A 57,671-nucleotide genomic window follows, 5' to 3' on the forward strand; every position below is an offset into this window, starting at 1 on the left:
ACGCAGGGGCACCCGTCACCCGGACGCTCCGCCCCTCCTCGCTCCGCATCGGAGAGCGTCCGGGCTGACACCCTGAGGGCGCATCCGGAAAACGCGGCCGCACCCGCACAGTATCCCAGCGCGGAAAGGCGGTATCGTCCGAAAGTGACATCAGGGTGCCCGAAGCGAAGCGAGGGCGGGTCCCCTGTAGGAACGAGGACGAATACCGCTTTCCGCGCGGAAGCCAATAAAGGCAGCGAGCCTAGTGGCCCGCCTCCTGCCAGGATTTGCCCCAGCCGACCTGCACATCCAGAGGAACACGCAGGGAGGCGGCACCGCTCATCTCCTCGACCAGCACGCGTTCGGCGGCTTCACGCTCACCGGTGGCGACTTCGAGGATGATTTCGTCGTGCACCTGCAGCAGCATGCGGGTCTTCAGGCCCTCCTCGCGCAGGCGGCGGTGAATGTTGATCATGGCGATCTTGATGATGTCCGCGGCGGTGCCCTGAATCGGGGCGTTGAGGGCTGCGCGTTCGGCGGCTTCTCGGCGTACACGGTTGGGGGAGTCCAGGTCGGGCAGCACGCGGCGGCGGCCGAAAATGGTTTCGGTGTAGCCGTCCTGGTGTGCCTGCTTGAGCACGCCGCGCAGGAATCGTCCCACGCGTCCGAAGCGCTTGAAGTAGTTGGTGCGCAGTTCGCCTGCCTCGTCGGAGCTGATGTTCAGCTGCTTGGCGAGGCCGAATCGGGACAGGCCGTATGCCAGGCCGTAGGACATTGCCTTGACCTTGGAGCGTTGCTCGGGGGTGACTTCTTCGGGTGCGACGCCAAAGACTTCGGAGCCGACGTAACGGTGCAGGTCCTCCCCCGCTTCGTAGGCTGCGATGAGCTTCTCGTCGGCGGCGAGGTGCACCATGATGCGCATTTCAATCTGCGAGTAGTCGGCGGTGAGCAGACCCTCGTACTCCACACCGTCGACGGGTGCGGGCGCGACGATGAAGGCGCCACGGATGCGGCGGCCTTCTTCGGTGCGGATCGGGATGTTCTGCAGGTTCGGCGCGGTCGAGGAGAGTCGACCGGTGGAGGCGGCACCCTGCTGGAAGGTGGTGTGCACGCGTCCGTCGTCGGCGGCTGCTTTCTGCAGGCCTTCGACGGTCTGTACGAGTTTGATGTTGTCGCGGTAGGCGGCGAGCGCACCGAGGAATGCGGCACCGTCGGACTCGGGGGAGATTTTGGTGAGCAGTTCGGTGACGGATTCGGCGTCGGTGGAGTAGCCGGATTTGATTTTGCGGGTGTGCGGCAGGGCGAGCTTGTCGAAGAGCACGGTCTGCAGCTGTTTGACGGAGGCGAGGTTGAGGGGTTCTTCGCCGTCGTCGGTTTGGACGGTGTCGCCGATGATGGTGCGTGCGGCGTCCTGCGCCTGATTGGCACGTGCGGAGAAGGTGTCGTGCAGTTCGGCAAGGAGCGCGTCGGAGACGGCGATGCCTGCCTGCTCCATGTCTGCGAGGACGTAGAGCAGCGGCAATTCGATTTCTTCGTAGACCTTCAGCTGGCCGTGTTCTTCCATTTCGTAGTGCAGCAGGCGCGCGAGCTCGTGGATGATGCGGCTAATCTGCGTGAAGTAGCGCAGGTTGTCGACGGGTTCGGCTTCGCCGGGCAGGCTGAAGAGAGAGGGCTCTGCCTCGTCTTCTTCGGGCTGGAAGACGAGCTGCGCGTAGGGGTCCTTGGGGATCCAGAGGTAGCGTTCGGCGAGGTCTTCCATGCGTTCGGAGAAGAGCTTGCGGGTTGCGGTGGGGATGAAGCCGCACATGTAGGAGGACAGGGCGGGGTCTTCGACGGCGCCGGAGAGTTCGTAGCCGTAGGCGCGCAGAAGCTTGCGCTGAACCTTCAGGTCCATGACGATTTTGCGGGCGGCTTCGTCGGAGAGCCAAGCGGCGAGGGCGGAGTCAAGTTCCGGGTCGATGGTGCGGGTGTCAATCCAGAGGCTGGTGCTCTTGCTGGTGAGGAGCACGCCGAGCAGTTCGGGGTTTTCTTCGGCGGCGCGGATTTTGGTTTTGGTGACCTTGACTGCGGGTGCGTCGCCGATGGCGGGGCGTGCTACGGGCAGGTTGGTGACCGGGTAGAGGGTCACGGCGCCTTCGAGGCGTTCGGGTACGGCGATGGGCGCGCCCTGTTCGTCGGTGCCGTAGTTTTCTTCGGCTGCGGCGGCGCAGAAGGCGCGGAATGCTGCTGCGTCTGCGTTTTTGGTGGGTGCGCTGGTAGCGATGGGTGCGTAGACGGGGCCGGTGGGTGCCTTCTTGGGGGCGCCCTCCTCCCCTGCTTCTGCGGCGGAGCTAGTAGCGCCTGCGGATCCGGCGGCGCGAACGATGGGGCCGAGGGTGTCGGCGGCGCGCTTGCGGATAGTGCGGAACTCTACCTCGTCGAAGAAGGTGTTGAGTGCATCCAGGTCGGGGGTGAATGCGGTGTCTTCGAGGGTGACGTCCAGGTCGAGGTCGTTGACGAGCTGGTTGAGGCGGCGGTTACGCACCACGTTATCCACGTTCTCGCGCAACGCCTCACCCTTCTTGCCACCGATCTTGTCGCGGTTGTCGAGCACGCCCTGCAGGGAACCGTATTCGCCGAGCCATTTAGCGGCGAAGCCGGGGCCTACGCCGGGTACGCCGGGCAGGTTGTCCGCCTGTTCTCCGGTGAGGGCGGCGAGGTCGGGGTACATGTGCGGGGGTACTTTGGTTTTCTTTTCGACGGCGGCGGGGTCCATGCGCTGAATACCCTTGGAGGGGCCGGTGGTGACCGGGTAGAGCAGGGTGACGTCGTCGGTGACAAGCTGGAAGATGTCGCGGTCGCCGGAGAGGATGAGGACCTTGTAACCGGCTTCGGTGCCGCGGCGGGTGAGGGTTGCGACGATGTCGTCGGCTTCGTAGTTTTCGTAGGTGAGCGCGGGGATGTTGAGCGCGCCGAGCATCTTTTTAATGAGGTCGATTTGGCCGTTGAATGCTTCGGGGATGGCGTTGCGGCCGCCCTTATATTCGCCGTATTCGGCGGTGCGGAAGGTGCCGCCGGGCAGGTCAAAGGCAACGGCGATGTGGCTGGGCTGGTTGTCTTTGATGATGCTCAGCAGCGTGGAGAGGAAGGCGTGCACGGCTTCGGTGTGCTGGCCGTCGCTGCGCACAAAGATGTGCTGCCCGGTCTTCTCCGCCATGGTGTAGATGCCGAAGAAGGAGCGCAGGGCGAGGGAGTGTCCGTCAATGAGCAGGAGGGTTTTGTTCTCTGTAGTCACCCCTCTAGTGTATCGAGTCTGGGTTTTCTTGGTGGTTGGCTTCGTGACGGCTGGGTTCGTGACGACTGGTTTCGGTGGGCGCTGGTCGGCCTGCAGGGATGCGCCCGCACAGTATTGGGCGCAGGCGCCGTGTAAGTCCTCGCGCCGTGCCATATAGCGGAATAACGGGGTGTGTGGAAAGAGTTTTACCTCATATATAGGTGCCGGTGGGGTGCGTTTGGTGAGTTTTCACCCAAAAAATTGTGCCCCAAGCCACTATGTGAGGTGGATAATAATACAGTTTCCGGATAATATATAACCTTATTATCGCCTCCAGCGTAGGAAACCCCCACACCCCGTGCATTCATAGGCAGAGCTCTACCCAGAATTCACCGGCAGGATTCACCGGACTGTGAGGGCACCTCCCGCGCTCAACACACAACGAACCCTCATTTAGGAACCCATGAAGGTACTCAAAAAACTCCCCCTCCTCGCGTGGATTATCATCGCGATTGCATCGGGTGTGCTTATCGGCATGCTGACCCCCGGAATGATTAGCGGCATCAATGACGCCACCGGCGCGGCCATCCCCACCGACCTCATTGTGCAGCTCTTTGTCTCCTTCTCTACCGTGTTCAGCGCCTTCCTGAGCTTCGCGATTCCGCTGATTATTATCGGCTTCATCGTGCCCGGTATCGGTTCCCTCGCGCAGGGTGCGGGTAAGATGCTCGGCATCACCGTGGGCCTGGCGTACATCTCCAGCATCCTTGCTGGTTTCCTGGCGCTGACCTGCGCTCTGCTGCTCTACCCCATCATCCTGCAGGGCCAGCAGCTCGCTTCCTTCGACAACCCCGAGAATGCTCTCTCCAAGGGTTACATCTCCTTCGAGCTGACCCCGATTATGGGCGTGCTGAGTGCACTGATTCTCTCCTTCATCCTGGGCCTGGGCATTACCGCCCTGAAAACCCGTGCGATGCTGAACCTCTTCGAGGACTTCCAGGTCATCGTTGAGAAGATGCTCGGCTACGTGATTATTCCCCTGCTGCCCGTGCACATCGTGGGTGTGTTTGCGAATATGACCCTCGCCGGTCAGGTGGCAAAGATTCTCTCGGTCTTCGGTCTGGTGTTCGTCATGGTGATCATTCTGCACTGGGTCACCCTGGCTCTGCAGTACTCGGTGGCTGGTGCGGTATCTCGCCGCAACCCCGTCCAGATGCTCAAGACCATGCTCCCGGCATACTTCACCGCAATCGGTACCCAGTCTTCGGCCGCTACCATTCCGGTGACCGTGCGTTCGGCAAAGAAGGCTGGCATCTCCCCCCGCGTGGTGGACTTCGCAATTCCGCTGTGCGCGACGATCCACCTCTCCGGCTCCATGATTACCATTACCTCCTGCTCGGTGGCAGTGCTGTTCATGACCGGTCAGCACCCCGACTTCGGTAGCCTGATTCCCATGATTCTGGTGCTCGGCGTGATGATGGTTGCCGCTCCCGGCGTTCCCGGCGGTGGCGTGATGACCGCAATCGGTCTGCTGCAGTCCATGCTCGGCTTCGACGCCTCCATGATTGCCCTGATGATTGCTCTGTACCTGGCTCAGGACTCCTTCGGCACCGCAACCAACGTGACCGGTGACGCGACCATCGCAGCCCTGACCGAGCGTATTTCTAAGGCAATCGGAGCGAACCCCGATAAGGAAATCCGCGACGAGGACATCGAAAAGGCAGAAGCTATTTCCGCCTAATCCTCTCCGCCTCCACAGCGTTTTTCAGCCCCGTCTCCCCCCTGCGGGAGGCGGGGCTGACCCGTACCCGGAGCCTCCCCCGCAGGTCAAAGCACCAAAAACCGAGGAGTACACTGGAAGTCATGACTGAAAACAACACACAGCACGCACCCGTCCGCGCGGCAGCACCCACCACCCTCACCGCAGAAGAAATCAAGGCACAGCTGACCGAGAGCGGAATCCCCGAGCACCTGCACTCTTACTTCCCCCGCGGCCTGGGTGAGCTCATCCCCGCCATGGGCATTAAGTTCCAGGAACTCACCGCAGAACGCACCGTCGCGACCATGCCCGTCGCCGGTAACACCCAGCCCATCGGCCTGCTGCACGGCGGCGCGAACGTTGTGCTCGCCGAGACCCTCGGTTCGCTCGCATCCGGCGTGCACGGAGGCGAAGACCTCGTGGCCGTGGGTGTGGACATCAACGCAACCCACGTGCGCCCGGCGGTATCCGGTGTGGTTACCGCGACCTGCACCGCCGTCAAGCTCGGACGCACCCTGTGCATCCACTCCATCGACATTGTGGATGAGCGCGGCCGCACCACCTGCACCGCACGCATCACCAACATGCTGATCCCCCGCCCCACTGCATAAACTCCCACCGCCTAACGTCCTACAACTTCAGCAAGTAGCCTAAAATCGTAGAAGCACGGGGTACACGGCACCCCGCCAACACCCCACCAGAAGGTACGACCAGAAGGAGCACCATGGCCCGCGAGCGCACCCCCTATTTCAAGCGTTACCCGAAGATTGTGCGCGCCAAGCGCATTGTCCTGCCCATCGCAATCGGCGTGATGCTGGTGTGCCTGGTGACCGCCATCAACAACCCCGGCAGCTTCTGGTGGCTGGGCGTGATGCTCGGTACCGGCGGCATGCTCTGGGCTGGCTCCCCCACGGACCGCCCCATCAGCGGCCCGAATAATGACGAAGACGATTTGAACCGCTACCTGCGCTAAGTTCCGTGTAGCGCCGGGATCCCACCCGCGCTAAGCGCCGGGTTACAACGCACACCCGCAAACCGTTAAACACGCGAACCGTTAAACACGAACGCCCCGTCCCTCAGCTTCATCGTGAGGGGTGGGGCGTTTGTGTGTCATGAATAAAGGCGCTGGTTCATCACTGCACCAGCCGCACTTATGTGCCGGTAAATCCTAGTCTTCACCGTGGTACTTGTTATGGGGTGTGAGTGCCTATCCTGTGCGAGGTGAACCCTCACGCAGGCTTCGTACCTTATACCGTGCGTTTATGCGGAGAGCTGCTTGATGATAGTGTCAGAAACTTCACGCATGGACAGGCGGCGGTCCATGGAGGTCTTCTGAATCCAGCGGAATGCTTCCGGCTCGGTCAGGTTCATCTTGGTGATGAGTAGCGACTTTGCGCGGTCAACGAGCTTGCGGGTCTCGAACTGGTCGCGGATGGTGCCGACTTCCTTCTCGAGAGCGCGAATCTGCTCGTAGCGGCTGATTGCCACCTCAATGGCGGGGACCAGGTCGTTCGGGGAGAACGGCTTGACGACGTACGCCATAGCGCCTGCCTCAACGGCACGGTCAACGAGTTCCTTCTGGCTGAATGCGGTCAGCAGAACGACGGGAGCGATCTGCTCCTTAGCGATTTCTTCAGCTGCGGTGATGCCGTCCATAATCGGCATCTTCACGTCCATGAGGACGAGGTCGGGGCGGTGCTTCTGTGCTAGCTCGACGGCGGTCTTGCCATTGTCAGTCTCAGCGACTACATCGAAACCCTGGTCCTTCAGAATTTCGACGATGTCGAGGCGAATCAGTGCCTCGTCTTCTGCCACGACGACGGTGCGGGCCGGGCCCTGCTCCTCCGCCTGATCCTGAGTGGTCAGCTCTGACATTACTCTTCTCCTTTATCAAATTTCAATCACTTTAAAGTCTACAGGAGGAAATAAATGTTCATCTACTTTCTCGCCTTGTCCCCCGCGTGTTATATGCGCCCTATGTGCAGGTGGGAGGAGTTTTCTTTCGTCATTTTTGAGCCACCACGCAGATTTTGCACCTTAATGCATGTTTTTGTTCTATACTGCTCATAACCACAAAGAAAAACCCTTACACCATAGACATACGCGGCGAAATTCACACCTAAAACATAGACCCGAAAATGACTCTGACTTGCACTAACGCGTTATCGGGTTAGACGCAAACGTAATAAACAAAATATTTATACCGAAACTCCATCACCTGCCAAAGAAGGCCGATACACTGGAATGGATTATTCTCCTCGACTTCTCCGGCACTCGCATTTGACCGACCATACTCGACACCCGGAGGGGATTCATGTCAATCACCCGTCAAGCACGCACCCTGTACTCAGACTTCGTCGAGTACAAGGAACTCGATCGCGCCCCGCTGACTTCCATTCACCCCGGAATTCTCGTCGCCTTCGACTCCACCGCGCTTGCAAGTCTCTACAACTACCCAACCCACATTAGCGACGAAATCCTCCGCGTCTACTCGCAGCTGCGCGGACACGCCTTCCTCCCCCACCAGGCACTCAAAGAATTCTGGGCAGCACTCGACGGCGCCTCCCCCGTACCCGCCGCCGCAGAACGCGTCCGCTCAGCACTCGCATCCTTCAAAGAAACCCTGCCCGAAGAACGCAACTCTCCCTGGAGCGCACTGCGTTCAGTCACGCACCAGCTGGACCACTCCATCGCGCAGATCATGAAGATCCTTGAACCCACCACCGACACCGGATCCATCAACATGGCACGCCGCGAAGATGACACAATCCTGCCGCGACTAAACCGCATCTTCACCGGACACGTGGGTGCCGCACCCAGCCCCGAACGCCACGAACAGCAGTGCCGTGAAGCCCTCGCACAGGGCCACCCGCTGCTCGCTAACGCCAGCTTTGACGCCGACTTCGCGCTCTGGAACCAGTGCGTTACCGAAGCAACCACCCGCGTGAAAGGCACCGACTGCGTCTTCGTCACCGGCGGTGTGCGTGACACCTGGCTGCGCAACGGTCAGCAGGTACGCGCCGCATCGGGCGGCGAACCCGTGCGTCAGCTCGCGAACCGTCAGCTGCTACGTGAATACGCTAAGGCAACCGGAGGCGGCGTGTTCCGCATCTACACCGTTGAGGAGATTCTGCGCCTCGCCTCCAACCAGTACGGCGTGACCGTCAGCGACGCTACCTACAGCGCGATTCGCGCGGAACAGCCCGTAGCTGTGTAAAGCTGCCGTGCACAGTCACCGTTGAGAATAATCCCACCACACCACACCCACCACCATTAACCGCGAGAAGCCACATGTGTTTCGAGAAGCCACTAAAAACGTGGCTTTTCGAAACACATGTGGCTTTTCAGCGTCTAGCTAGTTCTCGCGGCTGGCACGGTACAGCTCCGCGGCGCGCTCCTCCGAAGACTCATCATCACCGAGGAGCAGGTAGCACAGGTACAGGGTGAAAGCGGCGCGGCGGTCGGCGGCGAGCGCGCTGGCTCCTTCGCCGGGCTGGGTGCTGAAAGCAATAACGTCGTGCGCCTGAGGCAGGGCGGCGATCAAGTGCGCGGCGGTTTCGTAGCCGTCCTGGTCGCCAGGCAGGGTGAACTGGTGCGGCTCCTGGTTCTCGACAGCAGCGCCGGATTCCGCTCGGGCAGCCTGGAAGTTAGCCTTGAGGACGTCCTCAACACTGGTCATCAGCTCATCGTCGGGCAGAGTGCGGTCATCTGCGGCGAACGCAACGTGGATGCCGTTCAGGGTCTCGTAGGGGTGCTCACCCGCGTAGTATCCGGCGGCGAGAGCGTAGCCGGTCAGCAGCTGCGCCTCGGCGGCAGTGAAGGTGCTGCGCGCCTCACGCAGGGCGGGTAGCAAAAGCTCGGTCAGGAGCGGGTGCAGGGACTCGGGGGCGTTCGCGATAGCCTCCTGCAGGTCCCCTTCCACCTCCGCGGTAGGCTCAGAGTTGAGCAGGGACAGGAAAGCATCTTCGGGGGCATCCCAGTAGCGGGCGATCAGCACAAGGGTTGCAATGAGCGCGAGAAGTTCACAGTAGTTGCCCGAACGGTCAGCGCCGAAAGATTCAGCAACAACGCGGGCGAGCATGCGGGCAGCAATGTTCTCGAGAATGAACTCGTCGTAGGGGTTGTCGCCGGGCCAGTTCGCGGGATCGGGCAGGTAGCTTTCGTCCAGGTACCGCAGCACGGGCTCGAGGGGCGCGGGTGCATCCGCGGCGAGGTCGGGGCAGCACTGCTCAACCCAGCTGTTCACGGTCGCTTCGTCGGCAATGCCGGTAGCCTCAGCGAGCTGGGCACGCGAAAGGCTGTAGGGTGCAACGAGTGCGCCGAGGTCATCGCACGCGCCATTGGAGCGATAGGTAGGCCGGTAGTTGGGGTCGGGAAGAGTTCCGGAGAGGTTGGTGGCTGCCATGGTAGCTCCTTCGCTGAGGTTCGGGGTGAACTGGGTTGTATGGTGTGCGTTGCGCGGTGCCGCCTGAAGGGCCGACGCGCCTTCTTTCTACGCATCTTCTAAATTCAGAATATCCCAGAGCCCCGCATCGTGTGCTGTCCGTCGTCATTACCCCTGCATTAACCGCGAGAAGCCACATGTGCTTCGAAAAGCCACATCTTTGGTGGCTTCTCGAAACACATGTGGCTTCTCAGCACCGCCCAAGTCAACTAGCAAATCTAAGGAGAATAAATTGTCCTTTGAAGAAGTTTTGTCCATTATTGGAGCTGCTGCCCCGCCGATTACCGCTATCGCGGGAATCGTGACCGCTGGGGTGAAGCTCGGTGCAGCACGTAAGGACGCCAAGAAGGCAGCCACCACCCCCGGAGCCGGAAACACCACTCGGAAGCTCAGCGTCGGCACCATCAACGGCAATGGCAACCGCGTACACAACACCCACCAGCAGGTAGGCAACGGCTCCGCAGCCATTAGCGGCGACGGTAACCGCACCACCATCGACAACAGCAAGCACACGCACAACCATGCACCTTCCAAGAAGGGGCAGGCAAGCAATGAAGACACCTTCGGCTTCGGCATTGTCGCGGTATTCATCGCGGTGATTGCTACGGCTGTGTTTTGTGCTAGCTGGCCCAGTATCAACCAGATCGGCATCATCTGCTGGGTGTTTTGCCTCGCCTTGACTGGTGTGCTCATCAAGAAGTATGCGCAGTCGGGTACCGAAACCAGCACTAACGCCCTGATGTATATGCTCTACCCCGGTATTCTGTTGGCCATCGCTGCATGGACTTGGGTAACCCTAAATGGTTCCGGCATGTACAACCTGTCTACCATTCGCACCACTATCGACAGTTACATGAGCTCCCATCAGCAGGGCGGTTACATTGCACGGTTTATTGAAGCTGTCACCGCAACGTATGGACTCGGCGGCTTCACCTTGCTGATGCTGAATTTGCTCGCCGCTGTGTTTACGGTTCTGGTTCTTGTTCGCTGCTACTGGCGTATTCTGAACGCCGCCTGTGCACGCTACCGCGGCTTTGAGCTTCGCTTTCCTCTGCAGGAAGCGGGTGTAAGCATCATCCTGGCGGTCATGGGATGCGTAGCATGCCAGCCCGCACTTGCTGAACATCTGATTTCGCAGATTAACAAGTAGCATCCTGCAGATGAGATGCCGAGCCGTATTCACTCAACTTATCCACAGCCCTCTCGTCGAGAAGCCACATGTGTTTCGAAAAGCCACGTTTTTGGTGGCTTTTCGAAACACATGTGGCTTTTCGGCGTGATAACTAAACGTAACACTTGAACATAAATACTCTCATTTGATGCAATTAAAGCATGATTACTAGAGAAGAACTATCAACGATGATACGCACCCGCACCGAACTCATCACCTCAGCCACCCACACGCGAATCACCCTGAGCCACGCCCTCAACCGCGGCGAACTCACCCGCGTCTCAAAAGGGCACCTTCTCCCCACCCAAACCTGGAACAACCTACACCCCACCGACCAGCACTACGTGTGCATCCTCGCCCACCTCAACGAATACCCCGCCAACATCCTCGCCTCTCAAAGCGCAGCCATCGCCTGGGGCATCTCCTCCCTCAGCCCACCACGTCACGTTCAAGTACGAGGGACCGGAGGCGGCCGCCGAGAAAACATCCAGCGCATCCAAGACACCCTCACCGCGGACAGCCCCATCGTGTACACGCCCGAAGGGATCCCCACCGTCACACCACTAACAGCTATCACCACCTGCGTAAAAACGCTCCCCTTTCGCGACGGGCTCGTTCTGGCCGAAAGCGCCCTTCAACGCTTCGCGCGGGAACCGGATATGCTCACCTACGAGGAGCTCAAGAAAGAGCTCTCATCTGCATCTGGCCGCGGATGCCGAACCGCCCGCCTCGTCGGACATGAACTCAGCCCACACTCAGAATCCGTTGCTGAAACCTGCATGCGGTTACTTCTCGATGACAAGGGAATCCGATACAAGCAGCAAGAAACCATCATCTGCGAAGGTCATGCCTATCGAGTGGACTTTCTGCTACACGCCACTAGCCTCCACGGCAGGTCCGTCATTCTGGAGGTAGACGGCAACGTCAAATACAACGCCAAAGAGGACCTGGTTCGGGAGAAAACCCGACAGGATCGGCTACTCCACGCGGGGTATGCTGTCGTCCGTGTTTCTGCTAAGGATGCTATTTACCGTCCGAGGCGGGCCTTGCAGGTGCTGCGTGCTGCTGGGGTACCCCAAACTTAACCGCGAAAAGCCACATGTGTTTCGAAAAGCCACGTCTTTGGTGGCTTCTCGAAACACATGTGGCTTCTCGGCGGAGAGGGAAAAGGATGCTAGTCCAGCAGCGCGTCCACGAATGCTTCCGGGTCGAACGGCGCCAGGTCGTCCGGGCCTTCACCCAGGCCGATGAGCTTGACGGGAACGCCGAGCTCCTCCTGGATAGCGACCACGATGCCGCCCTTTGCGGTGCCGTCGAGCTTGGTCAGCACGATACCGGTGACGTCCACGATATCGCCGAAGACCTTCGCCTGAACCATACCGTTCTGGCCGGTCGTCGCGTCAATAACGAGCAGAACCTCAGTGACCGGCGCTTCCTTCTCGATCACGCGCTTAATCTTGCCGAGCTGATCCATCAGACCGGACTTGTTCTGCAGGCGGCCCGCGGTGTCCACGAGCACGGTGTCGACGCCCTGCTCCTTGCCAGCCTTCACGGCATCAAACGCGACGGATGCGGGGTCGGCGCCTTCCTTCTCGGAACGCACGGTCTTCACGCCCACGCGGTCACCCCAGGTGGTCAGCTGCTCGGACGCGGCCGCACGGAACGTATCCGCGGCGCCCAGGAGCAGGGTCTGACCGTCAGCGACCATCACGCGGGCAATCTTGCCGACCGTGGTGGTCTTACCTACGCCGTTCACGCCAACGACCAGCACCACGCCGGGGTTGCCGTCGCTGCCGGCGGTCTTCAGTTCGCGGTCCATGTCGGGGCGGACAATCTTCACGAGCTCTTCGCGGAGCATCTTCTTCACGGCGGCGGGGTTGCTCGTACCCTCAACGCGCACGCGCTGCTGCAGCGCCTCCACCAGGCGGGTGGTCGGCTCGGAACCGAGGTCGGCGAGCAGCAGGGTCTCTTCCACTTCGTCCCAGACGTCCTGGTCGATGCGGTCGCGGGAGAGCAGAGCCAGCAGGCCCTTGCCGAGCATGTTGTTGGAGCGTGCCAGGCGGGCGCGCAGGCGCACCAGGCGACCCGCGGACGGGTCGGGCATATCAAGTTCAATAGCGCGAGGTGCCGAGCTTTCGGGTTCTTCCGCCGATCCGCCGGAGGCCTTAGCCGCCTCCTGACGCAAAGACTGCAGGTTCGCGGTCTTCTTGGGCCGGCGCAGAACGGCGAAAAGTACACCGGCGATAACCAGTACACCCAGCACGATTGCGCAAATTATCATCATCGTTTCGTTCACACTACTAGCTTACCGGTTTGGGCGGTTTGGCTGGTCGAGGTTACGCGCATGCCCGGCTGTCGGCAGAGTAGACTGGAAACTATTAAAGTTTTCTAGCCGAACATATTGCCGGCGGTTGCGGGTGGGGCTCGCGGCTGCCGCACGGCACCGCACGATTTCGAGGATGAGCATGAGGAACCCTGCCAAAACACCGCCTGTTTTTGACCCGCGCACGATTGATCCGAACCGTGTGCCGACCGGTTTGAAGGTTCTGATTGCTGCGTCGTTCATGATTGCGGTGGGTTTTGGTTTGGTGGCACCGGTGCTGCCGAACTATGCGCAAAACTTTAATGCCACGGTCACTATGGCGACGATGGTGGTTTCTGCGTTGGCGATTACGCGCCTGATTTTTGCGCCGTCGGCGGGTCAGCTGATTACCCGTTGGGGTGAGCGTCCGGTGTACACGATTGGCATGCTGATTGTGTCGGTGACGTCGTTTATGATTGCGTTCGCCTGGGATTATTGGGTGCTGCTGGGTTCGCGTGCGGTGGCGGGTATCGGCTCGGTCATGTTCACGGTCTCTGCGATGGGCCTGCTGGTGCGCTTGTCCCCGGCGCATATGCGTGGCCGCATTTCGGGCTATTATGCGACGGCGTTCCTGCTGGGTAACCTGCTGGGCCCGGTGATTGCGAGCGCCCTGGCGCCCTTTGGTATGCGTGCACCGTTCATTGTGTATGGTTTTTCGCTGCTGGCGGCGGGCCTGATTGTGTGGTTCTTGATGCCGTCGCAGGCTGCACTGGAGGCGGAGCGTGACGCGATTATGGAGGCGGCGGCACTGGCTGAGGGTAAGGGCACCGGGGTGTTGCCGTCGGCGGCGCCTTCCCCTGCAGGCGCCCAGGCTGGCGCATCCGGTAAGGGCGCTAAGCCTGCTGCATCCGGCGGCGCTACGGGTAAGAGCGATCTGCCTGCGATGACGGTTCGTGACGCGTTGAAGTTCTCGAATTACCGTTCTGCGTTGGTTTCGAATTGGGCGATTGGCTGGTCGGTGTTTGGTGTGCAGTCGTCGATTATTCCGTTGGCGGCGGCGTATTTGGCGACCGGTGGCGACATGTCGAATTCGGTGGCGGGTACCCTGTTGGCTTCGTTGGCGATGGCGACGAACTCGTTTGGTAATGCGTTGACGCAGACGTTCTCGGGTCGTTTTTCGGATCGTTTTGGTCGCCGTGTGATGGCGTTTTCGGGTCTGCTGTTGGCGGGTTCTGCGGTGACGTTTATGGGGTTCGCGCCGGTGGCGTGGGTGTTTGTGTCGTTGACGGCGTGTCTGGGTATTGGTGCGGCGTTTATGGGTCCGTCGATTCAGGCTGCGGTGTCTGATGTGATTGGTACTCGCCGCAGTGGCGGCCAGGTGTTGGCGGTGTATCAGATGTGTAGCGATTTCGGTATGATTCTGGGCCCGCTGGTGGCTGGCATGATTGCGGATGCGTGGGGCTTTGTTCCGGCGTTCATTATGAGTGGTTTGTTGTTGGTGGCGGCGGCGTTCACGTGGGCGCCGTTCCGTAAGGCGCGCTGGCCGAAGGACATTGCGGACGCGGACTATACGGGCCGCTAAGCACTCTATAACATGTGAAAAGCCGGTGCCTGCTGCGAAGCAGGCACCGGCTTTATGTGTACGAGAGGTGAGCTGGCAGAGCAAGCCAACAACATGGAACCCCAGATGCAGGCAAGCTGACCCGAGAAGGAAACCCCAGGCCAACCCCTTCTATCACCAACCCGAGGGGTAGGCGACCTAGAGGGCGTACCGGGCACGCGAGGCGGGGGCTCCGTCCTCGAAGCGCCCCCAGGCGCTGAAGAGGGGGCACTCCCCCGCGAGCGTTGTCCGATACGCCATCTCAAACAACTAACCCACGGAAGCCACACTCCCCCGCTTCGTGTGTTTTGGTCGCCCTCTCCAAACAACTAACCCTTCTAGGGCAGCAGCCAGACGGGACCAATCACGTCCGGGCCGCCCCAGAGCAGGCGCATCCACAGGGCGGAGCCGAGCAAACCGATGAGCACTAGCAGGAGGCGGTACACGCGGCTCTTCGGCAGGTAGGCGGCGACCAGCAGCGACAGGGGGAACAGCGGCAGCAGAATACGGAACGTAGACGACGTCGGGAGCCAGAAGATGAACAGGTATCCGGCGTAGCAGGCGGTCCACAGCCACAGGGCGGGGTGCAGCAGGGTGCGGGTGAACTTCTGCGACATCCACCAGTAGAAGCTCAGGATGAGGAGCACCAGGGCAGCCCACATGATGATGGCGGGTACGGAGCCAACGTAGTAGAGGTTGAACTGGTGGACCCACTGGGCGAAGTACTGGTGGCCGTCTTCGACCTTGCGGAAGCTCCAGCCGAGTTCCGTAGCAAGATAGGCATCGGGACGTCCAGTGCGCAGAGCCGCGTGCAGGGGGTGTACGAATGCGAAGCTGCAGACCAGTAGGGCACCGAGGAGCTGGCCGATGCGTCCGCGGAACGCAGCCCACGCATCCGACAGGACGGACTGCGAGGAGTCATCGGTGCGGCGTGCAAGGTAGTCAGAGACGGTGCACCACAGCCACCACAGGCCGACAAATGCACCGAGCGGCACACCCAGCGGGCGGGACAGCGCCGCCAGAAGAGCTACGGGTAGGAGCAGGATGTAGCGTTCACGCGCCACACACCAGACGCTCAGGGCAAGGAGCAGAGTGGAAAGAGCCTCGGCGTAACCGGTGACGAAGATGGGGCTTGCCGGGCTGAACGCGTATACGGCGAGCGCCCACAGGGCAATGCGGTTGCGGGATTCATCGCCGACGAGTGCGCGGGTGTCGAAGACGCCGCGGGCACGCCAGTTCAGGGAGCCTACAAAGATGCGGTAGAGTACGACTGCCAGGGCGAGGCCGGCGGCGAGGCTGACTCCAACTGCGGCGAGGCGGTACTCGATACCGAAAATGTCAGCGACTTTACCGCTGATCATTGAGTGGAGGGGCATGAATGCCCAGGAGTTGAAGGATACGGACCCGTCGGCGCGCAGGGGCAGCTCGGTGGGGTACCACTCTTTGTAGATGCCCTGGTACCAGCCGGCGTCCCAGATGTTGAGGTAGGAGAGGAGGCCGTTGTGGTTTTTGTTTTCGTGGCTGAGGGGGTTTCGCTGGTCTTCTGCGAGCGAGTAGGCGAAGGTGCCGAGGTGGGTTGCGCAGGCTAGCGCCCAGATGATGAGGGCGGGGACCCAGGTGCGCCAAGCGGCCAGTTTCTGGGGGTTGGTTGACTCGGTGTTACGCATCCGGGTTTCAGCTGAGGGACGTGACGCTTCGAGGGCAGGCACGGGACCGGTGGAGGAGCCGGATGAGAGGTCGCGTTCGATGAAGGACGTAGATTTTCCTGGGGATTGAGCCATAAGTATTCTCGCGAGTGTAGTGTGGACGCATGGTGGATATTCCGGCACCGTATCGATTGAATCATGTCTATTAGATACGGCGAGTGCTGCCCAATCCAAAGCGGGTGGTGCAGTTTGGTGAAATATCCATGTGTAGACTATCAACGAACTGACTGCGTCTCAATATGAACGTGCTATTCCTGCTGATTATGACGAAAGAGATGGGTGAAGCCGGTGCCCGGTTCCTGTGAGGTGACAGGAACCGGGCACCGGCTTTATGCGTACGAAAGGTGAGCTGGCAGCATCGCCCGGCCCCAGGCCAACCTCTATACCCCAGCCCGAGGCGAGCTGATCAGAGAAGGTACCCACGTACCAAGCATCTATTTCAACCAACCCAAGGCGAGCTAACTAGAGAAGGGAACCACATACCAGCCTCATATACCCAAGGCTGCGGCGAGCTACCCCGAGAAGGTACCCACCTACCGACCCCTTCTATCACCAACCCGAGGGGTAGGCGACCTAGAGGGCGTACCGGACACGCGACGGGGCTCCCTCCTCGAGGCGGCTGGGTTCTTTGAAGGTTAGGGCGCCGAAGAGGGGGCACTCCCCCGCAAGCGGCGTCCGGTAGAACCTCTCCAAACAACTAACCCACGGAAGCCTCACTCCCCCGCGAGCGTTGTCCGGTACGCCATCTCTTAGCGACCCCTATCGGGTCACAGGCACCTTGGAAAATTCGCGTACGGTACCTTCGGGGTCGCCGGAGCGTACCAGTGCTTCACCGATGAGTACGGCATCGGCGCCGGCGCCGGCGTAGGCGCGTACATCCTCGATGCCGGCAACGCCGGACTCAGCAACCTTGATGACGGAGTTGGGCAGGTGCGCCGCGAGGGATGCGTAGTGTTCGTTGTTGACCTCGAGGGTCTTGAGGTTACGCACGTTGATGCCCACGATCTTGGCGCCGATGCGCTGGGCGACCTCGATTTCTTCGGGAGTGTGGGTTTCGACGAGGGCGTTCATGCCGAGCGATTCGGTGAGTTCGAGGAACTCGCGCAGGGTCTGCTCGTCGAGGGCTGCAACAATCAGCAGGACCAGGTCGGCGCCGTGTGCGCGTGCTTCCCAGATTTGGTATTCGTCGACGGTGAAGTCCTTGCGGAGTACGGGGATGTTCACGGCGGCGCGGACTGCGTCGAGGTCGGCGAGGGAGCCGTTGAAGCGGCGCTGTTCGGTGAGTACCGAGATTGCTGCGGCGCCACCTGCTTCGTAGCGTGCGGCGAGCGCGGCGGGGTCGGGGATTTCGCCGAGCGCACCCTTGGAGGGTGAGGAGCGCTTCACCTCAGAGATAATGCGTGCAGTCGTGCCGTTGCCGCCGCCGGGCACTTCACCGCGTAGGGAGGCGAGCGCATCGCGGGCGGGCGCGGCTGCGAGGGCGCGCTTCTTCATTTCTTCGAGGGGAACCTGCTGTACGCGGGCGGCGAGGTCTTCGCGGACGCCGACGATGATCTCGTCGAGAACGGTGCTCATGGTGTCTCCTTGGGTTACTTGGTGGCGTTTACGGCTGCGTCTGCGTCCAGGGGTGCCAGGCCGGAGGCGGTCAGCACGGCGCGCAGCGGGGCGGCGGACTTGTTGACGGTTTCGAGGGTTTCGGAGTCCGGGTTGGAGTCCATGACGAGGCCTGCACCTGCCTGTACGTAGGCGGTGCCTTCCTTGAGGACGGCGGTGCGGATGGCGATTGCCATGTCCATGTTGCCGGCGAAGTCGAAGTAGCCGCATACGCCGCCGTAGACGCCGCGGCGGGTCGGTTCGTATTCGTCGATGAGCTGCATGGCGCGCGGCTTGGGCGCGCCGGAGAGGGTGCCCGCCGGGAAGGCGACGCGCAGCACGTCGTAGGCGCTGAACTGCGGGTCGAGTTCGGCGCTGACTGCGGAGGAAATGTGCATGATGTGGCTGAATCGCTCAATGATCATGAACTGGTCAACGGACACGGTGCCAGGCTTGGCGATGCGTGAGAGGTCGTTGCGTGCCAGGTCGACGAGCATGAGGTGTTCGGAGCGTTCCTTTTCGTCGGCGAGCAGTTCCTCGGCGAGTGCGAGGTCCTCTTCGCGGGTTGCGCCGCGCGGGCGGGAACCGGCGATGGGGTGGGTGCTGGCGATGCCGCCCTTGAGGGTGACGAGCGCCTCCGGGGAGGAGCCGACGATGTGGAAGGGGGTGCCGTTGCTGTCTTCGAAGTTGAAGAGGTACATGTACGGCGAGGGGTTGGATTGGCGCAGTACACGGTACACGTCGAGTGCCTTGGCATTGGTTTCGGCTTCGAATCGGCGTGAGAGCACGATCTGGAAGACGTCGCCGTCGATGATGTTCTTCTTGGAGCGGTCGATGGCGTCCTTGAAGCCCTGTTCGCTCCAGGTGAGGGTGACATCTTCGCGGACCTTACGGTCAATGTCTGCCACGCCGGAGAGAGTGGAGGTGGTTGCGGCGGCGCCGCGCTGCAGGCGGCGGAGCATGCTGTGCAGGCGTGCAACGGCGTCCTCGTAGGCGCCGTCGACGTTTTCGCTGGTGCCGTTGAAGTTGATGGCGTTGGCGACGAGCAGGACGGTGCCGTCCTTGTTGTCGTGGATTGCCATGTCGGAGACCATGTTGAGCGCGAATTCGGGTAGGTTCACGTCGTCGTCGGGCGGGAAGGGCAGGTGTTCCCAGTGGCGTACGACGTCCCAGCCGAGGTAGCCGACCAGGCCGGAGGTGAGCGGCGGCAGGGTCGGGTCGGGTTCGGTGTAGAGCATCTGCAGGGTCTTGGCGATGGCTTCTACGGGGTCGCCGTCGACGGGTGCGCCGGCGGGGGTGCGGCCCTGCCAGTGGACTGCGCCGTCAACGGTGGTGAGGGTGGAGCGAGAGGATGCGCCGATGAAGGAGTAGCGGTCCCAGGCTGCGGATTCGCCTTCTGCGGAGATTTTGGCGGATTCGAGCAGGAAGGTGCCGTGGGCTGCTTCGACGGGTTCACCCTGGTCGTTTTGGAGTACGAGGGAACGGTAGATGCCGATGGGGGTGAGTGAGTCGGCGAGGATTTTGATGTGTACGGGAATGACGCGGGTGCCGGCTGCGCGGGCGCGGAATTCTTCGAGGCTGGGGGTGATGGTGCCCAAATCCTGCATTGCTGTACTCCTTGGTGTTGGGTTGGGAGCGCGTCGGTGCGCTGTGTCCCTTAGCTGCCGCGCGGGGGTTTACCGGTACATGGGGTTTTACCGGTGCATATGTGCCGGCGTGTATCTCTCTGGCGCATACCTGCCAGATCCATAGACGCCCGATAATGCCTGATAAATCCCGGTAAGCCCGGTGCGCGGGTTGTTTCAGTTTAACCGGTGCTGCGGCCCAGTTCCACGGTAAAGATTCAATAGTTCTCTTCGTGAAACTGAGCCGCGTACCGTTCAGCCGTGTTAGTTGCTGAACTGCTTGAGGGTTGCTGCGGTCTGCAGTGCCGCTGCGGTCGCCTCGTAGCCCTTATCTTCGTTAGAGCCTTCCAGTCCTGCACGGTCGAGTGCCTGCTGCTCGTTGTCGCAGGTGAGCACGCCGAAGCCGATGGGGCGGCCGGTCAGCACGGACACGTCGGTCAGGCCGTTGGTTGCGCCCTGGCAGACGTAGTCGAAGTGGGGGGTGCCGCCGCGGATGACCACGCCGAGCGCGACGATTGCGTCGAACTTCTCAGCGAGGCGGGTCGCTGCGACGGGCAGCTCGAAGGTGCCGGGAACGCGCACGAGGGTCGGCTCGATGCCTGCTGCGTAGGCGGCGCGCTTAGCACCGTTAATGAGGCCGTCCATGACCTCGGTGTGCCAGCTTGCCGCTACGATTGCGAGCTTGAAGCCCTTGTAGTCTTCGGGGTTGAGGGTGGTGTCTGCTGCGCCTACGCCGCTCATTGTGTTCTCCTTGTGGATTTTGGGTTTTTGAAAAATTAGGGGTTTGCAGGGGTGCCGCTACGCGCTTTTGAGCACGTGGCGCATACGCTCACGCTTGGTCTGCAGGTAGTGTGCGTTCTCAACTCGGGCGGGAATTTCGTCCGGGATGAGCTCGGTGACCTGCAGGCCGAGGCTTTCGAGCGCCTCCTGCTTGGCGGGGTTGTTGGTCACGAGCCTCAGCTCGTTCACACCGAGTTCCTGCAGGATCAGTGCCGCCTGCGAGTAGTCGCGCATGTCGCCGTCCAGGCCGAGCGCCAGGTTCGCGTCGAGGGTGTCGAGCCCGGCATCCTGCAGCGCGTAGGCGCGGAGCTTGTTGACCAGGCCGATACCGCGTCCTTCGTGGTTGCGCACGTAGATGAGGTACCCACCGGTGCGGCCAATGATGCGCAGGCCGTTCTCCAGCTGAGGACCGCAATCACATCGGAAGGAACCGAAAATATCGCCGGTGGCGCATTCGGAGTGGATGCGCACCGCGGGCACTCCCCCGTCCTCGGCGGGTACGGGGGTGCCGTCACGGTCGAGGGCGCGGGCGCTGATATGCTCGGCACCGTCCGCAAATCGCCAGGCGCGCAGACCAAACAGGCCCTGCGGGGTGGGTACGGCGACCTCTTCGGTGCTTTCGACCAGCAACGGGCTGGGGTTGGGCACCATGTCGAGGGGGCTGACTCGGTAGCCTTCAGCGAGCTGGGAGGCGATGCGCAGGGATTCGGCGCTGAGCTCTTCAGCCTGCGCCTCAACCGGCTCGGCCAGGATGCCCGGCTCCGCGGGAGTGCCTGGCGTTGCCTGGGTATTAGGGGTTTCGCTCATGCGTTCTCCTACGCCTTAGGTACGTACTTGATGAGGTCTTCGATAGAGATCATGGGCAGGTTGTGCTCGGTTGCGAAGGCGCGCAGTGCGTCGAAACGCATCATGGAGCCGTCGTCGTGCACGACCTCGGCGATAACGCCCACGCCGGACAGGCCCGCCGCGCGGGAAAGTTCCACTGCGGCTTCGGTGTGACCGGGGCGCTCCGCCACGCCGCCGTCAACGGCGCGCAGCGGGAAGATGTGGCCGGGGCGGGTGATGTCCGCCGGGGTCGAGGATGCATCCGCGAGGATCTGCACGGTGCGTGCGCGATCTGCCGCGGAAATGCCGGTGCTCACGCCGGATGCCGCATCGCAGGAGACGGTGTAGGCGGTGCCCTTGGGGTCTTCGTTGTTGGTGACCATGGGCGGCAGGTTCATCTCGTCGGCACGCTTGTTGCTCAGGGGTGCGCAGACCACGCCGGAGGTGTAGCGGATCATGAAGCCCATCAGCTCGGGGGTTGCGTGCTCGGCGGCGAAGATGATGTCGCCTTCGTTTTCGCGGTCTTCGTCGTCAACGACGACCACGGCGCGACCTGCGGCGATAGCGTCCACTGCGGTCTGCACGCTGTCGAGGACGCTTGCAGCGTCGGCGCGACGCGGCGCAACCTGCTCACCGGAGTGCGCAGAGTCAGCCTGGGGCACGCCTGCGAACGCGGTCAGACGCTGCACGTACTTAGCGAGCGCATCGGTCTCGAGGTTCACGCTGTCGCCGACCTTGAGGGCGCCGAGGTTGGTTGCCTTCAGGGTTTCGGGGATCAGGCCGACCTCGAACCATGCGGGGGTTTCGCCGGGCTCAGAAACGGCGGTAACGGTCAGGGACACGCCAGAAACAGCGATGGAGCCCTTCTCGGCGAGCAGGGGTGCCAGTTCGGTGGGCAGGTTGAAACGCAGGGTGCTCCACGTCTCGTGCGCGGTGACGGATGCGAGGGTACCCACCGCATCCACGTGACCCTGCACGACGTGACCGTCGAGGCGGCCACCGGCGGGCAGGCAGCGCTCCAGGTTGACGGTGTCGCCGGGGTTCAGGTTGCCGAGATTGGTGCGGCGCAGAGTCTCACCCATCGCGTAGGCGCGGAACTGGCCGGGCTGCAGCTGGTCGAGGTCGATAGCGGTGAGGCATACACCGTTGACGGCGAGGGAGCCACCGTGTTCGAGGTCGGCGACGATGTCACCGGCGTTGAGGGTCAGGTAGGCTGCGTCGCTACCTTCGATGGGGGTGATGGATTCTACGGTGCCGAGGGCGCCAATGATTCCGGTAAACATGTGTGCTTTTCCTTTTCTCGCCGTGTCCGCCGGGGCGTCGTCATTGAGGGCGACGGGCGGCGATGGTTTGTTCGTCGGTATAACTATACGTATTTTTCGAATATTCCCCGTGACGGGGAGCTTTTGTGCCAGCATGCGAACCAGCCGACACAAACTAGCCGGGCGCCGGCGGGGTTCCTTGAGGTGCTACTCCCCCGCCCGCGCTCAGCCGAAGGGAGACTAGCCCAAGCAGATGCTAGTCCAGCCGCGACTAGTCCAGCCGCGGCTAATCTAATCTCGGTTCGGGCGCCTGGCAGGCGTCCAGCTTCGGCAGGGTACGCCGTGCACCCGGTTCCTGCGCCGTTCCGCGAGGTGCCGGCACCAGGTGCGTTGCGGTGTCATTGCCGAGCACGCGCACCGCCGGGAACATACCCAGGTCGTCCAGTTGCAGGCGCGGCGCCTGCGCGAGGGTGTCCACGAGCAGACGGTACACGGCGCTCTTGCCCTGCCCCATGATCATGGGGGCGCGGTACCAGACCATCTCGTCGATGAGGTCTTCACCGGCGAAGAGGCCAACCATGCCGGGGCCGCCCTCAATCATGAGGTGCCGCACCCCGCGGGCGTACAGCTCATCGAGCAGTTCACGCGGGTCGTGGGTGAAGACCTGCAGGAAGTTCTGCGGATCCGCCTCCACACCTTCGGGCGGGTTGAGGCCGCGCACACGGTAGTTCTCGGTAATCTCGGTTTTACCCATGACCACGCGCAGCGGCTGCTTCTCGAAGCGTTCCCCGTTGGCGTCGCGCGCGTCCAGGGTCGGGTCGTCCATGAGGGTGGTTCGGGTGCCGATCATGACGGCGTCGGCGCGGTGACGAATCAGGTGCCCGTCAATGCGCGCGGCGGGGCCGGTAATCCACTTGCTCGTGCCGTCAGCAGCCGCGATGAACCCGTCCAGGGTGGAGGCGCTCTTTGCGGTAATGAAGGGGCGGCGTTCGGCGGCGGCAATGAACCAGCGCTCGTTCAGCAGGTAGGATGCGTTCGCGAACTCCTCCATGGCGTGCACGGTGACGCCCTGCGAGCGCAGGTAGGCGGCACCTCCGGCAGCGTTTTCGGTGTCGTCGCTGTAGGCGTAGTAGAGTTCGCTAATGCCCGCCTCGGCGACGGCGTGGGAGCAGGGGCCGGTGCGTCCGGTGTGGTTGCAGGGCTCAAGGCTCACGTACATGCGGGCGCCGGTAAGGTCGGTTCCCGCGGCTCGGGCGGCGGCGAGGGCGTCGGCTTCGGCGTGCGGGGTGCCTGCGCCTCGGTGGTAGCCCACGTGCAGCAGGTGCCCGTGCGCGTCAGTGATGACGGCGCCGACGAGGGGGTTTGCGCCGCGGATGCCCTGGCGTGCCGCCTGCAGTGCCAGGGTCATGGCCTCTGCGTGGCTGAGTTCCTGCTCGGGGTCGGGCAGCTGGAGGGTGCGTGCGGCGGGCAGCCCGGCGAGGTGACCGTACTCCGCGGCGGAGTAGTCCGCATCGTTGCGCGGCGAAGATACGCTCGAGGCGATGGTTACGGGCAGGTGCGCGCTCGCCAGCACCTGCAGCGAGGGGTTCTGCGACATTTATGCACGACCCTTCTGCACGTCGGTTACCTCAACGGTCACGTCGGGGAACTGGGTCTGCACCTGGGTCTTCTGCGCCTCCAGGTTACGGGTGCGCCACCAGACGAAGAAGCCGACCAGGGTGAAGCATCCGTAGAACACGTACATGAGGGAGGTCGCGTAGTAGCCTGCGCTCCACAGCAGCGGCACGCCGACCAGGTCGACGGCAACCCAGATGAGCCAGAATTCAACCCAGCCGCGCGCCATGCCGTAGGTGGCGAGCAGCGAGCCGGTGAAGATCCAAGCGTCGGACCAGACCGGTTCGTAGGATCCGAGGGCGCGGAAGATGGGGGTGAGTAGCAGGGTGCCCGCGACCATGGCGACAACCAGGCCTGCGCGTTCGGTGTTGGTAGCCCACTTGGGGATCACCGCGACACCTTCGGAGGCGTCACCGCCGGCGGCGCGGGTGGCGCGCCAACGATGCCAGCCCCAGATAGAAACAGCAATGAACATGATTTGGCGGCCTGCCTGGCCGAGCATGGTGACGGGGTGCGGGCTGCCGACGAGGGCGCCCAGGAAGACGGTGAGGAGTAGCAGGTTACCGAGAATGCCGACGGGCCACGCCCATACTTTGCGTCGCATGCCGCCGAGCGCCGATGCCAGGCCGAATGCGTTTCCGAGAACTTCGCGCACGAGAAGGGACTGGTCCCCCACATGAATTTGTGCGTCGAAGAGCCACCGCAAGATGTCCATTTGTTTCTTTCCTCTCTGAGTTGGACCGTGTGTCGGATGCGCTGTGTGCGCATCTGCGGCGGCTCCGGGGAGAGGAACAGAAAAGGGCGGCTACCGCGGGCATCTTATGGGGTGCCCGGTATCCGTGGTGAGGCGGGAGCGGCGAATCAGCCAACCGTGGCTGGGACCAGCCGGCTGCGGTCGAGGGGAATAACGTACCGGCACCTAGGAAAGGTGCCTCTCCCCTGTCTCGCAGAAAGCTGTCTCTCAGAAAACCGCTGTGCTCTCGAGCAACAGTTTTTCTAGCAACAGTTTTCTCAAGCAACCGCGTCAGTGCACCCTGCATGCTATCCCGGTTTTCGGGAGGTGCGGCGGAGTGCGCTCCTGCCTTTTTCTGCTCGTGCTACCTTCCATCCAGACTGTACTGTCGGCACCGGATTTTCACCGGTTCGGCCTCTCTTGCGGGCGGGCTTCTCTAGCGGAGTCTTGGCGTCCTGTGCGGATGCGAAGATTCGTACGATTTCTGCCTGCCTGCGAGAGCGGTTCGCGGGCTGTGACCGCCGGTTCGGAATTTCACCGACCCCGGAGCACGATGTTGATACTGATTATGCCACAGCGCACGCCGGGGGTTTAATTTGTTTTCTCTGGGATAACTTCCGTGACAAGATGACGTTTTATGACTGTACTCTCGGCGCGTCTTCAAGACCCTCTCAACAAGCCCTCGCGGTAGTCACTTGCGGGACCGTTTTGAACCTGATTCTTCAATTTTCGGGAATGATTTATCACGGTTTCATAACGGTGGAGAGCGCCAAACAGACCAAAGAGTTATGAGAGCCTCCAGGGGGCTACTCAGAGCACATTGAACACCCGTCAATACCTTTATGACAAGGAATTATAACAATAAGGTTAAATTATTGGTTTAAGGTTTACTCCAGGGGTGATTTAAGGTTATTCTTATCTACAGGAGCTCCCATCACCGATAAACCGGTTCCGTTGAGAGCAACATGATTCGGACCATCCGAGCACTCACATCAAACCCTTAAGCTTCTGCCATTTGAAGCTGGAAAACTGGCCCGCGGACTGCATTCCTGAGGATGGTTTTCACGCAACATCTGCGCGTACTGGATTGCGCAGTATTGCGGCACACGATGTTGATGTGCTTCACCATCGGGAGGCAACCACACCGAATTGTTTTCTCAACGGAACCGGCGTGGGAGCTCTTCCGAATAAACTTCCGGAAGATCGCATGACGTGCGCCTTTGTAAACCTGTACGAGAGGGGCGTTGTGCGTGTCAAACGGTCATAAGCTCCCGTTCTTCTGTCGTCGCCTACCGTGGTGCGCGATGGGGGTTACGGGAACCTTGCGGGATGGTTGATCCCGCGCGCTCTGCATTGTCTTGTGGAGTGTGGTGTGTTTGGGTGGCGTATTCGCAGTGCCGGAGCGAATACGCCACCCGTTTTTAACCTGTGAAACCCTGCCCACCCCAAACTCAGGCGAGCTGCGCACGAAACTCAGCCCCAGACCAGCCTCATATACCCCAGACTGAGGCAAGCTAGCCTGAGAAGGAAACCCCGTACCAAGCCACCTATATTTCCCTACCTCAAGGGATAGGCGACCTAGAGGGCGTACCGGACACGCAAAGCGGGGGCTCCGTCCTCAAGGCGCCCCAGCGCCGCAGAGGGGGCACTCCCCCGCAAGCGTGAACCGGTCCCCCCCCCCAAAAAAACGCATCCAAAACATAACGCTCCCCCAGCTACACACGGTAGTTGAGGGAGCGTTATATCTATATAAGGCTAGAAGCCCTGAGGGATTAGTCCTCCACGGAGCGGAATGCTACAACCGCGTTGTGGCCGCCGAAACCGAAGGAGTTCGACAGTGCCACAATCTCACCGGCGGGCAGCTCGCGTGCCTCCGTCACCACATCCAGGTCAATCTGGGGGTCCTTGTTGTCCAGGTTGATGGTGCAGGGTGCGGTGCGGTGGTGCAGTGCCAGTACGGTGAGTACGGCTTCGAGTGCGCCTGCGCCGCCGAGCAGGTGGCCGGTCATGGACTTGGTTGCGGAGACGGCAATGTTCTTGGTGTGCTCACCGAAGGTTTCGTGCATTGCGGTTGCTTCGGGCAGGTCACCAGCGGGGGTGCTGGTGGCGTGCGCGTTGATGTGCACGACGGTCTTCGGGTCGATGTTGCCGTCTTCGAGGGCTTCGCGCAGTGCGCGGGTTGCGCCGAGTGCTGCGGGGTCCGGTGCGGTGATGTGGTAGGAGTCGGCGGATACGCCGGTGCCTGCCAGTTCCGCGTAGACGCGTGCGCCGCGTGCCTTGGCGTGCTCTTCGGATTCGAGGATGAGCGCTGCTGCGCCTTCACCCATGACGAAGCCGTCGCGGTCGACGTCGTAGGGGCGGGATGCCTTTTCGGGTTCGTCATTGCGGGAGGAGAGTGCCTGCATCTTGGCGAATGCTGCCATGGGAAGCGGGTGGATTGCTGCTTCAGCACCGCCGACGATGACGACGTCTGCCTTGCCACTGCGAATCATTTCAGCACCGAGCTGCATGGCTTCGGTGGAGGATGCGCATGCGGAGACGACGGTCTGTGCTGCGGCGCGTGCCTTAAGGTTCATGGAGACGGCTGCTGCGTTGCCGTTGGGCATGAGCATCGGAACGGTCATGGGGAGGACGCGGCGGGGGCCCTTTTCGCGGAGGGTGTCCCATGCGTCGAGGAGGGTCCACACGCCACCGATACCGGTGCCGAAGGCTACGCCGGTGCGTTCGGGGTCGACTTCTTCTGCGGAGTCGGCGTCGGGGCCGGAGAATCCTGCGTCTTCCCATGCTTCGCGTGCGGCGATGAGGGCGAGCTGGCCCGAGGGATCCAGGCGCTTTGCTTCTACCTTGGTGAGGCGGCCGGATTCGAGGGCGGGCACGGCGAGCTGGCCTGCAATGTATACGGGCAGGTCGTATTCCTTGACCCAGGGGTAGTCGAGGGTGGATACACCAGATACGCCCTTGGTTGCGTTTTCCCAGGTGGTGGGGACGTCGCCGCCAATGGGGGTGGTCGCGCCGAGGCCGGTCACCAGCACTTTTCGAGACATTGTGGCACTTTCTCTTCGGTGGTCGATTTGGTGGTTTATCCGGTGGTGTGTGGATAAAAACCTGTAGGGCCCGGGGGTAAGCGGTGCACGTTTTCAGGCGGTAGAGGCGCTGTCGTTGCGCCCTGTGTATTCCGCACTATGTATTCCGTGCGGGGTCCGCGCTGCGTGTTCCGCATTGTGGATTCCGCTGTGTGTTCCCGGGGTGTGTTGGATTGAAAGCTGAGTGAATAGCGATGCGGCGCGGGCCGGTGAGAGCCCGCGCCGCCTCGTTATTGGTTATAGCTTAGGCAGCGTTCGCGATGAACTCGACTGCGTCGCCAACGGTCTTGAGGTTCTGGACCTCTTCGTCCGGGATGGTCACTTCGAACTTCTCCTCAGCGTTCACGACGATGGTCATCATCGAGATGGAGTCGATGTCCAGGTCCTCGGTGAAGGACTTGTCCAGCTGAACGTCCTCAACCTCAACGCCGGTCTCTTCGTTAACGATCTCTGCCAGACCTGCGAGGATCTCTTCCTTGTTAGCCATTCAGGGGCTCCTTTGTTTTTTTCGATGGTCATCGCACCCGCCGGGTGGGGGTACGCGTGCATTACCGAGTTTATCGTGTCTGCGTGGTGTACGCATGCGTCAACTCGGAGTTTGTGGGGATGCTTTCCCGCTTTATTTTCTTTCTCGCACACCGGCGCTGTACCGGTCGTGAGGAGCGGGGAGCATCGGGCTCCGGTGATTTCCTTAGGGAGTGGTTTTCCTTAGGGAAGGACGACTACCTGAGCTGCGAATGCCAGGCCGGCGCCGAAGCCAATCTGCAGGGCGAACTTGCCGGAGAGTTCCGGGTTCTCCTTGAGCAGGCGGTGCGCGGCGAGGGGGACCGATGCGGCGGAGGTGTTACCGGCATCGACGATGTCGCGTGCCACTGCCACCGTGTCGGGAAGCTTGAGGGTCTTGACCATCTGGTCAATGATGCGGGCGTTTGCCTGGTGCGGGATGAGCGCGCCGAGCTCGTCGGGGGTGATACCGGCGGTTTCGAGTGCCTGCTTGGCGACCTTCGCCATTTCCCACACTGCCCAGCGGAAGACGGAGGGGCCGTCCTGACGCAGGGTGGGCCAAATCTTTTCGCCTTCTTCGACGGGGTTTGCGGCGAAGTCGCGGTTGCGGATGTCCAGCAAGGAGTGGGTCATGCCGACGGTGCCCCAGCGGGAGCCGTCCGAACCCCATACGGTCGGGGCAATGCCGGGTTCGTCGGAGACGCCTACGACTGCTGCGCCTGCGCCATCGCCGAGCAGGAAGGAGATGGTGCGTTCGGTGTTGTCGATGAAGTCGGAGAGCTTCTCAACGCCGATGACCAGCACGTGTTTTGCGGTGCCGGCGCGGACGAGGGCGTCTGCCTGGGCGATGCCGTAGCAGAAACCTGCACACGCTGCGGAGATGTCGTATGCGGGGCACTTGGAGCCGATTGCGTCGGCGACCAGGGTTGCCAGGGAGGGGGTTGCGTAGGGGTGCGAGATGGTCGAGATGATGACCGCCTCAATGTCCTCACCGGCTACACCGGATGCTTCGAGGGCGTCCTTGGCGGCACCGATGGCAAGGTCTGCTACCGACTGGTTTTCGCTGGCGCGGTGGCGGGTTGCGATGCCGGTGCGCTGCTTGATCCACTCGTCGGAGGAGTCGATTGCCTCAACGATGTCGTCGTTGGGGACGATGACCTCACCGCGGGCTGCGCCGTAACCGAGGATGCGGGAGTAGCGGTTGATTTCGTACTGCTTGAGGGTAGTCACGTATTCAATCCTTAGTGCTGATGCTCGCAAGACACTGTGTGCCTCGCAGGTCTAAAGTGCATGTCTAGTGTGAAGGGTTCCCAGTGCGGGGAGGGCGGGGTGCTCTCCCCCGGCGTTTAGCCCTTCAGCGAGGCGAGGTCCTCGGGAGTGTTGATGGAGGTGCCGGGCACGCCGCGCATCGCGCGCTTTGCCAGGCCGACCAGGGTGCCTGCGGGGGCGACCTCGATAATGCCGGCGACCTCACGCTCGAGCAGGGTTGCCATGCACAGATCCCAGCGGACGGGGCTGGTGACCTGGGAGACGAGGGTCTTGACGAACTCTTCACCGGATACCACGGCGGAACCGTCGCGGTTGGTCAGCAGTGCGGAGGTCGGGTCGGAGACCTGCAGGGATGCGGCGAACTCTTCCAGTGCGGGCACGGCGGGTGCCATTGCCTCGGTGTGGAATGCGCCGGCGACCTTCAGGAGGATAACGCGAGCGCGTGCGGGCGGGTTCGCGGCGAATGCCTCGATGGCGGGGATGGGGCCTGCGGCTACAATCTGGCCGCCGCCGTTGGAGTTTGCTGCGACGAGGCCTGCTGCGTCGATGGCTTCGCGGACGTTTTCTTCAACGCCGCCGAGTACTGCAGCCATGCCGGTCGGGGAGGCGGCTGCCGCCTCCGCCATGCCGTTGGCGCGCACGCGCACGAAACGCATTGCGTCTTCGTCGCTGAGTACGCCCGCGAGGGCTGCTGCGGTGATTTCGCCGACGGAGTGGCCCGCGAAGATGAGCTCTTCACCGTCGAGTTCGCGCAGGGCGAGGCGGCCGGTGACGATGCCTGCAGCCACGATGAGGGGCTGGGCGATTGCGGTGTCCTTGATGGTTTCTTCTTCGGCTTCGGTGCCGTAGTGAATCAGGTCGATGCCTGCCGCTTCGGAGAGTCGTTCCAGGTGCTCACGCACACCTTCAATCTCGAGCCAGGGGCTCAGGAAGCCCTTCTTCTGGGAGCCCTGTCCGGGGCAAACGAGTGCGCGCATGCGGTGCGACCTTTCTGGTTTTTAGTACTCGTACGCGGTGCCATTATAGAGACGGAGACCACGGTTAGTCTGTTACCTATGCTACCTTGTTCAGCCGCTTTATCTAAACATCGCAGTGCAAGATTTTTGGGGTACACCGGGAGCTTAGGCAGTGGTTGAACAGTGTATAGCTTAGATTGAACTCGTCCATTCGTACAACCCGAACGGGCAAGGTTCAAATAGAGAGACAGCTAACTTTCGGGTTGCCGTCCCTATGCACGCGGATGCGCCCGCGCGTACGTCTCCGCCAGACGCTTCATCGACACGTGCGTGTAAATCTGCGTGGTCGCCAACGACGAATGCCCCAGAAGCTCCTGCACCGAACGAATATCGGCACCACCATCGACCAGGTGAGTCGCCGCCGAATGACGCAAAACGTGCGCGCCCGACGCCTGAGTATTCTCCACCGTGCGCAGCAGGCGGGTCAGGTCCTCACGAATCTGACGGGCATTCGCCCGCCCACCCCGAGGACCAATAAACAGCGCCGTCACGCCCTGGGACCCTTCCGGAATCCACTGCGGACGACCATAGGACACCCAACGATTCAACGCCTTAAGCGCCGGGGTACCCAACGGCACCACGCGCTCCTTATTGCCCTTACCCAGCACGCGCACCGTCTTATTCGCCCGGTCCACGCTCTGCAAATCCAGGCCGGTCAGCTCAGAAATACGCATGCCCGAGGCGTACAGCACCTCAACCACAGCTTCCAGGCGCAGCAGGCGCGCATCCCGAGGATCCTGCGCCCGACGCTCCTGCAGGGTAGTCAGCAGCTGGTTCATCTGCTCACGGCTCAGCACCGGCGGCAGGTGATTCTCCCGCTTGGGAGTGCGCATACCGCGGGTCGGGTTAGCGTGCACCAGCTCCTCCTCCTGAGCCCAGGTGAAGAACGTGCGCAGGGTCGAACCGCGGCGCGCCACCGTAGAACGAGCCGCCTGCCGCAGATGCAACGAACCCAACCACTCACGAATCAGGGACGCATCAATGCTGTCCAGATGCCGCACGCCGCGGCGCGCCATGTAGCCGAAGAAGCCCTCCAAATCGGAGATATACGAGCGGATCGTCTCTTCGGAACGGTGCTTCTCATAGCGCAAAAAACGCTCAAAACGGTCCAGGACGGGGCGGAACACCTCACCGGAAACACCCAGTGCAGAATCGGGCAGAGTAGAGCCGGGTAGGGCGGAGCCTGAACCCTCAGCTTGGGTTTCGGGATGATTGGCCGCAAGGCTACGGGTGTAGGTCACCGGCAGGGTCGTGGAGGGAGCCTCGTCCCGGTATTCTTCCCGGCTTTCAGCTGGGTTTTCGTGCTGGCGGGCGGGGGTCATGCGTCCCTCCTTTCGGGTTTCGGTCTTTCGACATTCTCTCCGCGCGTCTGTCGATAATGCGGCGGCGGGGGTAGGCTCCGCACCAGTACGCGCAAGCCTACCCCAATTGTAGAGAGGTTCCGAGCTCTCCACGTGCTGCCTTGTTATGACCGGCCGCCCCGTCATGACCCACCGCCGCAACCCGCTACTGCCTGGGTGTTCACTACGGGCGTTCAGCCGGGGTGCTCAGCGGGGGATCTTCTACGCCGCGGCAGCCGGGCGGACCTTCCTCCAGCTCGTTCCGCTGCTCTCCGCCAGACCGCAACGACCCAGGTGGAACAGGTCAGCCATCACGTCGCGAGCGCTCAACCCGAGGGCTGCGGCAATCTCGTCCACGCCACGGTAGGAGCGCGGGCTCAAGTCATCCCAGACCCTACCCTGTCGTTCGGTCAGCTCGTCCAGCGTGCTAGAGGAGGCAGCCCGATCCCATTCGCTCTCGTGCTCGGTGCCCAGCTCAAACCCTGCGGCGGCATCGTACTCGAGGATGTCCGCAGCCTCGGTGAGTGTTTGCGCTAGTCCATCGCGTAGCAGGCGGTTCGTGCCCACCGAGTTCGGCGAATTAATCTGCCCCGGAACCGCCCAGAGGGTACGCCCAATCTCCATCGCGTGACGAGCCGTATTCAGGGCACCGGAACGCCAGCGCGCCTCCACCACAATGGTGTGCCGCGCCAACGCCGCAATCAGGCGGTTACGCTCCAGAAAACGCCAACGCGTGGGGGTATTGCCCACGCTCACCTCGCTCATGATGAGCCCGCGGTCAACAATCATGTTCAGCGCATCCGAGTTCTGCGCCGGGTACAGCCGGTCCAGCCCACCCGCCATGAAGGCGATGGTCGGCAGGTCGCTACCCTGCTGCGTCAGAGCCGCCCGATGCGCCGCAATATCAATGCCCATCGCGCCGCCAGAAATCACCGTGTATCCGCGGCGCGCCAGCTCCGCGGCGAGGTGGGTCGTCGCCTCCGTACCGTAGATGCTCGGGTCACGCGAACCAACCAGCGCGACGCTCGGGGCAGACGCCACATCCAGCAGGTGCCGCGAATCGCCTCGGCACCACAGCCCGTACGGTCGGGCAGGTCCCAAATCGTTCAGCTGCGGCGGCCACAGCGGATCGGCGGGAGTGACCAGCCACGCCCCGCAGGTTGCCGCCATGTGCGCCTCCGCGTTCAGGGTGCGTTCCATGCGGCGGTTCCAGCGCAGGCGGCGGGTCGCGAGCGCCTTGCCGAACTTATCGCGGCTCATCTGATGCTCACCCGGCGTGTAGTAGCCATTCGCGCTGGAAAACAGGGCGGACTCCCCTTCCGCGGGTGCGCCCACCGAGTTCAGAAATTCGCTGAGCTGCGTATCCGGTTCGCCGTGCTCCCAGGTGTGCTCATCCGGGATATGCCCGGTCAGCAGGTAGTGCAGGGTCAGTGGGGCGCCCAGAGTGGTGAGGGACTCGACCACGAGCTCATCGGCGGGTTCGGCGTAGCGCATCAGCTGAGCGGTGCAGCAGCGGATGTACTCGCGGCACGCCGCCTCAAGCTCCTGCGCGCTGAGGGTGGGATTGAACAGGGGTGCGGGGTCGGGGCGCTCACCCTGATGCTCCTCCCCCGGCTGTTCCTTCCGGCTCATCTCTTCTAAGTACACCGGGTTCAGGCAGGAAGCGAGGAACCCCGGCAACCGCGCCGCGTTATAGGGGCTCGGCGAGGGTTCCTGCCCCAGCGACAGAATATGAGCCACCCTCTCACGCACCAAGGCGTGCGCATCCAGGGTGCGGCCGGGCAGGCGGATCTGCAGTTCCTCTTGCACAAAATCCTCCGCCACGAGCTCCTCAGGCACATGCTCTTCCGGCGCTGTTTCTCTCAGCCCATTTTCTTGCAAATCGGCCTTTTCAGCTCGTTTTCTGAGCTTCTTCTCACTCATGACGTTCTTCTCCTCTCGTGAGTGATTCCTTCTATAAACCGGCACGCTATGTCCGCTGTCCCTATTTCAGCTGGCGCATTATTTCAATTGCCCCTGCTGCCGCAGAAAAAGCGCCACATCCAGGTGCTCCCGGCTCGGGTAGGCGGCGCCCTCCAAATCGGCGAGAGTCCAGGCGATACGCAACACCCGGTCGTAGCCGCGAGCCGTCAGCGTTCCGCGGTCCACGGCGGCGTTCAGCTCGCCGGTGAGCTTCGCATCCAGACGCAACGGGCCGCGCAGAATCTTGCCGTTCATCTCCGCATTCGTCTTCAACCCGTACGGCTCCAGGCGCTCCCGCTGAGCCTGTCGCGCCGCCATGACGCGCTCACGAATCTGCGCCGAACTCTCATTCACCTGACCGCCCGCAAGCTCCGTGGAAGACACCTTCGGAACCGTCACATTCACGTCAATGCGGTCCACCAGCGGGCCGGACAGCCGCCCAAAATAGGCGCGACGCTCACGCGGAGCACACGTACATTCCGTACCGGTGCCCACGTTCATGCCGCAGGGGCACGGGTTCGCCGCCAGGATCAGCTGAAACCGCGCCGGATAGGTCGCCGATGCGCTCGAACGGTCCAGGGTCACGGTCCCCGACTCCAGGGGCTGACGGAGCGAATCGAGCACCGTGCGTTTGAACTCCGGCGCCTCGTCCAGAAAGAGCACGCCGCGGTGCGCTTTAGACACACAACCCGGTCGGGGAATGCCGCTGCCGCCGCCCAGAATCGCCGGCGCGGAGGCGCTATGATGAGGCGCCTCAAACGGCGGCTGACGCACCAGCTCGCTCAGGTGCTCCCCCGCCGAGCAGAGGGAACGAATCGCGGTCACCTCCATCGCGGCATCGTTGTCGAGGGTCGGCAGGATACTCGGCAGGCGCTCCGCCAGCATGGTTTTACCCGAACCGGGAGGGCCAGTTAGCAGCATGTGGTGGCCACCCGCAGCGGCAATTTCCAGGGCGAAACGGCCCTGCGACTGACCGGCGACATCGCTCATATCCGAGGGAATTTCAGCCGGTTTCGCAGCCGGTGCGCTCGCCTCCGTCTGCGGGGCGGGCGGATAGATAAGCTTCTGGCTCTCAGCGCCGAGAGCGGCAAAAACCTCCGCCAGGCAGCGGAAACCGCTCACCTGCGCGCCGGGGATGAGCGCCGCCTCCTCAGCATTTTCGGCGGGCACAATCACGCGGTGGTGTCCGGCATCCACGGCGGCTTTGACCGCAGGCAGGATGCCCGGCACGGGGCGTAGCGTTCCGTCCAGTCCCAGCTCGCCCAGGAAGACGCTATCGCCGCTGGGGTGCAGTTTCTTCTCCGCCTGCAACGCTGCAACCACAATGGCTAGGTCGAACGCCGAGCCGCGCTTGGGTAGGGTCGCCGGGGTCAGGTTCACGGTGAGCCGGTGCTGAGTGAGGGTGATGCCGGTGTTCTTCGCCGCAGAGCGCACACGCTCTTTAGACTCGTTGAGGGCGGTATCGGGCAGACCCAGCAGCACGAAGCCGGGCAGGCCCTGCGAGATGTCAGCCTCGACGTCAACAATATGCCCGCGCAGGCCAACCAGCGCTACGGAATAGGTGCGTGCGAATCCCATTACGCCACCGCCTTCAGATGCTCGAATGTGAAGGTTTCGCAGGTTCCGGTCACCGCAATTGCGTCAATGCGAAAGCGCGGAAAATCAAGGTTCTCGCGCAGCCTGCACCAGAGAATCGCCAGCGAGCGCGTGCGGCGCGCCTTATCGCGGTCAATAGACGCGAACGGGTGCCCAAAGTCTTCGCTGCTGCGGGTCTTGACCTCAACGAAAACCAGTTCGTCCTCGGGGTCAATGGCGATCAGGTCGAGCTCACCGCGGATCTGTTCGTGTTCCAGCCCTGCGGGCGGTCGCCAATTCCTCTCCAGGATGCGGTAGCCGTTCGTCTCCAGGATGCGGGCGGTCAGCTCCTCGCCCCACCTGCCGACGCTGTGGGCGCGGGGCTGGGTTCGCTGGAGCTGGGTTCGCGGAGGCTGGGTGCTCTGGAGCAGGGGTCTGTTGGGTGCGCTTCGGGTTGCGGCGCGGGCTGTTATTCGGGCTGTTATCATGGGTCTCTCCCCCGGTAGATAGCGGTAGTGCTTCTACTGTGCCCGCCGCGCACATGCCCGAAGGCGGTTAACGAAAAACTGTGGATAACCTCGGCTCCCAGAAGGAATTAGAGGTTATCCACAGCCATTTCTTTGAAATTTTGGGGTATATTTTTCAAAAATACCACTCGGGTGCCGATTCGACGCGTCATATTCGCGCGGGTTCATCACACGTTTTCATAACGCAGCTTCATCACGCGGTTTCAACACCTGATTCTGCCGCCCAACAGCTCGGCAGCCCCGTGCTTACCCCCGGCAAGGCGGTAAATCAGGCGTGAGCTAGGCGTTAAAGTCCGGCATTTCCGGCACGGTGAACTCCTGGTTGGGCAGGCGCTCCTCCACGTTCACGTCACGCACCGAGTAGGCGTGCACCTTCTTCACAAAGCGGTTGGAGCGGAATACATCCCACACCCACACGTCGCTCATGCTCACCTCAAAATAGAGGGTACCGTCCTGCACGTGCGGAGTGACGTCCACCTGGTTCGCCAGGTAGAAGCGTCGGTCGGTTTCTACCGCGTAGCTAAAGAGCGACATGACGTCTTTGTATTCGCGGTAGAGCGCCATTTGGGCGTCGGTCTCGTAGTTTTCGAGGTCTTCTGCGCTCACTACTCTTCCTTTCCTGGGCTTTTTAGTACTGATTCAGCGGTGGCACGTTAGGCTTTCGCAGGCTTCCAAGGCGCGGTTTTCAGGAACACCACACGCTCTAGCCGCGCTGTGCCGCAGCGGCCTCAATCTGCTCGGCGGTCGCCGGAAGCGACCATGAGAGTCGATGCTGCGGGCTGGGGCCCTGCACGCTAATCGCTTCGCGGTGAGCGGCGGATCCGTAGCCCTTGTTCTTTGCCCAGCCGTACCCCGGGTAGCGGGTATCCAGCTGAACCATCAGCTCGTCACGTTCCACCTTCGCAACCACCGATGCGGCAGCGATGGAGGCGCACTTATAGTCGCCCTTAATGACCATGGTCACCGGCATCTGCGCGGGCTCCCCTGCACCTCCTGCGCCTTCCCACGCCTGGGCGAGCAGTGCGTTGTAGTGTGCCTGCGCCGGGTCCGGCGCCAGCGCGCTGAACAGGTCCTCCTGCGGAGGGGTGAACCAGTCGTGCTTACCGTCCAGCAGGGCGGCGTCGGCACGGTATCCGCGGCGCGCCAGCTCGGCGAGCGCACGCTGGGCGGCAAGCCTCAGCGAGAGGGTCATGCCGAGCCGATCAATATCAGCCGGTTCCACGTGCCCGACCGCCACAGCGCACCACTGGCGGATTTCGGGAACCATGGATTCACGGCGTGCCGGTGAGAGTGCCTTGGAGTCAATCAGCCCGCCCACCTCGAGGGTGGCGTCCGGGGTGAGGATTGCGACGCCCACGGTGACCGGGCCCGCCATGGAGCCGCGGCCTACCTCGTCGATTCCGGCAACCGTGCGGGCGCCGGAGGCGAAGAGCTGCTGCTCATACTCGAGGTCAGCGGCGGGCTTAGCTTGAGCGGGTTTCGTTGCGCTCTTCTGGGCGCTCACCATCATTTCCAAGCTCGCTTACTCGCTCGGGGTGGAGGACGGTGCGGGAATCGAGGAGAACACCGAGCTCTGATCCTGCAGCAGACCGAAGTGGTTCAGCGGCCACGCCACCACGAACACGTTACCTTGCACGTCGTCCTTGGAGATGAATGCGGTGCCGTCGCTAATGTGGTAGCGGGAGTCGGCGGAGTTGCTGCGGTGGTCGCCCATGACGAAGTACTTGCCGGCGGGCACGGTCACCTTAAAGGGGACTTCCGAGGGCGGGTTGCCGGGGTACAGGTACGGTTCGGTAATCTCTACGCCGTTGACCTTGATTTTGCCGTTGCCGTCGCTTTCGACCACGTCACCGGGGGTGCCGATAACGCGCTTGACCAGGAAGTTCGAGGAGGTATCCGGCAGAATACCCGCGAAGGACAGGGCATCCTTGAGCGGGCTGCTGGTCTTCTGGGTGGAGGGAATCCAGCCCTGAGAGTCCTTGAAGACGATGACGTCGCCGCGCTTGGGTTCGCTAAAGTAGGAGCCCGCCACGTTGATGAACACGCGGTCGTTGACCTGCAGGGTCTGCTCCATGGAGCCGGAGGGAATGTAGAAGCCGCGCAGCAGGAAGGTCTTGACCAGGAATGCGATGACCAGCGCGTAGAGGATGACGGTGCCGCCCTCACGTGCCTGCACCCAGAGCCATTCGCCGAGGCGGCCTTCTTCCTGTGCCTGGGAGTAGGTCAGCTCTGCCTGTTCGGCGCGCTTTGCCTTGCGGCGTTCCTTGGGGGTCATTTCGGAGAAGTCCTTGGTGGTTTCCACGTCTACGGCAGCCTCCTCATCGGTGGCTTCTTTGCGCTCGGTATTCTTCGCTGCAGCGCTCTGCTCGGTAGCAGCCTCCTCAGCTGCCGCCTTTTCGGCAGCGAGGCGCGCGAAGTATTCTTCCATTTCACGGCGCTCGCGGCGGCTTTGAGGCTGGTATCCCTCAGGGAAGGGGCTGGTGTTCGCAGTGTTCTTGTCGTCTGCCATGCTGGAGTGAGCCTTTCGTTTGAGAGATACCTAGCTCGAGTGAAACGGTACCTAGCTATTGTATCGAGAGTGTTTACGCTCTTGGGCTTTTATTTTCTGAGAGCGGCAAGGTTCCCAGAAAGCGGGGTTTCAGAAAGCGGGTTCTCAGAATATGCAAAAACCGCTCCTTGCCCGCGGAATGCGGTTGGGGAGCGGTTTGCAACAGAATTCTGTATCTATAAAGATTAGAACTCGCGCTTCTCGCGGATACGAGCAGCCTTACCGTGGCGGTCGCGCATGTAGTACAGCTTTGCACGACGGACGTCACCGCGGGTCACCAGCTCGATCTTCTCGATGGAGGGAGAGTGAACCGGGAAGGTACGCTCAACACCAACGCCGAAGGAAACCTTGCGGACGGTGAAGGTCTCGCGAACGCCTGCACCCTGGCGGCCAACGACGAAGCCCTTGAAGACCTGGATACGGTGGTTCTTACCTTCAACGATCTTAACGTGAACGTTCAGGGTGTCACCGGGGCCGAATGCGGGGACGTCGTCACGGAGGGACTTCTTGTCGAGGAAGTCAAGAGTCTGCATAGTTGTAGATCTCCAGAGTCATCTGCCGCAGGTCAAATAGACTCAGATTGCTCTGCCCCACTGCGGGACAGAAAACTTCATGCTTCGGACAGGATTGGTGCCCGAAGGTTGACATCGTTGGTCGCTCTTCCCCCTGCGGCAGGGGCGTGCCCGATGTCAACACAATGCTCCATTATCCCAATGCACCCGCGTTTATGCAAGCATCCGGGGAGCACTTTTAGAAGGGGGGTTCGTCACTCTGCGCTCCCCCGCCCTGGGATGCACCGTTCTGCGCAGGAACATCCGGAGGGGTCACGCCCGGCGCCTCCGCGTTCTGCTGGGGTGCGTACTGATGTGCTTCCTGCGGCGGCGCGTACTGCTGCGGCGCACCCGGCATACCCTGCTGAGGTGCGCCCTGCAGGGAGCCCTCGTTGACCGTGCGCTTCTCCACGGTGCGGGCGAAGGTGCTCGTACCGTAGTTCAGGTCGTGACCGATGCCGAGGGCATCCACCTCTACGGTAGTGCCCTGCGTGCCGTCTTCGCGGTTCCAGCGGCTAATGCGCTGGCGGCCACTCACGACCAGCGGCTGCCCCTTCTCAATGGAGGTGGCAATGTTCTGGGCGAGGCGGCGGTAGGCTTTCACGGTGTACCAGTTGGTGGTGCCTTCTTTCCAGGTGCCGGTGGCGTCCTGCCAGCGCGGGGTGCTGGCGAGGCGAAAGTTCACGACGGGCACCCCGTTGGGCAGGGTGCTCAGTGCCGGGTCGGAGGCGGTGAATCCGCGGATCAGGATGGTGTCGCTCATGGTTTCTCCTTAGAAACTAGTGGGTGGGTTCCTTCACCTTGCCAGCGCTGAGCCGACCCCGCACCTGCCGACCTTTGTGCCTGTGGATAACTTCGCGTTTTGCGGTTTTGGGCACCGCCTGTGGATAGAGTTTTTGAACTTTTCACCCCGTTTTTTCAAAAATCACCCGCGGGCAACACGCTTCCTGCAGAAATATGACGGCCACTCCCCAGTCGGCATCGTGATAGGTATCTCAGCGTCGGGGCGGCTATTTTTACCCTCAAGTTAACTATTTCTATCCCGCGCCCTCTATCCTTGATGATGCGGTGCACTCAGCCGCATCCCGCCTACCCGCCTTGGAGAACCCGTGAGCAAAAAGCCCGCGAACAACAACCTGCCCTCCCTGCAGGAACTTCAGCAGCTACAGCGCAACCTGCCCAAGCTGCCCGATTCGATGGACCCGCAGAAGAAGCGCCTCATTTACGGTCTGCTCGCTGTGTTTGCCGTGATCGTGCTAATTATTGGTCTGGTCTATGTGAGTAAGAACGGTGTGGACGGGCTGCTCGGTTCGGATAAGACGACCTCCGCCACCGATGATGAAGAGACCAACGTTCAGACTGAAACCCTCGCCGAGGTCAAGAACCCGTACAAGGCGGTTGATTCCGCGACCGCGCTCGCACCGGATCTGGCGACTGCGAAGAGCGAGCTGGCGTCCCTGCAGGTGAAGGATCGCGCCTCGAAGGCTGGCTACTCTCGCGACCAGTTCGGTCCCGCCTGGGATGACGTTGACGGCAACAAGTGCAACACTCGCGACGACATTCTGCGCCGCGACCTGACCAATGTTCGTTTCAAGGTCAGGACCCACGCATGCACCGTCATCAGCGGCACTCTGAACGACCCGTACACCGGCAAGACCATCGAGTTCAAGCGCGGCAAGAAGACCTCCTCGGCGGTGCAGATTGACCACGTGGTGGCTCTCTCGAACGCATGGCAGACCGGCGCACAGGATTTGACCGCAGAGCAGCGCCGCCAGCTGGCGAACGACCCGGAGAACCTGCTCGCTGCAGACGGCCCGGCAAACCAGCAGAAGTCCGATGCGGACGCCGCCGACTGGCTGCCAAGCAACACCGCCTACCGCTGCACCTACGTGGCACGCCAGGTGCACGTGAAGGCGAAGTACAAGCTGTGGGTCACCGCGGATGAGAAGAAGGTTATGGAGCGCGTCCTCAACTCTTGCAAGGACACGAACCCCACTAAGAAGTAGCCCCGACTAAGAAGTAGCTTCCCGGCACGCACGCAAAAAGCATAAAGAAAACCGCCCCGCACCCTGAGTTTAGGGTGCGGGGCGGTTTTTACATGTGGCGCCCCAGGAGGGAATCGAACCCCCGACCAAGAGATTAGAAGGCTCCTGCTCTATCCTCTGAGCTACTGAGGCCTTCCTCTAGGGTACATGAGAATTTATGCTTCTCATGCACCGCGCCTCTCACGCGGGGGCTGTTCCACTGAGCTAAGCCAGGCTGGCGAACTAGGAGTTCGCGCTAGGAGCCTACCTTGGCGGCTTCCCGTTCTGCCTTCTTCACCTCGCGGCGGCGTGCACGGCGGCTTGATGCGCCGGGGAACAGCTGCCACCACAGGCGGATAGTGGTGCGGCGAATCTGCGTGGGGTGCAGGCTCACGTACACCAGGCGGCGGGTTGCCAGGTCGAGGGCGACCAGGTAGATGATGTATCCCAAGCAGATGACGGTCGCGATGAGTCGGCCCATGTCCTGGTTGAAATCGCGCAGGTAGGGCGAGACGTTCAGCTGGTCGCTCACACCATACGCCATGAAGAACAGCGTGGTGATGAAGTACCACATGAGCTGGAAGTGCGAGCGCAGGCCGGTTGCGGCAAGCATCGGGATTGCCCAGAGCAGGTACCAGGGCTGAATCATGGGGCTGCACAGGAGCATGAACAGGATTGCGAGGCCGGCGTGGCGCACGATGTTGCGGTCGCGTCCAACGAATGCCATGGCTACTGCGCCGAGCATGCCGATGCCCTTGCCGACGGTCTCGATGAGCTTGCGGATGACCTCGAAGGCGTCTCCCTGAACGAACAGGGATGCGGCGCCGATGACTAGGCCGAAGGGGGTGTACCAGATGTACTGGCCACCAGTGGTGGACAGTGCCTTAATCCAGCCGAATTCCAGTCCGGTCACCCAGCCCATGAGCGCCATTTCGGCGAGCAGCAACACGCCAGAGAATGCCCAGAAGATGAACTTGCGCGGCCAGGAGGCGTTCTTACCCGCCCAGAGCAGACCCACGAAGGGCAACACCACGAGGGCGAGCGGCTTGACGGCAACGCCAAGGGCTACGAAGGTCACGCCGAGCGGGCCGCCCCACCAGGTGTCGCGGTAGCGCTTGGCGTAGTAGAGGCCGCCGAGCATGAACATGGTCATGAGCGAGTCGTTGTGGCCGCTGGCGATGAACGATGCGATGAACAGCGGGTTCGGGCCGATCTGCCAGAGGGCGCGGACCTGGTTGAAGCCGTGTGCCTTGGCGAGTTTTGCCACGTAGAAGAGAATACCGATGACCGCGAGCACGGAGAGCAGGCGGAAGTAGAAGAGGGAGAGGTCGATGTTCTCCCCCGCCAGGCGCACAATCCACTCTTCGAGCTTGAGGGAGACCGGGCCGTACGGGGGCGGAGATTCCGCCCACATAGGGTCCGCACCGTTCTGCATGAAGTTCGAGATTTCGGAAACACCGTGCTTGTACGGGTTGAGGCCGTGCGCCATGACCATGCCCTGACCGTAGTAGGAGAACATGTCACGGCTGTAGATGGTGAAGGCAAAGATCTGCGGCAGGGACCAGCTGGTGATGACGGCAATCATCCAACGCATGGTGTTGGGTTCGTTCCAGTCGCCCATTTTCTGGTAGATGCGCAGCCATTCGCGGCACATAATCATGGCGCCGAGGGCGAGCATGATAATGCCGGTGATGACCCATGCGGCTTCGAATCGGATGGCGCGGATAATCTCGTAGCGCCAGAAGCTGGAGCTGTCGGCGAGCCAGCCGACGGCGTAGGAGCCGAGGGTGACCATGATGGAGCCGATGGTGCCGATAATCACCGTGCGCAGACGGTGGTTATTGACGTAGTCCAAGAGTTTGGGTGAGAGAGGTGCGTCGTGTGCGCCGGGGGTGGTGAGCCGGTGTGCTAGCTCCTTTGGTGCGCGCATAACTCCCTTTCTGTCTGCATCGTCGTTCTGGTTTTTATCATACCGGAGCCCTTGGATGCACTTGCGAGAATCACTGTTGCGAAGGCACTTGTGGACGTTCCTCAAGGGCACGCAGCGGGGTGCGGTTCTCCCCCATTGCCGCCGCTTGCGCATCCGCCTGTGCCGTCTTGCACCATCTTGTGCCCTTTTGTGACGTGCTGCCCGCCGGGCCGGCGGCATTTGGGGGTAGAGTGGGAGGGTGAGTATTTCTAGTGAACGTATTGTATGGATTGACTGCGAGATGACCGGCCTGGACGTGGAGAATGACGCTCTCGTCGAGGTGGGCGTTCTGGTCACGGATGCCGATTTGAACATTCTGGGTTCTGGCGTTGAGTTCGTCATTAAGCCCGGTGACGAGTCTCCTGCCGGTGCGCTGGAGAACATGAATGACTTTGTGCGTTCGATGCATGAGGCGTCGGGTCTGCTGCCCGATATTGAGCACGGTGTGTCGATGGATTACGCGCAGGAGCAGGTGCTTCGTTACATCAAGAAGTATGTTCCGGTGGCGGGCAAGGCGCAGCTGGGCGGCAACTCGGTGGGTATGGATAAGCGTTTCTTGGAGCGTTACATGCCAGAGGTCATGGCGCACCTTCACTACCGCGTGATTGACGTGTCCACCATTAAGGAGCTGGCGTCGCGCTGGTACCCGGCGGCTCGTCACAGCGCCCCGGCGAAGACCGGTAACCACCGCGCACTGGGCGATATCAAGGACTCGATTGATGAGTTGAAGTATTACCGCCGCGCCATTTTTGTGCCGCAGGGCCCGGATGCGATCGCTTCGGCGCAGATTGCGCGTGAGGTGGAGGCTGAGCGTGCCGCACGTGAGGCGGCTGAGCGCGAGGCTGAGGCATCCGAGGCGTAAGCGCAACATGTAACGAGCATCACGGCTTTTCAACTTGGCAGGTTTCTGAATCTCCTGTACAGTAGTATCCGTTGCATATCGCAAGGGAAACCAAGCGAAGCACATGGTGGTCGTAGCTCAGTTGGCAGAGCGCCTGGTTGTGGTCCAGGAGGTCGCGGGTTCAACCCCCGTCGATCACCCCGATGGAAAGGGTCGTTATGGTTATCCGTAACGACCCTTTCGCTTACCCTCAATCCGGTTCACCCGCACACGGTGTACCCGACAAGTTCCCGTTCAACAGTTCCCATTCAACACAAGCAAAGGATAATTCCGTGGCTATTCGCCCCATCGTTATTCACGGCAACCCCGTTCTGCACCGCCCCGCGGCACCCGTCACCGAGTTTAATGATGAGCTCAAGGAACTCGTAGCTGACATGTACGAAACCATGGACGCATCCAACGGTGTGGGCCTGGCGGCACCGCAGATCGGTGTGGGCCTGCGCATCTTCACCTACAAGATGGAGAATGAGGACGGCGTTCCCCCGCGCGGCTGCATCATCAACCCGGTACTGACCCTGGGCAAGATTTCTACCGCTGACCCGGACCCCTACGAGGAGGAAGAGGGCTGCCTGTCCTTCCCCGGTTACGGCTTCCCCCTCAAGCGCGCCGAGTGGGTGACCGTGAACGGTCTTGACGAGCACGGCAACCCCGTCCACTTTGAGGCGACCGGCTGGTTCGCACGCTGCATGCAGCACGAAACCGACCACCTGGACGGCAAGCTGTACGTGAACCGTCTGAACAAGAAGTGGACCGGCAAGATGAAGAAGGTCGTGAAGAAGGAAGGCTGGACCGTCGACGGTAACTCGTGGATGCCCGGCGTGGATCCGGATCCGTTCGGCCACTAATCACGAGCTCTTTTGAAGGTCGGACCGACCTCCCGAGAACTTAAAACGAAGACCGCGAATGCGCTCGAGAGTGCATTCGCGGTCTTCGTTTTCCATCGACCGATGATATTTTCCATCAGCCAACGGTAGCGTGAAACGGGTCATCCTATGAGCCGGGTTCTGTCTAAAACGCCGCCCGAAGGGGCGTTTTGAGGCAATCATCTATCTAGAACGTACGTTGCCGCACGTCTCAAGCAGCCTACCCGAATACGCACCCCACCTCCGTAAAGGAAGCTGACGGGGATCGGGCGCACTACCCTACCATGGCGTATTCTGTTTGACCTTGCTCCGAATGGGGTTTACCTAGCCGGGCACGTCACCGCGCCCGCTGGTGGTCTCTTACACCACCCTTTCACCCTTACCGCGGCGAACCGCGGCGGTTTACTTTCTGTGGCACTGGCCTGCGGGTTACCCCGAGTGGATGTTATCCACCATCCTGTGCTGTGGAGCCCGGACTTTCCTCGAAGCACGTGTGCCTCGCGATTGCCCGGACGGCCCGTTTCACCCAACCCATTATACGCACACCCTTGGAGGTGGCTATTTTCCGGGTTCGTTTCGCGGGTACACGGGGGTACGAGGAGGCACACTAGCAGCCTCGCGGGTATATGCAGGAACCTCGCAACTACACTGCGCCTCGCAGGTACACTGGAGAGATGCTGATTCTTCTTCCCCCGTCCGAAGGTAAAACTCCCGCCCCCGCAGGCAACGCACCCGTATGCTTTGCTGACCTCTCGTTCCCCGAGCTGACCGCTGAGCGTGAGAGCGTCCTGGAGGAGCTGGCGACTGTTAGCTCGGGCTCCAATGCTCTCGCGGAGCTCAAGGTGGGCGCATCCCTCGCAGCAGAGGTGGAACGCAATACGCGCCTGCTGACCGAACCGGCACAGCCCGCAATCCGCACCTACACGGGTGTGCTCTTTGAAGCGCTGGATTATGCAAGCTTCTCCCCCGCCGAACGCGATGCCGCACACTGGTCACTACTGATCTCTTCGGCGCTGTGGGGTATTCTGCGCCCTGAGGATGAGATTCCCGCCTACCGCCTGTCGATGGGCGTGAAGCTTGGTTCGGTGGGTGCGCTCGCCTCCTTCTGGAAGGGTGCGTTGGGTACCGCACTGGAAGCGACCGCGAGGGACCAGCTGATTCTGGATTGCCGTTCTGCAGCGTACGCGAAGTCGTGGGTGACTCCCCCGTCGCAGACTCTGGCGGTTCGTGTGGAGCGGGTGGCGGCTGATGGGTCGCGTAAGGTCGTCTCGCATATGGCGAAGCATTACCGTGGCTTGTTTGCGCGTTACCTGATTCAGTCGGGTTTGGCGGCTCGTCCTATTGATGGTTCCACGGCGGGTATTGCCGAATTTTTGGAGGCGGTCAGTGAGGACTGGTCGGTGGAGTGCACCCTGCCGACGGCGCGTAAGGCGGGTGTTTTGACTCTGCTGGTGCATGAGCAGTAGCGGCCGCCGGTTGTTATTTCTCACTCTTGTAGAGATTCATTGTAAAGATTTTTTAACTATTTTTATGAGCGTTAAAAATGTATTTCCCCCTGTAAAACCACATTTCCCCACATTAAGCGGGTAGGTTTTTGCGGGGCAGAAAGCGGGTAGTGTCTATCTATCCGCCTTCTTTTTGTGCACAGAAGTGCTTATAGTATTAAACGTCTCGCCATTGATGGTGGGTATTTCACTCACAAACACTCATATTCTCAACTCAGCACACATGGAAACACGTCACGCCACGTACGTATAGCAAACGACTAGAGGCTTACCCAATGGTTATTGGTTTGCTAGCGTAGAAGTAACCACTCAGAAACACATCGATGGGACAACGTTATGTCTACTTTTTCCTCTCGTCGCGCCCTCATTAAGGGTGCGGCAGCGCTAACAGTCGCCGGCGCGTTGGGCGCACACCATGCCGGTGAGCAGGGCGCTCAGGCTGCCACCTTGGACGTTAAGACTACTCCGCTGACGTTCAAGATTACCGAGGCGTCGTTTGATATTAGCGGCTTCAACCTCAGCTATGAGATTACCGGCTTGCAGGCTGTGCTTGATACCGGTCTGTACACCCCGTACATTGAGGTTGGCTACTACACCAAGGAGAAGGGCTTCACCCAGTTCTATTTCTTCTCTCTTGAGCCGAAGAAGCGCATCGAGAATGATGTCTACATTAGGCATCACGTCATTGATCCTGAGATCACCGGTGGCCCGAATGCAGACTTTGGTGTTCGCCTGTCTCTTCGTCCGCGCCGTGAGCAGTACACCATTCTGCGCACTCTTGAAGTTCGCCCCAAGATTGACACGGAGTTCGCGTGGGCACCTTTCATTGTGGACATTGATATGGATGGCGAGTACGCCCCCGATATCTACAGGTCATGTAAGGCAAAGGTTCTGCTGCTCGATAAGGAACGTTGCTTCTACCCTAAGCGTGCGGTGACCCGCGGCGACCTGATGGATGCAATCTACCGAGGCGCCTGCTCGCCGAAGGTGAAGCTTCCTGCGCATTCTCCTTTCCCGGATTTGTCCCCGAAGGATGAGCGTTACCCGGCGTATATTTGGGCGTATCAGAACGGTCTGACTTCCGGCTGGTCTGACGGTAAGATGCACCCGGAGGCGGTGGCTAGCCGCGCTACGATGGCTGCGTTCTTCTACCGTTACTTTATGCTTACCCCCGGTCGTCGTTCTTATTGGTTCCGTCCCACTACCCCGCAGGATATGAAGCCGGGTGCCCCGTTCTACACCGAGTCGGTGTGGCTGCACTCGTCGGTGAATATCGATACGAGCTATCACTATAAGAGCAAGGATTTCCGTCCGACCAAGACTGCTACCCGCGAGGAGCTGGCTCGTGTCCTGTCAATGCTCGACATGCTTGACACCATCCCCAACAGCCCCTATATCGATGACTAAGATTCGGCAGGTGCCTTGAACCGGGTGGTTGAGCCCGCGTGTTTTAGCTTGGGTTGACCTCTGCGAACAGCAGCTGAAGATAGTGGCCTATAGCCTATAGAAGGGGCGGTGAGAGTTTTTCTTTCACCGCCCCTTTTTGTATGCCCCTTTTTTCGTGTGCCCGTTTTCTGGTGCAGGCGCTGCTGGGTGCGGTTTTTAGTGCTGGTGATGCTTCCATTTTTGTCTCTCTATTGTGTGGTCTTTTTGGGGTTTGGGGGTTGTATAAAGCCGGGGCGTAATTTTTGAATTTTTTGTCTTATAACTCTCATCGGCATGTTTTTCTCGTGTTTTCATTGAATGTTTAAGACGCGGGTTGGTAGGCTGAAATTGCACTTCAGCATGCCGCTGCTACGGGCCTTCTACGATGTGGATTCGGTGCGGGCTCAGCGCGGTGGACTGTCACTCATTTATCCTCTCAACTTCTTTTCTCATTCGCCCTCTTTCATGCAGAAAATCAGATTGGATAATGATGTCCTCATTCTTTAAACCGCCCCATAGTGCACACCGAAAAGCTGTTGGTGTCTCCCTAGTTTTGGGTTTGTCTCCGCTACTGGCTTTGACGCCGGTGGCGGCTCAGGCGGCGCCAGCCTCCCCCGCCCAAAACACCCCCACCCAGAACGCACCCGTACAGAACGCGCCCGTGCAGGGCAATCAGCAGGATGCTTCCCTGCCGACCCTGCGCGTATCCAGCGGCTCCCTCGACATTCTTCACGGCGGTACCGTGCACGTGGAGGGTACCGGGCTGAGCCCCGAGTTCTTGGCGCATCATGAGCTGCGTAGCCTCACGATTGCGCCGAAGGGCTCTTCGACCTACGCCAACCCCTACCAAAAGGTCGATCACCGCGGCCTCGTCTTTGACGCCCCGAAACCGGCTGCTGACGGCAGTTTCAGCGCTGACCTGACGGTTCCGGCGAATAGCCTGCCAGCGGATCTGGAGTACGAGGTCATTCTCACCTACCGCCCCGTAGACGATGCGCACCCCTACGCATGGAACACTGAGGATCGCGTCCGTACGGCACTGCCGGTGGAGTTCAACCTCCCGAAGGCTGTCCTTCCCTCCATCACCTATGATGTTTCGGCTATTTCTGAGGAGCAGATTGCCTCAGGTCAGCCGATTGAGGTGACGCTGACGGGCACCGGTTTTCAGGATGTCAGCTCCGTGAAGTTCACCTTGTCCGAGCATGATGAGCAGGGAAAGGTCACGAACGATAATGTGGCTTCGCTTGGTGAACTGAAGGCACCGGATACGGAAGAGAATCAGCGCATTTTCAAGGGCCTGATTCCTAACGGCTATTTCCAGAAAAAGGTCACTATCCCCGCGGGAGTTCTGAAGTCCGGTAAGGGGTATTCCCTGGGTGTTTCCGGTGTAGAAACCCACGGGTGGAATAAGCTGACGCGCAAGTTCCCCTTCGTTCCTGTGGGTAATAGCCCTGCGCGCATGGCGTATCAGGATAATTCGTTCAGGAATACCCTGCCGAAGGTATCTGTTGATGCGCAGGATTTTGATCCCGGTCAGGACCGCATCTATAAAGTAACTATTTCTAATATTTCCCCCGAGGTTGACCTGGGGTACTACCTTGACTCTGTGTCGATTTATAACGCTACCTCTGGTGAGCAGGGATATTTTGCGAGGAATGATGTAGCGGGTCAATACTATAAGCGTGACGAGCTGGTAACCCGCAATGCTGACGGCACTCTGACCGTGGAGGTTGAGTATAAGGTTCACGGTGATTCCTACAATAGGCCTTCTTCTCGCGGTTCGATGGCTGAAGTGCGTGTGGTGTTCTCGGATTCTCAGTATTCGTACGGTAGCCATAAGTTCACGGTGAGCGCGCAGCTTCCGATGGTCCCTCCTGCCGCTGATGCTGTTGATTGGGAGAACCCGGCGAATGTTAAGTTGAAGGTCGATTCGGGAACCCTCAATATTTCTCAGGGTGGCACGGTGTCGGTGACGACTTCCCCGTTGAGCCCCGAGTTCCGTAAGAAGTACACTTTCTACGAGCTGGCTCTGGTGGAGCGCGGGTCGGTGTACGTGTATGCGGAGCACAATAGTTATGAGCCTCTCGACGAGTACGGCGGAATGCTCAAGGATTTGAAGCATCAGGTGCGGGAGAACCCGGACGGTAGCCTCACCTACACGTTTAAGGTTCCCCCGCAGTACGTTGAGGCTGCCGACGGTGAGCTCTTCGATGTGGTGATGACGTACTACCCGTCGGATGAATTTGAGCCGGAACCTTCGAGTAGGTCGAACCGTTTGTATGCCCGCGCGCATATTGATACGGTTCAGGATGCGCAGCCGACCCGTGGGACCTACACTTTCAGTCAGTCCGCTATCGATGACCCGTGGAAGGATACGACGCTGCGGGTTGAGGGACGCCATATCCTCTCCCAGGCTAGTGAAATGGTTGGTAATGATTGGCCGGTCATCGCTATCTATGAGGCTGACCCTGCAACGGGAAAGATGGTGGGTGATCCTGTGTTCACTCAGCGGGATGACTACACGTACTACGGGGTTAACACCAGGTGGTTCCGCAATAACTATTTCAGTGCGGAGCTGAAGATTCCTGCGGGTACGTTGAAGCCGGGCAAGCTCTACTTTATTGGTATGTATGGGAACGGGTTGCCTTACCCCGGCATGGAAGATTCTCCGGGTTCTATGCTGAATGATGTTGCGGAGTTCCTTCCGGTGCATTCTCCCGAGCAGGACTCTGCGGGGCCCACGCTGCACCTTGGGTCGGTGGGGCTGAACCCGTACGCGCGGACGAACTTGTTTACGGCGCGCGCTACCGGGCTCTCTGCGCCGGGTGAAGGGTCGTACCGTCTCTCGGTGCGGCACGTTGATGAGCAGGGGCGTTTGACCGGTCAGACGGTGCTCCAGCAGGCGATTCCCGCTGACCTCATCAAGGATGGCAGGGTGGAGCTGAATCTGACGATTGCTCAGCAGCTGAGCTATTCGGGTGCGTATCGTCTGGTCTTGGAGAAGGTCACCCCCGGTAAGGATGGTGCCGGCGAGTCGGTGGAGCAGCTTGCTGTCGAGGATATTCCTCTGAAGCTGACGCGTGAGGATGAGTTGCAGGCGGCTGAGCAGTGGTTTGCTGATCGTGATATTTTGCCTAATCCTTCGCCGATGTCCTGGCATAGCGGTATGACACGCCACGATGTGACGGTGTCGCTGTACCGCCTGGCGGGTTCCCCGAAGGTGGAGCTGCCTGCTTTTAGCCCGTACGCGGATGTGGCAACGAACGACCCGGACTACGCCGCGTACATTTGGGCTCGTCAGAAGGGCATTACGTTCGGCTGGGCGGAAGGCAAGTTCCACCCGGAGGCGAAGCTTTCGACCCCGTCGACGGTGGCGTTCATGTACAGGTACCAGAAGGCGATGGGTCAGGTCACGCCGAAGGTGCCGACCTCTGCTTCGTTGCCGCGTAGCTCGTCTGTGCCGGGCAACCAGGATGCGACTCGGAGTGCTGGCGGTTGGCAGCATAAGGTTCGTCAGGGTAGCGCTTTCTGGCGTGAGGCTCAGTGGGCTGTTGATCACCGCATGTGGGGTTACCGCGTTGATGGGGAATACGTCTATGAGGACTTTGATAGGTCTTTCGTTTCCTCTGGTGATTTGAAGTTGATGCTGTACCGTTTGGAGCACGGCGGTAGCCACCTCAGGTAGCGCCCGGTCGTAGTAACCGGTGGGCTGGAATGTTCGGATTAGTTCGGCTTTTCAGCCCGCCGGTGCACCTCTGTTTTTCTTCCTTGCCTCTGTGAGTTCTTTTACCTAGCACCAGGCTTTACGGGGCTTCTTCTCCGCTGTTCGGGGTTTTCTTTTCACGCTTTATCCACTCGACGTCTTCGCTCACTTCATCTACTCACTCGTTTCAATCACCGTATAAATTTTGTAGATGGGATAACGATGTCTTCATTCTTCACACCACGAGGCGCCCCGCGCCACTCCGATACCCCGCGCCACCCGGCGAGCGCCCGCGCACTCAGCCTGTCACTGCTGCTGGGTTTGAGCCCGCTTGCCGGTATCACCCCGGCGGCTCTTGCAACACCGACTCAGACGGCATCTGACCAGCCAACTCAGGTTGCACCCGCTCAGGCAGACCCGAAACAGGCGACCCCCGCCTCCCCCGCCGCAGCTCAAGAAGATGCTGACGAACCCACGTATTCGCTTCCGGAGGTAGATGAATCTCGCCATCCTGAAATGGAAGGGTTTACAGTCTCTCCCGAGACTCTCAACATTACTCGAGGAGGCACCGTCACGCTGACGACGCCTCCGCTCAGTGCTGAATTCCGTCAGAATTACGAATTCTACGAATTTTCTCTGGTTGATCGCGGTTCTTCGTACTTCAAAGCCGCGCATGCCCGCATTGACGGATATGCCTACTTTGGCTACCTCTTTGACCGTGACCCCAACCCGAAGCAGATGGTAGAAAACCCAGACGGGAGCTACACCTTCTTCCTCAATATTGGGCCGTACATTATTGAGGCTAAAGAAGGCACTCTTTTTGACGTCATTCTGACGTACCACAAGAAGGGTCACCGGAAGGATTTTTGGCCGTCCGAATTCCGTTTTGTGGCGCGTGCACCTATTAATGTTGTGCAGGACCCTAAGCCGACTGAGACGACGTACATTTTCAGTGTGCCCGCAATTGATGACCCGTGGAAGGATACGACTCTGACGATTGAGGGGTTCCATATCCTTACGAGCGGTAGTCGAGAGGGCAAGGATGGCCCCGCGCTTCTGGCTTTTTATGAAGTCGACCCGAAGACCGGAAAGATTGTAGGCGAACCAGAATTCACCACTCGGATTCCGTACCCGGCTTCTCTTAGTGGAGAACGCTTTCATTTCCTGAATTGGCATTTTAAGACGTCTATTACGATTCCTGGGGGCACGCTTAAGCCGGGTAAGGTCTATAAGATTGGTTTCTACGGTAAAGACCGTCCGGAGGATGAGAATTACCCCGGTGAGTTGCTGAATGATGTTGCAGATTTCATTCCGGCACGTTCGCTTAATAAGGAATCGGCTAGCCCTGAGATGTTTCTGAAGGCTACGACGGTGAGCCCTTATGATGAGGAAAATATCCTTCAGGTACGCGCCGTCGGCTTGAAGAAGCAGCCTGGGGTCTCTTACCGTTTCTCGATGCGGCATGTTGATGAGCAGGGACATCTGGCCGGTCAGAAAACGCTGGTGCAGGAGATTGCTGCTGAGAACATCCATGACGGCACGGTGGATGAGAAGCTAAACGTCCCCGGTGCGCCGCTGAATTATGACGGCTCGTACAGGCTCTTCTTGGAAAAGGTGACTGCCGGCAAGGACGGTACGGTTGAGTCGGTTGAGCAGCTTACTTCGAAGGATCTGCAACTGCAGTTTACGAAGAATAAGGAGGTCAACGCCGCCTGGGCATGGTTTAAGCACCGTCAGGTTCTTCCTGAGTTTTCTTCTTTGAGTGAGGGACGCGATATGACGCGCCGCGATGTGACGGTGGCGCTGTACCGTCTGGCGGGTTCCCCGAAGGTTGAGCTTCCGGCGACGAGCCCTTATGGAGATATCGCTCCGGATGATCCGGACTACGCGGCGTACATTTGGGCTCGTCAGAAGGGCATTACGTTCGGTTGGGCGGATGGGAATTTCCACCCGGAGATGAACATGCACAATTATTCGACGGCGGCGTTCCTGTATAGGTATCAGCGTTCGCGCGGTATGGTGTCTCCCGGCTTGCCGACTGCCGCACCGCAGTCTCGTAACAGTAGCCTGCCGGGGTCGGATGAATCTGAGGTGAGCGCTAACCCATGGGTTCTGGATTTGGAGGAGGGTAGCGCTTTCTGGCGTGAATCTCGGTGGGCTGTTCAGCAACGCATTTGGGGCTACACCGGGGATTGGGAACACGAACGCTTTTTCATGGAGACAACGTCCGTCTATGACTTGGCGTTGATGCTATACCGCATGGAGCACGGCGGCAGCCGTCTCACATAGTGTCTCTCCGTGGTGTTAGCCATTCTGGTTGGCTTTCGTCAAGTAGGCGACTTTATGGCTCTGTTTATGTGCCATTTTTATTGTGGGTGACTTTTATATTGCCTTGCCCACCGCATTGTGAATATTCTCAACCTGCAGAGGTTGCATAGGTGCGAATTTTTCGAATGCGGTGGGTTTTCCTTACTTTCTTTTTTGTACAGTGACCAGCATTTGTGCTTATCAGCACACTATTTAGGCATATTTTCCACGTCATGCACATACTTTTTAAAGCTATACTTCACCTTAAGACATGCGATAAAACACACAGACATTTTTCGCACTGATGACCCTTCAGGTTCCAGCACGTCTTAACTATTTGCTACGGTGTTTATGCGCACCACACTCGATGCGTGACACCGATAAAAACTGATTGGATTACAATGTCCTCACTTCCCAACCACATGCGCTTTGCGCTACCCAAAAACATGGCTAAGAGCGGCTGCGCCCTCACTTTGGCGGGCGCCATGCTCTTGCCTCTCTCCCCCGCGTTTGCGGCTCCTGCGGCTACTCCGGTAGCAGCCCAGGCTGTTGCACAGGGTGAGGTTCAGGGTGCTCAGCGTCTGCAGGTTACCTCCGGCACTTTTGATATTCTCAAGGGCGGCAACGTGACCGTTAGCGGCTCCGGTTTCTCCAAGGACTTCGTTAAGGGCAAGTCGTTCCGCCTGTACGTTGTTCCGAAGGGTGAAAGCGTTGCTTTCCCGCCGCACCACCCGCGTGATTACCCCTTCTATGTTCAGGATGTTCCCGCCTCCGCCTTTGCGGCTGACGGCACCGTGAACCTGACCGCTTCTATCGGCGCTAACTATCTGGAGGCCAATGGCTCGTCCTTCGATGTTGTGCTCGGTTACCGCGATGACGCTGAAGACGGCTGGATTCCTGCGGATGAGGTTCGTACTGAACTGAAGGTTGCGGATGTTCCCACCGTTGATTCCCCGACCCTGTCGTACAGCGCTTCGTCAGTGAATGCTTCTGAGAACACTAAGGTCACTGTGAACGGTGCTGGCTTCCAGAACATTTCGTACAACGGTAGCGAGTCGCTGATTGTTGCGGTTCGTGCGGTTGATCCGGCGACCGGTAAGGCGACCGGCCCCGCGCTGGCACAGTCGGAGGCTAAGTTCACCTCCTACTCTGCTTTCTTTGGTCAGTACATGGGTTACACCAACGGCCGTTTCTCGACTGTTCTGGACATCCCGGCGGGCACCCTGAAGTCCGGCAACTCCTATGTTGTGCAGACTTTCGAGTTCAACGTTCCGGAAGATAACGATGAGGCGAACAGCCAGGCGCTGAGCACTCAGACGTTTGTTCCGGTGAACGGCGAGAACGTTAAGAAGGCGTCTCCTTCGGTTTCTTTGAGCACTGACAAGGTGGATCTGAGCTCTTCGACCACTATCCGTGTGAAGGGTAAGGATTTCGAGGTCCCCGCTGGCGCTACCGTGAATGTGCTGTTCTCGGCTGCTGAGGCTGACGGCAACCCGACCGGTGAGGCTCTGGATAGCATCACTCTGAGCGCTGACCGTGTGGCGACCGGCGCGTTTGAGACGACCGTTAACGTTGACGGCACCAAGCTGGATGCTGATGGCCACTACGCTATTTTCGTGACCGTGAACTACGCTGACGGTGACAGCGAGCGCATCGCGGCTGATTACCTGACTCTGACCGGTGAGTCTGCGAACAAGAAGGCTCGTGAGCGTTTCGCTGATGTTCCGGCTGCTCACGCGAACCACAAGGCTGTTCTGTGGGCTGCTGATCAGAAGCTGATTGATTCTCGCGAGAAGGATTGGTTCGGCGTTAATGATGATGCGACCCGCGGTGATCTAACTGTTGCGCTGTACCGCATGGCTGGTTCCCCGAAGGTTGACCTGCCGGCTACTAGCCCGTACGCGGATGTGAAGACTGATGACCCGAACTACGCTGCGTACATTTGGGCTCGTCAGAAGGGTATTACTTTCGGCTGGTCTGATGGTAAGTTCCACGCGAATGCGTCTGTGTCTAATGCTACTGTTGCGGCGTTCCTGTACCGTTTTGACGGTAAGAAGCCGGTTGCTGTGACTGAGGCGCCGTACACCGATGTGAAGGTCGGCTCTGCGTTCTACCGTGAGATTACTTGGGCTAAGCAGCAGAAGCTACAGGTTTTCCCGGGTTCTGAGTACCACCCGTCTGCGCTGGTGAGCCGTGGTGAGCTGGCTGGTTTCTTGATGAACTACAAGGTCCGATAGGGCTTTATAAGGTTCGCTAGGACTAGCCTCTAGGGTCTAGGGATTATGCCGGGCTGGCGGCGATGAAACGTTGGTTTCGTCCCGCCGGTCCGGCTTTTCTGTGCTCTTGCGGGGTGTTTATGAGGTGTCTGCAGGGTATCTATAGGGGGTGTGAACGGGGCTGTTGTCCGCTGCTATCCTGCGGTTTTTCGGGGTATTTTTGCCGGTTGCCACGCTAGTGTGGGCTGTACCGCATGTGGGGCGCACCTCATGCGGTACCCGCTATTGGGCGGATTTTTGGGGTGCTCCACTCCCTTTTTTAAGAATGTTCTGTGGAGTGTAAATTAATATTTTTCAAGCTGTGGTTTATGCTTAGGACTGTTGCGCCCCCTTGGTGCGCACCCTTATCCGGCTGGGTGCGTAGAAGAACTAGAGGGAGCTCATCACACACCGATACATCAACCACATTGAGGATTCATGTCCCAGGATTCTAAGCAGTCGACTGATACTGCCCATAATTCTTCTGCGCCTCTGCTGGCACCGGAGGGCACCCCCGAGGCTTCTTCTCAGGCTGATTCTAAGAAGCGTAAGCGCCGCCGCATTGAGCTGGCTGTTGGCGCTGTAGCGCTGGCGGGTGTTTTGTATCTGCCGTTCTCCCCTCTTTTCTCTTTCTATGATTCGTCGGAGGCGCGTCTTTCTTCGGCGGATACTGCTGCGCCGACGACCGCTTCGGCGACTTCTGCATCTGTCTTGGTGTCGAGTTCTTCGACTCAGGGCCCTAAGATTATGCGTCCGTCTGTGACTGCACCGGATGCGAACACTATCTTTGATGATGCCACTGAAGATTCTGCGTACTATGCGGGTATCCGTTGGGCTGTTCGTACTCAGACGATGGAGCCGCTTTCTGAGGACCATTTTGGTGCTGAGGGTCCGGTGACTCGTGGCGAGTTGATCACCATGTTCTATAAGCTGGCGGGTTCGCCGGCGGTGACCCGCCCGGAGCATTCGCCGTATGCGGATGTTGATGAGTCTGACCCGAATTATGATGCGTACCTGTGGGCGCGTCAGGAGCGTATTACTTCCGGTTGGGTTGATGGTAAGTTCCATGCGGAGGCGCGCCTGTCGAATGCTTCTGCTGCGGCTTTGCTGTACCGTGCTGATGGTGCGCAGAAGATTCAGATGTCGGGTACTTCCCCGTTTAGCGATGTTTCGTCTGCGACTCCGTTCTACCGTCAGATTGTGTGGGCGTCTCGCCATGGCGTGTCAACGGTGTCTGATGGTAATGCTTTTGAGCCGACGGCTCAGACGTCTCGTGGTCGTGTTGCGATGATGATGTACCTGTACTTCCGCACTTCATAGTTTTCGCACTTCCTCGTTTTAGCGCTTTGTTCATCGTATCGAGCGGCCCCGTACTCTTGTTTTTGGGAGTGCGGGGCCTTTTACGTGTGCGGGGCTGTTTGCGTGCCTAATGGTTTGTGCTCGATGAAATATTTCAGAAGGTTCAAGCTTTTCTTGAGAAACGTACCAATTTCTACTTGAAGGTTTGTTAGGGTGAGAGTGTCCCCGAAACCGATGGGGATACTCAACCACTTCTCATTGGATTGGCGCAGATTCGACGGAGATTTCTCACCCCCAGAAACCCTATGAACCTGCATCATCCCAGTGGGTACGACCCGTTAGGATAATGCATGTCCCCGCTTCCGAATTCTAAGTCTTCTTTCCTCCGTGCGGCGCAGG

44 protein-coding genes, 2 tRNA genes, 1 other RNA gene and 1 riboswitch (1 of these 48 only partly in view) are annotated in these 57,671 nt (G+C 60.3%); of the genes, 19 read left to right on the top strand and 28 right to left on the bottom strand.

Annotated elements, in window-relative coordinates:
* Positions 1-241: 241 nt before the first annotated feature.
* A complete protein-coding gene (gene polA, locus HMPREF2999_RS08105) occupies positions 242-3,253 on the bottom strand; it encodes a DNA polymerase I (RefSeq protein ID WP_070676238.1) in 3,012 nt (1,003 codons plus the stop codon).
* A gap of 442 nt (positions 3,254-3,695) precedes the next feature.
* On the opposite strand from polA, the gene HMPREF2999_RS08110 reads away from it, so the two are divergent.
* The 3 genes from HMPREF2999_RS08110 (at position 3,696) to HMPREF2999_RS08120 (ending at position 5,964) form a co-directional block, all read left to right on the top strand.
* Complete coding sequence (locus HMPREF2999_RS08110) at positions 3,696-4,973, top strand: dicarboxylate/amino acid:cation symporter (RefSeq protein ID WP_070676237.1); 1,278 nt, start codon at positions 3,696-3,698, stop codon at positions 4,971-4,973.
* A 122-nt stretch (positions 4,974-5,095) separates the two neighbouring features.
* Positions 5,096-5,602, top strand: coding sequence for a PaaI family thioesterase (locus HMPREF2999_RS08115; protein WP_070676236.1), 507 nt, complete (start codon positions 5,096-5,098; stop codon positions 5,600-5,602).
* Between the two features lie 113 nt (positions 5,603-5,715).
* The gene (locus HMPREF2999_RS08120; protein WP_005506231.1) at positions 5,716-5,964 is read left to right on the top strand and encodes a hypothetical protein; all 249 of its coding nucleotides are present in this window, start codon (positions 5,716-5,718) and stop codon (positions 5,962-5,964) included.
* 287 nt (positions 5,965-6,251) lie between these two features.
* Here HMPREF2999_RS08120 and HMPREF2999_RS08125 read toward each other — a convergent pair whose 3' ends face one another.
* Positions 6,252-6,866: an ANTAR domain-containing response regulator gene (locus HMPREF2999_RS08125; protein ID WP_005506233.1), complete on the bottom strand. Its 615-nt coding sequence runs from the start codon at positions 6,864-6,866 to the stop codon at positions 6,252-6,254.
* A 439-nt stretch (positions 6,867-7,305) separates the two neighbouring features.
* Here HMPREF2999_RS08125 and HMPREF2999_RS08130 point away from each other — a divergent pair, with 439 nt between their 5' ends.
* Positions 7,306-8,208 (top strand): PIN-like domain-containing protein, encoded by a 903-nt coding sequence (locus tag HMPREF2999_RS08130; protein ID WP_070676235.1) that lies wholly within the window; start codon positions 7,306-7,308, stop codon positions 8,206-8,208.
* A gap of 138 nt (positions 8,209-8,346) precedes the next feature.
* On the opposite strand, the gene HMPREF2999_RS08135 is transcribed toward HMPREF2999_RS08130, so the two are convergent.
* Positions 8,347-9,396, bottom strand: coding sequence for a glycosyltransferase (locus HMPREF2999_RS08135; RefSeq protein WP_070676234.1), 1,050 nt, complete (start codon positions 9,394-9,396; stop codon positions 8,347-8,349).
* Positions 9,397-9,685: 289 nt separating this feature from the next.
* Here HMPREF2999_RS08135 and HMPREF2999_RS08140 point away from each other — a divergent pair, with 289 nt between their 5' ends.
* Both HMPREF2999_RS08140 and HMPREF2999_RS08145 read left to right on the top strand, forming a co-directional pair.
* Complete coding sequence (locus tag HMPREF2999_RS08140) at positions 9,686-10,585, top strand: hypothetical protein (RefSeq protein ID WP_141757060.1); 900 nt, start codon at positions 9,686-9,688, stop codon at positions 10,583-10,585.
* A 209-nt stretch (positions 10,586-10,794) separates the two neighbouring features.
* Complete coding sequence (locus HMPREF2999_RS08145) at positions 10,795-11,691, top strand: hypothetical protein (RefSeq protein WP_070676232.1); 897 nt, start codon at positions 10,795-10,797, stop codon at positions 11,689-11,691.
* A gap of 89 nt (positions 11,692-11,780) precedes the next feature.
* Here HMPREF2999_RS08145 and ftsY read toward each other — a convergent pair whose 3' ends face one another.
* On the bottom strand, positions 11,781-12,890 hold the full coding sequence (gene ftsY, locus HMPREF2999_RS08150) for a signal recognition particle-docking protein FtsY (RefSeq protein WP_070676231.1): 1,110 nt from the start codon (positions 12,888-12,890) through the stop codon (positions 11,781-11,783).
* 181 nt (positions 12,891-13,071) lie between these two features.
* On the opposite strand from ftsY, the gene HMPREF2999_RS08155 reads away from it, so the two are divergent.
* The gene (locus HMPREF2999_RS08155; protein ID WP_070676230.1) at positions 13,072-14,490 is read left to right on the top strand and encodes an MFS transporter; all 1,419 of its coding nucleotides are present in this window, start codon (positions 13,072-13,074) and stop codon (positions 14,488-14,490) included.
* A gap of 356 nt (positions 14,491-14,846) precedes the next feature.
* Here HMPREF2999_RS08155 and HMPREF2999_RS08160 read toward each other — a convergent pair whose 3' ends face one another.
* From HMPREF2999_RS08160 to HMPREF2999_RS08235, 16 genes are all read right to left on the bottom strand, one after another.
* Positions 14,847-16,289, bottom strand: a complete 1,443-nt coding sequence (locus tag HMPREF2999_RS08160) for a hypothetical protein (RefSeq protein WP_141757061.1) — start codon at positions 16,287-16,289, stop codon at positions 14,847-14,849.
* Positions 16,290-16,973: 684 nt separating this feature from the next.
* Positions 16,974-17,789 (bottom strand): indole-3-glycerol phosphate synthase TrpC, encoded by an 816-nt coding sequence (gene trpC, locus HMPREF2999_RS08165; protein WP_070676228.1) that lies wholly within the window; start codon positions 17,787-17,789, stop codon positions 16,974-16,976.
* Positions 17,790-17,803: 14 nt separating this feature from the next.
* Entirely contained in the window at positions 17,804-19,414 is a 1,611-nt protein-coding gene (locus tag HMPREF2999_RS08170) for an anthranilate synthase component I (protein ID WP_070676227.1), read from the bottom strand.
* A gap of 282 nt (positions 19,415-19,696) precedes the next feature.
* Complete coding sequence (gene ribH, locus HMPREF2999_RS08175; RefSeq protein WP_070643178.1) at positions 19,697-20,173, bottom strand: 6,7-dimethyl-8-ribityllumazine synthase; 477 nt, start codon at positions 20,171-20,173, stop codon at positions 19,697-19,699.
* Positions 20,174-20,230: 57 nt separating this feature from the next.
* Positions 20,231-21,019, bottom strand: coding sequence for a GTP cyclohydrolase II (locus tag HMPREF2999_RS08180; RefSeq protein ID WP_141757062.1), 789 nt, complete (start codon positions 21,017-21,019; stop codon positions 20,231-20,233).
* Positions 21,020-21,027: 8 nt separating this feature from the next.
* Positions 21,028-22,320, bottom strand: a complete 1,293-nt coding sequence (gene ribB / locus HMPREF2999_RS08185) for a 3,4-dihydroxy-2-butanone-4-phosphate synthase (RefSeq protein WP_070676226.1) — start codon at positions 22,318-22,320, stop codon at positions 21,028-21,030.
* Between the two features lie 265 nt (positions 22,321-22,585).
* Positions 22,586-23,896, bottom strand: a complete 1,311-nt coding sequence (ribD, locus tag HMPREF2999_RS08190; RefSeq protein ID WP_070676225.1) for a bifunctional diaminohydroxyphosphoribosylaminopyrimidine deaminase/5-amino-6-(5-phosphoribosylamino)uracil reductase RibD — start codon at positions 23,894-23,896, stop codon at positions 22,586-22,588.
* A complete protein-coding gene (gene pnuC, locus HMPREF2999_RS08195; RefSeq protein WP_070676224.1) occupies positions 23,897-24,628 on the bottom strand; it encodes a nicotinamide riboside transporter PnuC in 732 nt (243 codons plus the stop codon).
* A gap of 375 nt (positions 24,629-25,003) precedes the next feature.
* A riboswitch (FMN riboswitch) is annotated at positions 25,004-25,202 on the bottom strand.
* 1,216 nt (positions 25,203-26,418) lie between these two features.
* Positions 26,419-27,690 (bottom strand): beta-ketoacyl-ACP synthase II, encoded by a 1,272-nt coding sequence (gene fabF / locus HMPREF2999_RS08200; RefSeq protein WP_070676223.1) that lies wholly within the window; start codon positions 27,688-27,690, stop codon positions 26,419-26,421.
* Between the two features lie 283 nt (positions 27,691-27,973).
* Positions 27,974-28,216: an acyl carrier protein gene (locus HMPREF2999_RS08205; protein WP_005506250.1), complete on the bottom strand. Its 243-nt coding sequence runs from the start codon at positions 28,214-28,216 to the stop codon at positions 27,974-27,976.
* Between the two features lie 221 nt (positions 28,217-28,437).
* Positions 28,438-29,463, bottom strand: a complete 1,026-nt coding sequence (locus HMPREF2999_RS08210) for a beta-ketoacyl-ACP synthase III (protein WP_049337702.1) — start codon at positions 29,461-29,463, stop codon at positions 28,438-28,440.
* A 116-nt stretch (positions 29,464-29,579) separates the two neighbouring features.
* Positions 29,580-30,479, bottom strand: coding sequence for an ACP S-malonyltransferase (locus HMPREF2999_RS08215; protein WP_070676222.1), 900 nt, complete (start codon positions 30,477-30,479; stop codon positions 29,580-29,582).
* A 251-nt stretch (positions 30,480-30,730) separates the two neighbouring features.
* Entirely contained in the window at positions 30,731-31,840 is a 1,110-nt protein-coding gene (locus tag HMPREF2999_RS08220) for a tyrosine recombinase XerC (protein WP_070676221.1), read from the bottom strand.
* A gap of 240 nt (positions 31,841-32,080) precedes the next feature.
* Positions 32,081-33,697, bottom strand: a complete 1,617-nt coding sequence (dprA, locus tag HMPREF2999_RS08225) for a DNA-processing protein DprA (RefSeq protein ID WP_246823105.1) — start codon at positions 33,695-33,697, stop codon at positions 32,081-32,083.
* Positions 33,698-33,859: 162 nt separating this feature from the next.
* Entirely contained in the window at positions 33,860-35,398 is a 1,539-nt protein-coding gene (locus HMPREF2999_RS08230; protein ID WP_070676219.1) for a YifB family Mg chelatase-like AAA ATPase, read from the bottom strand.
* The gene (locus tag HMPREF2999_RS08235) at positions 35,398-35,883 is read right to left on the bottom strand and encodes a YraN family protein (RefSeq protein WP_070676218.1); all 486 of its coding nucleotides are present in this window, start codon (positions 35,881-35,883) and stop codon (positions 35,398-35,400) included. The genes HMPREF2999_RS08230 and HMPREF2999_RS08235 overlap by 1 nt, the downstream gene beginning before the upstream one ends.
* A gap of 80 nt (positions 35,884-35,963) precedes the next feature.
* On the opposite strand from HMPREF2999_RS08235, the gene HMPREF2999_RS09435 reads away from it, so the two are divergent.
* Positions 35,964-36,200 carry a hypothetical protein gene (locus HMPREF2999_RS09435; RefSeq protein WP_070676217.1) on the top strand — a complete coding sequence of 79 codons (237 nt, stop codon included), beginning with the start codon at positions 35,964-35,966 and terminating at the stop codon, positions 36,198-36,200.
* A 1-nt stretch (position 36,201) separates the two neighbouring features.
* On the opposite strand, the gene HMPREF2999_RS08240 is transcribed toward HMPREF2999_RS09435, so the two are convergent.
* From HMPREF2999_RS08240 to HMPREF2999_RS08260, 5 genes are all read right to left on the bottom strand, one after another.
* Entirely contained in the window at positions 36,202-36,528 is a 327-nt protein-coding gene (locus HMPREF2999_RS08240; protein WP_005506259.1) for a DUF2469 domain-containing protein, read from the bottom strand.
* Between the two features lie 97 nt (positions 36,529-36,625).
* Complete coding sequence (locus HMPREF2999_RS08245) at positions 36,626-37,429, bottom strand: ribonuclease HII (RefSeq protein WP_070676216.1); 804 nt, start codon at positions 37,427-37,429, stop codon at positions 36,626-36,628.
* Between the two features lie 15 nt (positions 37,430-37,444).
* Positions 37,445-38,431 carry a signal peptidase I gene (lepB, locus tag HMPREF2999_RS08250; protein WP_070676215.1) on the bottom strand — a complete coding sequence of 329 codons (987 nt, stop codon included), beginning with the start codon at positions 38,429-38,431 and terminating at the stop codon, positions 37,445-37,447.
* Between the two features lie 224 nt (positions 38,432-38,655).
* On the bottom strand, positions 38,656-39,003 hold the full coding sequence (gene rplS / locus HMPREF2999_RS08255; RefSeq protein WP_005506264.1) for a 50S ribosomal protein L19: 348 nt from the start codon (positions 39,001-39,003) through the stop codon (positions 38,656-38,658).
* A 217-nt stretch (positions 39,004-39,220) separates the two neighbouring features.
* Positions 39,221-39,784: a single-stranded DNA-binding protein gene (locus HMPREF2999_RS08260; protein WP_070676214.1), complete on the bottom strand. Its 564-nt coding sequence runs from the start codon at positions 39,782-39,784 to the stop codon at positions 39,221-39,223.
* 346 nt (positions 39,785-40,130) lie between these two features.
* Between HMPREF2999_RS08260 and HMPREF2999_RS08265 the strand changes: the two genes are divergently transcribed.
* Complete coding sequence (locus tag HMPREF2999_RS08265; protein WP_070676213.1) at positions 40,131-41,027, top strand: HNH endonuclease family protein; 897 nt, start codon at positions 40,131-40,133, stop codon at positions 41,025-41,027.
* A gap of 95 nt (positions 41,028-41,122) precedes the next feature.
* Here the strand turns inward: HMPREF2999_RS08265 and HMPREF2999_RS08270 are convergent.
* Both HMPREF2999_RS08270 and mptB read right to left on the bottom strand, forming a co-directional pair.
* Positions 41,123-41,198, bottom strand: a tRNA-Arg gene (locus HMPREF2999_RS08270).
* Between the two features lie 103 nt (positions 41,199-41,301).
* Positions 41,302-42,975, bottom strand: coding sequence for a polyprenol phosphomannose-dependent alpha 1,6 mannosyltransferase MptB (mptB, locus tag HMPREF2999_RS08275; protein ID WP_070676212.1), 1,674 nt, complete (start codon positions 42,973-42,975; stop codon positions 41,302-41,304).
* 238 nt (positions 42,976-43,213) lie between these two features.
* On the opposite strand from mptB, the gene orn reads away from it, so the two are divergent.
* The 3 genes from orn to def all read left to right on the top strand — a co-directional run bounded on the left by orn (position 43,214) and on the right by def (position 44,760).
* On the top strand, positions 43,214-43,876 hold the full coding sequence (orn, locus tag HMPREF2999_RS08280) for an oligoribonuclease (RefSeq protein WP_049357078.1): 663 nt from the start codon (positions 43,214-43,216) through the stop codon (positions 43,874-43,876).
* Positions 43,877-43,982: 106 nt separating this feature from the next.
* Positions 43,983-44,055 (top strand) — tRNA-His (locus HMPREF2999_RS08285).
* Between the two features lie 132 nt (positions 44,056-44,187).
* Positions 44,188-44,760, top strand: coding sequence for a peptide deformylase (gene def, locus HMPREF2999_RS08290; protein WP_044141710.1), 573 nt, complete (start codon positions 44,188-44,190; stop codon positions 44,758-44,760).
* Between the two features lie 132 nt (positions 44,761-44,892).
* On the opposite strand, the gene rnpB is transcribed toward def, so the two are convergent.
* Positions 44,893-45,298, bottom strand: an RNA gene (rnpB, locus tag HMPREF2999_RS08295) — RNase P RNA component class A.
* 154 nt (positions 45,299-45,452) lie between these two features.
* On the opposite strand from rnpB, the gene HMPREF2999_RS08300 reads away from it, so the two are divergent.
* From HMPREF2999_RS08300 to HMPREF2999_RS08330, 7 genes are all read left to right on the top strand, one after another.
* Positions 45,453-46,244, top strand: a complete 792-nt coding sequence (locus HMPREF2999_RS08300) for a YaaA family protein (RefSeq protein WP_070676211.1) — start codon at positions 45,453-45,455, stop codon at positions 46,242-46,244.
* 375 nt (positions 46,245-46,619) lie between these two features.
* Complete coding sequence (locus HMPREF2999_RS08305; RefSeq protein WP_070676210.1) at positions 46,620-47,690, top strand: S-layer homology domain-containing protein; 1,071 nt, start codon at positions 46,620-46,622, stop codon at positions 47,688-47,690.
* 577 nt (positions 47,691-48,267) lie between these two features.
* Positions 48,268-51,393, top strand: coding sequence for a siroheme synthase (locus tag HMPREF2999_RS08310; RefSeq protein WP_246823106.1), 3,126 nt, complete (start codon positions 48,268-48,270; stop codon positions 51,391-51,393).
* 240 nt (positions 51,394-51,633) lie between these two features.
* Positions 51,634-53,700: a superoxide dismutase gene (locus HMPREF2999_RS08315; protein WP_070676208.1), complete on the top strand. Its 2,067-nt coding sequence runs from the start codon at positions 51,634-51,636 to the stop codon at positions 53,698-53,700.
* A 419-nt stretch (positions 53,701-54,119) separates the two neighbouring features.
* Positions 54,120-55,955 (top strand): S-layer homology domain-containing protein, encoded by a 1,836-nt coding sequence (locus tag HMPREF2999_RS08320; RefSeq protein ID WP_070676207.1) that lies wholly within the window; start codon positions 54,120-54,122, stop codon positions 55,953-55,955.
* A 456-nt stretch (positions 55,956-56,411) separates the two neighbouring features.
* Positions 56,412-57,293, top strand: coding sequence for an S-layer homology domain-containing protein (locus HMPREF2999_RS08325; RefSeq protein WP_070676206.1), 882 nt, complete (start codon positions 56,412-56,414; stop codon positions 57,291-57,293).
* Positions 57,294-57,622: 329 nt separating this feature from the next.
* Positions 57,623-57,671, top strand: the beginning of a protein-coding gene (locus HMPREF2999_RS08330; protein ID WP_070676205.1) for an S-layer homology domain-containing protein. 1,487 nt of this gene lie beyond the right edge of the window; 49 of the gene's 1,536 nt are visible here — the first part of the coding sequence; the start codon lies at positions 57,623-57,625; the stop codon falls past the right edge of the window.

This window comes from Rothia sp. HMSC066H02, assembly GCF_001814995.1.
In the GTDB taxonomy this organism is placed as follows: Bacteria; Actinomycetota; Actinomycetes; order Actinomycetales; family Micrococcaceae; genus Rothia; species Rothia mucilaginosa.

Coding starts and splice junctions, on each gene's coding strand:
- HMPREF2999_RS08110 (WP_070676237.1), top strand. CDS start 3,696: ATGAAGGTACTCAAAAAACTCCCCCTCCTCGCGTGGATTATCATCGCG.
- HMPREF2999_RS08115 (WP_070676236.1), top strand. CDS start 5,096: ATGACTGAAAACAACACACAGCACGCACCCGTCCGCGCGGCAGCACCC.
- HMPREF2999_RS08120 (WP_005506231.1), top strand. CDS start 5,716: ATGGCCCGCGAGCGCACCCCCTATTTCAAGCGTTACCCGAAGATTGTG.
- HMPREF2999_RS08125 (WP_005506233.1), bottom strand. CDS start 6,866: ATGTCAGAGCTGACCACTCAGGATCAGGCGGAGGAGCAGGGCCCGGCC.
- HMPREF2999_RS08130 (WP_070676235.1), top strand. CDS start 7,306: ATGTCAATCACCCGTCAAGCACGCACCCTGTACTCAGACTTCGTCGAG.
- HMPREF2999_RS08135 (WP_070676234.1), bottom strand. CDS start 9,396: ATGGCAGCCACCAACCTCTCCGGAACTCTTCCCGACCCCAACTACCGG.
- HMPREF2999_RS08145 (WP_070676232.1), top strand. CDS start 10,795: ATGATACGCACCCGCACCGAACTCATCACCTCAGCCACCCACACGCGA.
- ftsY (WP_070676231.1), bottom strand. CDS start 12,890: ATGATGATAATTTGCGCAATCGTGCTGGGTGTACTGGTTATCGCCGGT.
- HMPREF2999_RS08155 (WP_070676230.1), top strand. CDS start 13,072: ATGAGGAACCCTGCCAAAACACCGCCTGTTTTTGACCCGCGCACGATT.
- HMPREF2999_RS08160 (WP_141757061.1), bottom strand. CDS start 16,289: ATGGCTCAATCCCCAGGAAAATCTACGTCCTTCATCGAACGCGACCTC.
- trpC (WP_070676228.1), bottom strand. CDS start 17,789: ATGAGCACCGTTCTCGACGAGATCATCGTCGGCGTCCGCGAAGACCTC.
- HMPREF2999_RS08170 (WP_070676227.1), bottom strand. CDS start 19,414: ATGCAGGATTTGGGCACCATCACCCCCAGCCTCGAAGAATTCCGCGCC.
- ribH (WP_070643178.1), bottom strand. CDS start 20,173: ATGAGCGGCGTAGGCGCAGCAGACACCACCCTCAACCCCGAAGACTAC.
- HMPREF2999_RS08180 (WP_141757062.1), bottom strand. CDS start 21,019: ATGAGCGAAACCCCTAATACCCAGGCAACGCCAGGCACTCCCGCGGAG.
- ribB (WP_070676226.1), bottom strand. CDS start 22,320: ATGTTTACCGGAATCATTGGCGCCCTCGGCACCGTAGAATCCATCACC.
- ribD (WP_070676225.1), bottom strand. CDS start 23,896: ATGTCGCAGAACCCCTCGCTGCAGGTGCTGGCGAGCGCGCACCTGCCC.
- pnuC (WP_070676224.1), bottom strand. CDS start 24,628: ATGGACATCTTGCGGTGGCTCTTCGACGCACAAATTCATGTGGGGGAC.
- fabF (WP_070676223.1), bottom strand. CDS start 27,690: ATGTCTCGAAAAGTGCTGGTGACCGGCCTCGGCGCGACCACCCCCATT.
- HMPREF2999_RS08205 (WP_005506250.1), bottom strand. CDS start 28,216: ATGGCTAACAAGGAAGAGATCCTCGCAGGTCTGGCAGAGATCGTTAAC.
- HMPREF2999_RS08215 (WP_070676222.1), bottom strand. CDS start 30,479: ATGCGCGCACTCGTTTGCCCCGGACAGGGCTCCCAGAAGAAGGGCTTC.
- HMPREF2999_RS08220 (WP_070676221.1), bottom strand. CDS start 31,840: ATGACCCCCGCCCGCCAGCACGAAAACCCAGCTGAAAGCCGGGAAGAA.
- HMPREF2999_RS08230 (WP_070676219.1), bottom strand. CDS start 35,398: ATGGGATTCGCACGCACCTATTCCGTAGCGCTGGTTGGCCTGCGCGGG.
- HMPREF2999_RS08235 (WP_070676218.1), bottom strand. CDS start 35,883: ATGATAACAGCCCGAATAACAGCCCGCGCCGCAACCCGAAGCGCACCC.
- HMPREF2999_RS08245 (WP_070676216.1), bottom strand. CDS start 37,429: ATGGTGAGCGCCCAGAAGAGCGCAACGAAACCCGCTCAAGCTAAGCCC.
- lepB (WP_070676215.1), bottom strand. CDS start 38,431: ATGGCAGACGACAAGAACACTGCGAACACCAGCCCCTTCCCTGAGGGA.
- rplS (WP_005506264.1), bottom strand. CDS start 39,003: ATGCAGACTCTTGACTTCCTCGACAAGAAGTCCCTCCGTGACGACGTC.
- HMPREF2999_RS08260 (WP_070676214.1), bottom strand. CDS start 39,784: ATGAGCGACACCATCCTGATCCGCGGATTCACCGCCTCCGACCCGGCA.
- mptB (WP_070676212.1), bottom strand. CDS start 42,975: ATGCGCGCACCAAAGGAGCTAGCACACCGGCTCACCACCCCCGGCGCA.
- HMPREF2999_RS08300 (WP_070676211.1), top strand. CDS start 45,453: ATGCTGATTCTTCTTCCCCCGTCCGAAGGTAAAACTCCCGCCCCCGCA.
- HMPREF2999_RS08305 (WP_070676210.1), top strand. CDS start 46,620: ATGTCTACTTTTTCCTCTCGTCGCGCCCTCATTAAGGGTGCGGCAGCG.
- HMPREF2999_RS08315 (WP_070676208.1), top strand. CDS start 51,634: ATGTCTTCATTCTTCACACCACGAGGCGCCCCGCGCCACTCCGATACC.
- HMPREF2999_RS08320 (WP_070676207.1), top strand. CDS start 54,120: ATGTCCTCACTTCCCAACCACATGCGCTTTGCGCTACCCAAAAACATG.
- HMPREF2999_RS08325 (WP_070676206.1), top strand. CDS start 56,412: ATGTCCCAGGATTCTAAGCAGTCGACTGATACTGCCCATAATTCTTCT.